The 57,671-nt window shown below is 62.4% G+C and carries 47 protein-coding genes and 4 pseudogenes (2 of these 51 cut by a window edge); 15 read left to right on the forward strand and 36 right to left on the reverse strand.

What is annotated here, in order from left to right; genetic code table 11:
- A protein-coding gene (locus IFT57_RS13395; RefSeq protein ID WP_122797060.1) for a purine-cytosine permease family protein crosses the window boundary here: on the reverse strand, positions 1-125 show its 5' end (the start). Its footprint begins 1,279 nt before the window's first position; the window shows 125 of its 1,404 coding nt (coding positions 1-125); the start codon lies at positions 123-125; its stop codon lies off the left edge, out of view.
- 237 nt (positions 126-362) lie between these two features.
- Here IFT57_RS13395 and IFT57_RS13400 point away from each other — a divergent pair, with 237 nt between their 5' ends.
- Entirely contained in the window at positions 363-848 is a 486-nt protein-coding gene (locus tag IFT57_RS13400; protein WP_122477673.1) for a flavin reductase family protein, read from the forward strand.
- A gap of 72 nt (positions 849-920) precedes the next feature.
- Complete coding sequence (locus IFT57_RS13405; RefSeq protein ID WP_192151697.1) at positions 921-1,958, forward strand: LLM class flavin-dependent oxidoreductase; 1,038 nt, start codon at positions 921-923, stop codon at positions 1,956-1,958.
- A gap of 43 nt (positions 1,959-2,001) precedes the next feature.
- Here the strand turns inward: IFT57_RS13405 and IFT57_RS13410 are convergent, their stop codons facing one another.
- A complete protein-coding gene (locus IFT57_RS13410; protein ID WP_192151698.1) occupies positions 2,002-3,084 on the reverse strand; it encodes an NAD(P)H-dependent flavin oxidoreductase in 1,083 nt (360 codons plus the stop codon).
- 55 nt (positions 3,085-3,139) lie between these two features.
- The gene (hmpA, locus tag IFT57_RS13415) at positions 3,140-4,327 is read right to left on the reverse strand and encodes an NO-inducible flavohemoprotein (protein ID WP_192151699.1); all 1,188 of its coding nucleotides are present in this window, start codon (positions 4,325-4,327) and stop codon (positions 3,140-3,142) included.
- A gap of 124 nt (positions 4,328-4,451) precedes the next feature.
- Here hmpA and norR point away from each other — a divergent pair, with 124 nt between their 5' ends.
- Entirely contained in the window at positions 4,452-6,038 is a 1,587-nt protein-coding gene (gene norR / locus IFT57_RS13420) for a nitric oxide reductase transcriptional regulator NorR (RefSeq protein WP_192151700.1), read from the forward strand.
- Positions 6,039-6,097: 59 nt separating this feature from the next.
- Here the strand turns inward: norR and umuC are convergent, their stop codons facing one another.
- Together umuC and IFT57_RS13430 are read right to left on the reverse strand one after the other, a co-directional pair.
- Positions 6,098-7,375 (reverse strand): translesion error-prone DNA polymerase V subunit UmuC, encoded by a 1,278-nt coding sequence (gene umuC, locus IFT57_RS13425; RefSeq protein ID WP_122715595.1) that lies wholly within the window; start codon positions 7,373-7,375, stop codon positions 6,098-6,100.
- Entirely contained in the window at positions 7,362-7,790 is a 429-nt protein-coding gene (locus IFT57_RS13430; RefSeq protein ID WP_192151701.1) for a LexA family protein, read from the reverse strand. The genes umuC and IFT57_RS13430 overlap by 14 nt, the downstream gene beginning before the upstream one ends.
- Positions 7,791-7,885: 95 nt before the next feature.
- Between IFT57_RS13430 and IFT57_RS13435 the strand changes: the two genes are divergently transcribed.
- Positions 7,886-8,584 (forward strand): SOS response-associated peptidase family protein, encoded by a 699-nt coding sequence (locus IFT57_RS13435; RefSeq protein WP_192151702.1) that lies wholly within the window; start codon positions 7,886-7,888, stop codon positions 8,582-8,584.
- 24 nt (positions 8,585-8,608) lie between these two features.
- On the opposite strand, the gene IFT57_RS13440 is transcribed toward IFT57_RS13435, so the two are convergent.
- Together IFT57_RS13440 and uvsE are read right to left on the reverse strand one after the other, a co-directional pair.
- Positions 8,609-11,026 (reverse strand): glycoside hydrolase family 65 protein, encoded by a 2,418-nt coding sequence (locus tag IFT57_RS13440; protein ID WP_244657308.1) that lies wholly within the window; start codon positions 11,024-11,026, stop codon positions 8,609-8,611.
- 88 nt (positions 11,027-11,114) lie between these two features.
- Positions 11,115-12,134 (reverse strand): UV DNA damage repair endonuclease UvsE, encoded by a 1,020-nt coding sequence (gene uvsE, locus IFT57_RS13445; RefSeq protein WP_192151703.1) that lies wholly within the window; start codon positions 12,132-12,134, stop codon positions 11,115-11,117.
- A gap of 255 nt (positions 12,135-12,389) precedes the next feature.
- Between uvsE and lldD the strand changes: the two genes are divergently transcribed.
- A complete protein-coding gene (gene lldD / locus IFT57_RS13450) occupies positions 12,390-13,523 on the forward strand; it encodes an FMN-dependent L-lactate dehydrogenase LldD (protein WP_192151704.1) in 1,134 nt (377 codons plus the stop codon).
- A gap of 10 nt (positions 13,524-13,533) precedes the next feature.
- Here the strand turns inward: lldD and IFT57_RS13455 are convergent, their stop codons facing one another.
- The 4 genes from IFT57_RS13455 to IFT57_RS13470 all read right to left on the reverse strand — a co-directional run bounded on the left by IFT57_RS13455 (position 13,534) and on the right by IFT57_RS13470 (position 16,243).
- Positions 13,534-13,992 (reverse strand): YfcE family phosphodiesterase, encoded by a 459-nt coding sequence (locus tag IFT57_RS13455; protein WP_192151705.1) that lies wholly within the window; start codon positions 13,990-13,992, stop codon positions 13,534-13,536.
- A gap of 224 nt (positions 13,993-14,216) precedes the next feature.
- A complete protein-coding gene (locus IFT57_RS13460; protein ID WP_192151706.1) occupies positions 14,217-14,618 on the reverse strand; it encodes an ExbD/TolR family protein in 402 nt (133 codons plus the stop codon).
- Between the two features lies 1 nt (position 14,619).
- Positions 14,620-15,345 (reverse strand): MotA/TolQ/ExbB proton channel family protein, encoded by a 726-nt coding sequence (locus IFT57_RS13465; protein ID WP_192151707.1) that lies wholly within the window; start codon positions 15,343-15,345, stop codon positions 14,620-14,622.
- A gap of 82 nt (positions 15,346-15,427) precedes the next feature.
- Positions 15,428-16,243: an energy transducer TonB gene (locus IFT57_RS13470; RefSeq protein ID WP_192151708.1), complete on the reverse strand. Its 816-nt coding sequence runs from the start codon at positions 16,241-16,243 to the stop codon at positions 15,428-15,430.
- Positions 16,244-16,716: 473 nt separating this feature from the next.
- Between IFT57_RS13470 and IFT57_RS13475 the strand changes: the two genes are divergently transcribed.
- On the forward strand, positions 16,717-17,817 hold the full coding sequence (locus IFT57_RS13475) for a sigma-54 interaction domain-containing protein (protein WP_192151709.1): 1,101 nt from the start codon (positions 16,717-16,719) through the stop codon (positions 17,815-17,817).
- 157 nt (positions 17,818-17,974) lie between these two features.
- On the opposite strand, the gene IFT57_RS13480 is transcribed toward IFT57_RS13475, so the two are convergent.
- The 5 genes from IFT57_RS13480 to IFT57_RS13500 are packed head-to-tail and all read right to left on the reverse strand — an operon-like array spanning position 17,975 to position 24,467.
- The gene (locus IFT57_RS13480) at positions 17,975-19,195 is read right to left on the reverse strand and encodes an acyl-CoA dehydrogenase family protein (RefSeq protein WP_192151710.1); all 1,221 of its coding nucleotides are present in this window, start codon (positions 19,193-19,195) and stop codon (positions 17,975-17,977) included.
- A 46-nt stretch (positions 19,196-19,241) separates the two neighbouring features.
- Complete coding sequence (locus IFT57_RS13485; RefSeq protein WP_192151711.1) at positions 19,242-20,954, reverse strand: dipeptide ABC transporter ATP-binding protein; 1,713 nt, start codon at positions 20,952-20,954, stop codon at positions 19,242-19,244.
- Positions 20,951-21,814 (reverse strand): ABC transporter permease, encoded by an 864-nt coding sequence (locus IFT57_RS13490; RefSeq protein ID WP_122715605.1) that lies wholly within the window; start codon positions 21,812-21,814, stop codon positions 20,951-20,953. Before IFT57_RS13490 ends, IFT57_RS13485 begins: the two co-directional genes overlap by 4 nt.
- The gene (locus tag IFT57_RS13495) at positions 21,811-22,803 is read right to left on the reverse strand and encodes an ABC transporter permease (RefSeq protein WP_192151712.1); all 993 of its coding nucleotides are present in this window, start codon (positions 22,801-22,803) and stop codon (positions 21,811-21,813) included. The genes IFT57_RS13490 and IFT57_RS13495 overlap by 4 nt, the downstream gene beginning before the upstream one ends.
- A complete protein-coding gene (locus IFT57_RS13500) occupies positions 22,800-24,467 on the reverse strand; it encodes an ABC transporter substrate-binding protein (protein WP_192151713.1) in 1,668 nt (555 codons plus the stop codon). The genes IFT57_RS13495 and IFT57_RS13500 overlap by 4 nt, the downstream gene beginning before the upstream one ends.
- 314 nt (positions 24,468-24,781) lie before the next feature.
- On the opposite strand from IFT57_RS13500, the gene IFT57_RS13505 reads away from it, so the two are divergent.
- Positions 24,782-25,024 (forward strand): CopG family ribbon-helix-helix protein, encoded by a 243-nt coding sequence (locus IFT57_RS13505; RefSeq protein ID WP_192151714.1) that lies wholly within the window; start codon positions 24,782-24,784, stop codon positions 25,022-25,024.
- Positions 25,014-25,297 (forward strand): annotated as a pseudogene (locus tag IFT57_RS13510) (type II toxin-antitoxin system RelE/ParE family toxin). Before IFT57_RS13505 ends, IFT57_RS13510 begins: the two are co-directional and overlap by 11 nt.
- A gap of 113 nt (positions 25,298-25,410) precedes the next feature.
- Here IFT57_RS13510 and IFT57_RS13515 read toward each other — a convergent pair.
- The 10 genes from IFT57_RS13515 to IFT57_RS13560 form a co-directional block, all read right to left on the reverse strand.
- On the reverse strand, positions 25,411-27,234 hold the full coding sequence (locus IFT57_RS13515) for an ABC transporter ATP-binding protein (protein ID WP_244657309.1): 1,824 nt from the start codon (positions 27,232-27,234) through the stop codon (positions 25,411-25,413).
- Between the two features lie 218 nt (positions 27,235-27,452).
- Positions 27,453-29,111 (reverse strand): dipeptide ABC transporter ATP-binding protein, encoded by a 1,659-nt coding sequence (locus IFT57_RS13520; protein WP_192151715.1) that lies wholly within the window; start codon positions 29,109-29,111, stop codon positions 27,453-27,455.
- Complete coding sequence (locus tag IFT57_RS13525) at positions 29,108-29,998, reverse strand: ABC transporter permease (protein WP_192151716.1); 891 nt, start codon at positions 29,996-29,998, stop codon at positions 29,108-29,110. The genes IFT57_RS13520 and IFT57_RS13525 overlap by 4 nt, the downstream gene beginning before the upstream one ends.
- A gap of 27 nt (positions 29,999-30,025) precedes the next feature.
- Positions 30,026-31,078 (reverse strand): NADP(H)-dependent aldo-keto reductase, encoded by a 1,053-nt coding sequence (locus IFT57_RS13530; RefSeq protein WP_192151717.1) that lies wholly within the window; start codon positions 31,076-31,078, stop codon positions 30,026-30,028.
- A gap of 33 nt (positions 31,079-31,111) precedes the next feature.
- Entirely contained in the window at positions 31,112-32,443 is a 1,332-nt protein-coding gene (locus IFT57_RS13535) for an LLM class flavin-dependent oxidoreductase (protein WP_122477628.1), read from the reverse strand.
- Between the two features lie 20 nt (positions 32,444-32,463).
- On the reverse strand, positions 32,464-33,750 hold the full coding sequence (locus tag IFT57_RS13540; RefSeq protein ID WP_192151718.1) for an acyl-CoA dehydrogenase family protein: 1,287 nt from the start codon (positions 33,748-33,750) through the stop codon (positions 32,464-32,466).
- Between the two features lie 49 nt (positions 33,751-33,799).
- Positions 33,800-34,735: an ABC transporter permease gene (locus tag IFT57_RS13545; RefSeq protein WP_192151719.1), complete on the reverse strand. Its 936-nt coding sequence runs from the start codon at positions 34,733-34,735 to the stop codon at positions 33,800-33,802.
- A complete protein-coding gene (locus IFT57_RS13550; RefSeq protein ID WP_192151720.1) occupies positions 34,732-36,450 on the reverse strand; it encodes an ABC transporter substrate-binding protein in 1,719 nt (572 codons plus the stop codon). The genes IFT57_RS13545 and IFT57_RS13550 overlap by 4 nt, the downstream gene beginning before the upstream one ends.
- A 14-nt stretch (positions 36,451-36,464) precedes the next feature.
- Positions 36,465-38,612: a TonB-dependent receptor family protein gene (locus IFT57_RS13555; protein ID WP_244657310.1), complete on the reverse strand. Its 2,148-nt coding sequence runs from the start codon at positions 38,610-38,612 to the stop codon at positions 36,465-36,467.
- 427 nt (positions 38,613-39,039) lie between these two features.
- Complete coding sequence (locus IFT57_RS13560) at positions 39,040-41,235, reverse strand: TonB-dependent receptor family protein (protein WP_192151721.1); 2,196 nt, start codon at positions 41,233-41,235, stop codon at positions 39,040-39,042.
- 236 nt (positions 41,236-41,471) lie between these two features.
- Between IFT57_RS13560 and IFT57_RS13565 the strand changes: the two genes are divergently transcribed.
- Positions 41,472-41,741, forward strand: a complete 270-nt coding sequence (locus IFT57_RS13565; protein WP_192151722.1) for a hypothetical protein — start codon at positions 41,472-41,474, stop codon at positions 41,739-41,741.
- A gap of 37 nt (positions 41,742-41,778) precedes the next feature.
- Here IFT57_RS13565 and IFT57_RS13570 read toward each other — a convergent pair whose 3' ends face one another.
- The 7 genes and pseudogenes from IFT57_RS13570 to IFT57_RS13600 form a co-directional block, all read right to left on the reverse strand.
- On the reverse strand, positions 41,779-42,378 hold the full coding sequence (locus IFT57_RS13570) for a histidine phosphatase family protein (protein ID WP_192151723.1): 600 nt from the start codon (positions 42,376-42,378) through the stop codon (positions 41,779-41,781).
- Between the two features lie 18 nt (positions 42,379-42,396).
- The gene (locus IFT57_RS13575) at positions 42,397-42,924 is read right to left on the reverse strand and encodes a GNAT family N-acetyltransferase (protein ID WP_342030357.1); all 528 of its coding nucleotides are present in this window, start codon (positions 42,922-42,924) and stop codon (positions 42,397-42,399) included.
- A 72-nt stretch (positions 42,925-42,996) separates the two neighbouring features.
- Positions 42,997-43,950: pseudogene (locus IFT57_RS13580) on the reverse strand (GNAT family N-acetyltransferase); the annotation flags it as partial.
- 18 nt (positions 43,951-43,968) lie between these two features.
- Positions 43,969-44,406: pseudogene (locus IFT57_RS13585) on the reverse strand (NUDIX hydrolase); the annotation flags it as partial.
- Positions 44,407-44,479: 73 nt separating this feature from the next.
- Positions 44,480-44,893 (reverse strand): NUDIX hydrolase, encoded by a 414-nt coding sequence (locus IFT57_RS13590; protein ID WP_192151724.1) that lies wholly within the window; start codon positions 44,891-44,893, stop codon positions 44,480-44,482.
- 35 nt (positions 44,894-44,928) lie between these two features.
- Positions 44,929-47,028, reverse strand: a complete 2,100-nt coding sequence (locus IFT57_RS13595) for a TonB-dependent receptor family protein (protein WP_192151725.1) — start codon at positions 47,026-47,028, stop codon at positions 44,929-44,931.
- Between the two features lie 215 nt (positions 47,029-47,243).
- Positions 47,244-48,256: pseudogene (locus IFT57_RS13600) on the reverse strand (hypothetical protein); the annotation flags it as partial.
- A gap of 214 nt (positions 48,257-48,470) precedes the next feature.
- Between IFT57_RS13600 and IFT57_RS13605 the strand changes: the two are divergent.
- The gene (locus tag IFT57_RS13605) at positions 48,471-49,625 is read left to right on the forward strand and encodes a MalY/PatB family protein (RefSeq protein ID WP_192151726.1); all 1,155 of its coding nucleotides are present in this window, start codon (positions 48,471-48,473) and stop codon (positions 49,623-49,625) included.
- A gap of 88 nt (positions 49,626-49,713) precedes the next feature.
- On the opposite strand, the gene IFT57_RS13610 is transcribed toward IFT57_RS13605, so the two are convergent.
- Together IFT57_RS13610 and IFT57_RS13615 are read right to left on the reverse strand one after the other, a co-directional pair.
- Positions 49,714-50,418 (reverse strand): DUF72 domain-containing protein, encoded by a 705-nt coding sequence (locus tag IFT57_RS13610; RefSeq protein WP_446731201.1) that lies wholly within the window; start codon positions 50,416-50,418, stop codon positions 49,714-49,716.
- Between the two features lie 11 nt (positions 50,419-50,429).
- The gene (locus IFT57_RS13615; protein ID WP_192151728.1) at positions 50,430-50,855 is read right to left on the reverse strand and encodes a DNA methylase; all 426 of its coding nucleotides are present in this window, start codon (positions 50,853-50,855) and stop codon (positions 50,430-50,432) included.
- 173 nt (positions 50,856-51,028) lie between these two features.
- On the opposite strand from IFT57_RS13615, the gene IFT57_RS13620 reads away from it, so the two are divergent.
- The gene (locus tag IFT57_RS13620) at positions 51,029-53,026 is read left to right on the forward strand and encodes a peptidase U32 family protein (protein WP_192151729.1); all 1,998 of its coding nucleotides are present in this window, start codon (positions 51,029-51,031) and stop codon (positions 53,024-53,026) included.
- 2 nt (positions 53,027-53,028) lie between these two features.
- A complete protein-coding gene (locus tag IFT57_RS13625; RefSeq protein ID WP_342030351.1) occupies positions 53,029-54,147 on the forward strand; it encodes an HPP family protein in 1,119 nt (372 codons plus the stop codon).
- On the opposite strand, the gene IFT57_RS13630 is transcribed toward IFT57_RS13625, so the two are convergent.
- Entirely contained in the window at positions 54,144-54,380 is a 237-nt protein-coding gene (locus tag IFT57_RS13630; RefSeq protein ID WP_192151731.1) for a hypothetical protein, read from the reverse strand. The genes IFT57_RS13625 and IFT57_RS13630 overlap by 4 nt on opposite strands.
- Positions 54,381-54,594: 214 nt before the next feature.
- Between IFT57_RS13630 and IFT57_RS13635 the strand changes: the two genes are divergently transcribed.
- From IFT57_RS13635 to IFT57_RS13645, 3 genes are all read left to right on the forward strand, one after another.
- On the forward strand, positions 54,595-55,287 hold the full coding sequence (locus IFT57_RS13635; protein WP_192151732.1) for a type 1 glutamine amidotransferase domain-containing protein: 693 nt from the start codon (positions 54,595-54,597) through the stop codon (positions 55,285-55,287).
- A 228-nt stretch (positions 55,288-55,515) separates the two neighbouring features.
- Positions 55,516-56,709: a heparan-alpha-glucosaminide N-acetyltransferase domain-containing protein gene (locus IFT57_RS13640; RefSeq protein ID WP_192151733.1), complete on the forward strand. Its 1,194-nt coding sequence runs from the start codon at positions 55,516-55,518 to the stop codon at positions 56,707-56,709.
- Positions 56,710-56,923: 214 nt separating this feature from the next.
- Positions 56,924-57,671, forward strand: the 5' end (the start) of a protein-coding gene (locus IFT57_RS13645) for a putative bifunctional diguanylate cyclase/phosphodiesterase (RefSeq protein WP_192151734.1). It continues 1,496 nt past the right edge of the window; the window shows 748 of its 2,244 coding nt (coding positions 1-748); the start codon lies at positions 56,924-56,926; the stop codon falls past the right edge of the window.

Raw genomic sequence — 57,671 nt, forward strand, 5'->3', positions numbered from 1 at the left:
GGCGCGATGTTGGTACTGAACCACAGCGTGAACAGATCCCGCGCCCGCCCATGGCGCTCGGTGGCGGGGACCTGCTCGACGGTGTAGCTCTCGATCAATGGGTCTTGCGATGAACGCTCGGACATAGTCTTTCACTCGAGTCTGTTGTTGTTCTTGTAGGAATCCGGATCGATGCAACGACCCGCTTCTGATAGACAGACCATATTACGGTATACCAAGAAAAGGCAAGTGGATCGCTCAGCCTCGCCACCCCCAAGCCGTTGCCAGTTGTGTATCTCGGGACTGAAATTCAGGGTTGCACAAACATTTCTTTGGTATACCATCAGACCAACAAATATTCGAATAAACGAGAGGTGCCTTTGATGATCGATGCCGAAATCTACAAACAAGTCATGGGCTCGTTTCCCTCTGGCGTAACCGTGATCACCACACTGGACGACGAGGGCCAACTGGTCGGCATGACCGCCAGTGCCTTCAGCTCGCTGTCGATCGATCCGGCCCTCGTGCTGTTCTGCCCCAACTACAAAGCCGACTCCTACCCCCACCTGATTCGCAGCAAGCGCTTCGCCATCCATCTGCTTTCCAGCGACCAGCAGGCTGAAGCCTATGCCTTCGCCAGCAAAGGCAAGAACAAGGCCGATGGGATCGAGTGGAGCATGAGCGCTCTGGGTAATCCGGTACTCAAGAATGCCATTGCGGTCATCGAGTGCGAGCTGTGGCGCGAATACGAGGGCGGTGACCACGCAATCATGGTTGGCGCGGTGAAAAACCTGCTGGTACCCAGCGCCCCGCAAAGCCCGTTGGTCTACTGCCGCGGCAAGATGGGCGCCCTTCCCGCTTTCGCCTGACATTCCCATGCCCGGGCTGCGGCAAGCCCCCAGCCGGGACGAATCACCGCCAACAGATCCGAGGTAGGCAAGATGAGATTTTCGCTGTTCGTGCACATGGAGCGCTGGGATGACAAGACCAGCCACCGGCAACTGTTCGAAGACCTGACCGAACTGACCCTGATGGCCGAAAAAGGCGGGTTCGGCACGGTGTGGATCGGCGAGCACCACGCCATGGAGTACACCATCTCCCCGAGCCCCATGCCGTTGCTGGCCTACCTGGCCGGCAAGACCACCACCATCCACCTGGGCGCAGGCACCATCATCGCGCCGTTCTGGCACCCGCTGCGGGTCGCTGGCGAATGCGCACTGCTGGATGTGATCAGCAACGGGCGCATGGAAGTCGGCCTGGCTCGCGGCGCCTACCAAGTCGAATTCGACCGCATGGCCGGTGGCATGCCGGCCAGCAGCGGCGGCAATGCCCTGCGCGAAATGGTACCGGTGGTGCGCAAACTGTGGGAAGGCGACTACGCCCATGATGGCGAGATCTGGAAGTTTCCCACCTCCACCAGCGTGCCGAAGCCGATCAAGACGCCGCCGATGTGGATCGCCGCGCGCGACCCCGACTCGCACAACTTCGCCGTCGCCAACGGCTGCAACGTCATGGTCACGCCGTTGATGAAAGGCGACGAGGAAGTGGTCGATCTCAAGAACAAGTTCGAAGCGGCGTTGGCGAACAACCCGGACGTACCGCGCCCGCAACTGATGGTGCTGCGTCACACCCACGTTCACGCCAGTGACGACCCTGACGGCTGGAAGGTTGGCGCCACGGCGATCTCGCGCTTCTACCGTACCTTCGACGCCTGGTTCGGCAACAAGACCACTCCGGTCAACGGCTTCCTCGAGCCCAGCCCGGAATCCAAGTTCGCCGAGCGCCCCGAGTTCGAACTGGAGAACATCCGCAAGAACACCATGATCGGTACGCCCGAACAGATCATCGCGCGCATCAAGTACTACCAGGAACTGGGCGTCGACGAGTTCAGCTTCTGGTGCGACAACAGCCTGCCCCATGCAGAGAAGAAAAAGTCGCTGGAACTGTTCATCAATGAAGTAGTGCCGGCGTTTCGATAAGCTTGAAGCGTCAGTGAAAGAACCGGGCACTTGCCCGGTTTTTTCATGAATGACTGAAGCGAGAGGCCGCCTGCATTTCTTCGACAAGAACCTGGACAAGCCTTTGCGCAGGCAGCTCCCTGGCCAGCGGTGCGCCCTGGCCCGCCCACTGGGCTGCAAAATCGTGGCATCCCTTGGCGCTGGCCGCTGCATGCAGGGCTTTGGCAACATCGTAGGCCAACGGATACTCGGCTGGCAGGGGAACGCTGTCGGTTCCGGACTCCAGGTACAGACGATTCGGAATCCCGCGGGCCGGTCGGCCCGATACATAGCTGGTAACCCGTGTCTGACTCGCCTTCGCGCCTTTCAGCGCCTGCCGGTGCTCCTGGGTTGCACACGACTCCGGACACAGGATGAACGCCGTTCCCAACTGACAGGCACTAGCGCCGAGCATCATCGCGGCATTTATCCCGGCACCATCCATGATCCCTCCTGCGGCGATGACAGGCAGATCCACGGTTTCACTGATGATGCGCAACAGCGCGAACAGGCCCATCTGCTGGTCTTGACCGAACCCATCATCGAACACCCCACGGTGCCCGCCGGCTTCGTACCCTTGGGCAATGATGGCCTGAACGCCGGCGCGCTCCAGTTGCTGTGCTTCGGACAACGTCGTTGCGCAACCGATGATGTAGATACCCGCCGACTTGAGCTCGTCGATCCACTGCACTGGCGGCGCGCCGAAATGAAAGCTGACGACAGACGGTTTCTCTTCGACGAGCATCTCGAGCATGGCTCGATCATCGACGAAGCTTTTGTAGATTTCTCTCAAGACCGGCGGAGGTACAGCGTCGAACTCTGGAAAGAAACTTGAAAGATACTGCAGCCACGCATCGTTTCTGGCGCGGTCGAACGCAGCCGGGCGATGGCAGAACATGTTGACGTTGAAGGGCCCCTGGGTGAGCGCCCTGGTCTGCCGGATCAACTCACGCCCCTGCTCTGGCGTACTGGCCCCCAGACCGATGGAGCCCAATGCCCCAGCGTTGGAAACAGCCGCTGCCAATTGCGGCGTCGAGACACCTACCATGGGCGCTTGAACGATCGGATGCGTGATTCCCCATTCGGACAGCATGTCGGGTTTCGGCATTTCTCATCCCTCCTCTCGATTGGTCGTGCCGGTTAGCGATCCGACCTGACCGGTGCTAGACCAACGCTTCTGCAGGTCCGAAAAACTCATAATGCGCCTGGCCGTCCGGTACGCCCATTTCATGCAGGCTTCGCTTAATGAACGCCATGAACGGCTTGGGGCCCAGAAAATAGGCTTCCACGTTTCGGTCAGCGGGCAGCCATTGCTGCAGCTGCTCTATCGAAGGCATGCCGACGGCGTCAGGTTGTGCTGCTGAATCGGCACTAGCCTCGTTGTAAACGATGTACGCCCTGAACTGCGGGAAGCGTTGCTGCCACTCACGGAGCTGGTCTCTGAACGCTTGAGCCTGGGCATTTTTCGCATAGTGGATGAATACCACAGGACGATCACCTGCCTGCAGCGCAGTTTCACCCATAGGGATCGTCGGCGTGATACCCACCCCGCCACTGATCAGCACCAATGGCTTGGTACCGTCTGCCAGCGTGAAGTTGCCGGAAGGTGGAAACATCTCGAGCGCCGATCCGGCGACGACCTGGTCGTGCAGATAATTGGATACCACACCAGTGGGCTCGCGCTTCACACTGATGCGCAGCCCCACCCCCGAGGATGGCGCCGACAGTGAGTAACTGCGACGGTGCTCGGCCCCATCGATGTTCAGGCGCAAGCTGATGTATTGCCCCGGCTTGTGAGCGATGACCGGTTTGCCATCGACCGGCTCCAGGTAGAAGGATGTGATCTCGCTGCTTTCAGGCACTTTGCAGGCGACCCGGAACATGCGCCCACCGCGCCAACCACCGGGTGCGGCGGCGACGCTTTCGTACACCTGTTCTTCAGCACTGATCAAAATGTCGGCCAACTGCTGATAGGCTGCCGCCCACGCGGCTATCACTTCATCGGTGGCGATTTCTTCACCCAGCACTTCACGAATCGCGCGCAACAGGCAGGCACCCACGATCGGGTAGTGCTCCGGAAGGATTTGCAGGGCGACATGCTTGTTGACGATCTGGCTTGCCAGCGGTCCCAGGTTTTCCAGGCGGTCGATATTGCGGGCATACATCAGCACGCCGTTGGCCAGCGCCCGAGGCTGCGAGCCGTTTGCCTGATGCGCCTGGTTGAACAACGGTCTGACCTCTGGATGGCCATCCAGCATGATGTTATAGAAATGCGTAACCAGTGCCTCACCCCCCGTTTCCAGAAGGGGGATGGTCGCTTTGATGATGTCGCGCTGAGATTGAGTGAGCATGTAAACTCCAGATGCAGATGGGTGATATCTTCATAGCAACCGCCATGCCACACAAAAAACCCAATAAAATCAGTCCTTCATCTATTTTAAAGAGTCTTTCCGACTCGGTTAAAAAGACTCGAATATGAAAGGCAAGGTCATTTCGACTCAGTCATCACGGGCTCTTCAAGCGCTTCTGCCACTGCTGAGCGACCTCACCGCGCAGATCAGCGCAGAACACCGTTACCAGCGTGTGCTCGATGCACTGCGTGAATTGGTACCCACCGATGCCGTCGCCATCCTGCGCCTTGAAGATCACGTGCTGATACCCGAAGCCGCCCATGGGCTGGCGGTGGATGCCATGGCGCGACGGTACCCGGTGGACAGCCATCCGCGTTTGAAAGCGATCGTCGAGGCACCCGGAGCGATACTGTTTGCACCCGACTGTCCTTATCCGGACCCCTATGACGGCCTGATCGGCGCCAGCGCATTGCCTGTGCACGACTGCATGGGCTGCGCCCTGCGCATCAACGAAAAAATCTGGGGTGTTCTGACCCTGGACGCGTTGAAGGTGGGTCAATTTTCCGAGGACGATCTGCAGACGGTGGAAACGTTCGCTCGCCTGGCTGCCGCCACGGTGGTGGCAGCCGGGCATTTCGACGAGCTGATGCGCACCCTCGAGGGCGAACGCAAGCGGGCCGATGCCTACCGACTGGCCCACCAGGGCGGACCTCAACGGATGATCGGGACCAGCGAGGCATTCAAACAGTTGCTGGGGGAAATCGACCTGGTGGCGCCCAGCGAGCTGACGGTACTCATTACCGGTGAAACGGGCGTTGGCAAAGAACTGGTGGCGCGTCGGCTCCACAGCCACTCTCACCGTGCCGACAAGCCGATGATCAGCGTCAACTGCGCCGCCTTGCCGGAACACCTTGTCGAAAGCGAACTGTTCGGTCACGTCAAAGGCGCGTTTTCAGGCGCCGTCGAGAACCGCCTCGGCAAATTCGAAATGGCCAGTGGGGGCACGCTGTTCCTCGATGAAATCGGCGAGCTGCCGCTGTCGGTGCAGGCCAAGCTGCTGCGGGTGCTGCAAGGCGGTGATGTGCAGCGCGTGGGCTCCGACCGCTCACACGTGGTGGATATTCGTTTGCTGGCCGCGAGCAACCGCGACTTGGCCGAAGAAGTTCGGACAGGTCGATTTCGCGCCGACCTCTATCATCGTCTGACCGTGTACCCGTTGCGCGTACCGCCACTGCGAGAGCGCAAGGAGGACATCCTTCTTCTGGCAGGCGCGTTCGCCGAGGAAAATCGGTACCGCATGGCACTGCCTCCGGTGCGGTTCGCCGTCCAGGCCAAACAGGCGCTTGGGCAATACACGTGGCCGGGCAATGTTCGCGAGCTGGAACACCAGATCGCCAGGGCCGTATTGAAGGCAAAAAAGCGGGTTTCAGGTTCAGCCCGTAAAGACATGCTCGTTCTGATAGCAGACGACTTCGACCTGCCGGTTGCGGTGACAACAGTGAAAGCAGAGCCCTCTGGTTCACCCGATCCAATTCGGTCCGTGCCTGTCGACTACAAGGCCGCCGTGGATGACTACAAGAAAGAGCTTCTGGAAAACGCACTGATCCAGCATCAAGGCAATATCACCGCTGCCGCCAAGAGCCTCGGTCTGGACCGAGCCAATCTGGCAAGGCTTGCGGCACGGCTTGGTGTCAGCGTTCAGCGCGTGTAGGAACGAAGCGCCGGGTGCCGCGTCTTCTGCAGCGCCTGGCTACCGGCACGATGGGAAGATCACCCCCTGACCGTCCACAGCTGCTCGAGCTGCGTCGTATAGCTCTGGCTCATCATCTCCCGACGCATGCCCCAGTCCGGGTTGGTCGGCACCGCCGCCGGGCGCAAAGTCCCCCTGCCCCAACGACCGTTGACCTGGTCGAGGACCTGCATCAGCCGCTCGGCGGCGGCCGGTTGCGCGCTGGCGAACAGGTCGTCGGTGAACTCGCCGCGCTGGCACAGGCCCAGCAGGAGGATTTCCGCCTTGCTGTAGGTGAAGCCGCTGCGAAAGATGAATTCCAGCCCCTGCACCGCCGCCTTGGTCAACAGGCGTACATCGTCGGTGGGGTACGGCAGCTGCACCACCACGCCGTTGGCGTACTTGGCTTCCAGCGGATTGAGCATGCCGGTGCGCACGCTCACGCGCAGCTGCCGACACAACGAATGCTGCGCCCGCAGTTTTTCCGAAGCGCGCATCACGTAGCTGGCCACCGCCTCGCGGATCGGGGCGATCTCGGTCAGGCGCTTGCCGAACATCCGGCTGCAGCAGATTTCCTGCTTGGGCGGATCGGGGTCTTCGAGCGCCAGGCAGGGCGTGCCGCCCAGTTCACGAGCGGTCTTTTCGATCACCACGCTGAACCGGCTGCGCAACAGCGCAGGGTCGGCGCAGCTCAGGTCCCAGGCGGTGGCGATGTTCATGCCCTGCAGGTGCGCGCTCATCTTGCGCCCGATGCCCCACACATCGCTCACCGGGGTGACCTTCAACAGGCGATCGCGGCGACCGGCCTCGCGCAGGTCGAGCACGCCGCCCAGCTGTTTATGCCATTTCTTCGCAGCGTGGTTGGCCAGCTTGGCCAGGGTCTTGGTGCCGGCAATCCCCACGCCTACGGGGATGCCAGTGCGCCGGTAGACCTGTTCACGAATGTCGCGGCCAAGGGCGTCCAGATCCTGGTGCATGCCGGTGAGGTCGGCGAACGCTTCGTCGATGCTGTAGACCTCAAGGGCCGGCACCATGGACTCGATGATGCACATCACCCGTTCGCTGATGTCGCCGTACAGCGCATAGTTGGAGGAAAACGCCACGATGCCATGCTGGCGCAGCAGGTCCTTGATCTGGAAATACGGCGACGCCATTTTCACCAGCGCCTTGGCTTCGGCAGACCGGGCGATCACGCAGCCATCGTTGTTGGACAGGACCACGATCGGCGTCTTCGCCAGGTCCGGGCGAAACACCCGCTCGCAGCTGGCGTAGAAGCTGTTGCAGTCGATCAGGGCGAAGACCGGCTCATTCCTTTTCATGGGCACGTACGCTGAAGGTGACCACGCCCCAGATCAGCAACTCGTCGCCTTCCATGATGTAGCGCGGCGGGTAATCGCGATTGGCCGACTTGAGAATCACCTCGCGACCGCGCTTGTGCAGGCGCTTGCACACCGGTTCGCTGTTCACCGCCGCGATGACGACATGGCCATGCTCGGCCTCGATCGAGCGATCCACGATCACCAGATCGCCGCAGAAAATCCCGGCGCCCTGCATGCTGTCGCCCTGAATGCGTACCAGGTAGATGTGCGGTGCGCGGATTTCCAGCAGCTCGTCCAGCGAGATGCGCTGTTCCATGTGGTCGGCCGCAGGCGAGGGAAAACCGGCCGGGACCTTGAACGAATACAGCGGATGCGCGGTGCTGCTCTGGGCGAGCGGGCCAAGAATGGTGATCATGGGATTGCCTGGTATTGATACTGTACGAATATACAGTTAACTTTGTAAGAACCTTGAGGTCAACCAAAGACCGCGACAATCTGACGGAGAACACCATGTGTGGTCGCTACTCGATGTACGAAGCGATGGAGGTCTATCTGCGCGAGTTGGCCCCGCGTCAGCAGGTCATCAGCTACGTCGATCCACAGCCGCAGGCGCGCTACAACATTGCGCCGACGCAGCGGGCCATGGTGTTGCAGGGCACTGAGCAAGGCCTGCTGATCGATTCGGTGAAATGGGGCTGGGCGCCTTTTTGGGCCCATGGCAAGCGCCCTGCCCCGATCAACGCCCGGGTCGAAACGGTCGCGACTGGAAAGTTCTTCAAGCAACTGTGGCCCAATGGGCGCGTACTGATACCTGCGAACGGCTGGTACGAATGGGTCAAGGATGCCGACGATCCGAAGAAGAAGCAGCCGTGGTTCATTCATCTCGCGGATGACACGCCGATGTTCTTCGCCGCCCTGGCGCAGGTCACACCTGGGCTGGAACCCGGTGAAGGCGATGGCTTCGTGATCATTACCGACGCCAGCAACGAAGGCATGGTCGATATCCACGACCGCCGCCCCGTGGTGCTGGCGCCGGAGCAGGCGCGGGAATGGCTGGAGGCCGACCTGAGTGCCGAGCGCAGCATCGAGATCGCCCAGCATGAGGGACGGCCAGTGGCCGATTTCCGATGGCATACGGTGAGCAAGGCCGTCGGCAATGTGCGCAATCAAGGCTCCGACCTGATTGCGCATATTGACCAAGCGTCCTGACGCCCTCCTCGCCGCCTGCTGAACTCAGCCGCTGACGTTGACCGACGAACCCGGCTCGAGTTGTTCCGTGCCCAGCGCGTGGATCAAGGTGATGGGCTGAGTCGACAGCGCACGCAGGTGCACGGTGATCACTTCATCGACGCGCGTCACGTCTACCCACTGCCCATGAAACTGCATCGCCAGGCTGACATCGCCCAGACCCGGCGGTGGTGCCGGGAACACCCGCAGCCCTTCAACGGCTGGAAACACGCCCAGGTAATGTCGTTGCATGACGTCAAGGGCGCCGGACATGGCTGCCAGGTGGACCCCTTCGCGCACGCCGCTGTCGGGCTTGGCGTCCAGGTCGGTGCGCAGGCAGTGCTGGTAGTACATCCACGAGGCATCACTGTCGGTATGAGCCAGCGCACCGGCGCAGACGGTTTTCGACAGGCTCGATTCGTGGAAGACGTGGCCCAGGTGATAGTCCATGGTGCGCCGTGCGATGTCGTCGTCGAACGGGTAGCGCAAGCGAGCGAACAGGGCGTGTAGCTGTTCATTGGACAACAGGTAGAACAGCATGAGGGTGTCGGCCTGCTTGCTGACCTGATAGTGGTCGCAATGATCACCGCGGGCTTCGAGCATCCAGTCCAGGCGTGGGTTGTCCTCGCTTTTCCACTCATCCGGCGCGGGCTGCAATCGTTCGAAGCCCTCGAACTGATCGAGCACACCGTCGGCGGTGAATGGCAAGAACATGTTGCGGCTGACATGCTCCCAGTGCGATGCCTCGTCGGGACGCAGCGCCAGGCGTTCGACGAGGTCTTCGCGCAGCGCCGTCGGCAGTCGCTGCAGGACGTCCAGTGCACGGCACAGCGTCCACACCGCCATCAGGTTGGTGTACGCGTTGTTGTCCAGGCCCGGTTGCTCGGCATGGGGGTAGGCGTTGTGGTATTCGTCGGGGCCGATCACGCCTTCGATGACGTAGCGCTGCCGGGACTCGTCGAAGCGCGCCACGCTGGCCCAGTAACGCGCGACCTCGATGATCAGGTCGCCGATCTTTCCGGCCAGTTGCTGTTCGTCGCCAGTGGCCAGGTACAGCGTCCAGGCGTCGTAGGCCACGGCCGAGCCGATGTGTCGCTGCAGGTGCGTCGGGTCGGGCACCCAGTTGCCGGAAATCGGGTAGTACTGGAACGGCGGGGTCTGTTCCTCGCCGTCGTGGGCGCTGCGCCACGGAAACATTGCGCCGGAACAGCCTAGCCGAGCGGCTCGGCGCCGTGCTGCTGGCAGACGCGCATGGCGATAGTCGAGCAACGAGCTGGCCAGCTCGGGACGGTGGGTGGCGAACAACGGAAAGGCGAACAGCTCGTCCCAGAACACCTGGCCGAAGTAGCCCTCCTGCCAACCGCGCGCCGGAAACCCCAGGTCATGGCCTGTGCTCAGTGCAGAGACCGTTTGCTGGATATGCCAGCCAGCGAACTGCAGGGGGTGATCGACGGCCGGATCGGCAACGCGGATGCGCCCATATGCCCACGTGTCCTGCCAGGCCTGCTCATGGGCCGCCAGCAACTGGGCATGGCTGGTGTCGGGCAGTGCCGCCATGCTGCTCGACAGTCCGTGAAACTCGTCGTCGACTTGAACGATGACACGCTTTTCCAGTACCAGCGGGCCGCGCTCGGGCCACTCCACCGTACCCTCCTGCACCAGGCGATCATCCACCACCTGACCCTGCCACTGGCACGGCGCTACGGTCTGCACGGCCACCGCTACTTTGCGCGAAGCGTCTTCAAGGGTCGCCACCACCCCTGCCCGACCATCTGCCAGGTGTTCCCAGCGATGGCTGTGCAAACGGCGCCCTTCGTAGTCGCGGTCGCGCTCGATCAGGTAGTTGCCGCGGCTGTTGTCCAGCGTCGTCCGCACGCGCAGGCCGGTCAGCGGCTTGTCGGCATGCAGCTCCCAGCGCAGCACTGCCAATTGTGCATTGGCGAGGCTGACGAAACGGGTCTCGACGAGTTCCACCGGAACGTCGGCCAACAGCAACGACAGCCGACGGGTCAGAACACCGCGCTGCATGTCGACATGCTGGTGATAGGACTGCAGGGTGTCCGGGCCAAGCTCGAACCACGGCTGGTGATTGAGCGACAGCGTCAACCCGAAAGGGTCGGGCAAGTTGACCAACGCTGCGGTATGGGTGGTGGTGCCGTTGACCTGGCGTGCGGCATCGTCGTACCAGCCCGCCCGGTACAGGCCGGGGTAATGCCCGTCGGGCCGTGGCACGGCGCAGGCCTCGGGCGAACACGCGCGCCACGAGATAACCCCGTTGGCCAGGGTGAACAGCGCTTCGCGGCGCTGTTCGTCGTCGAGGTCGAAATGGTCGAAGGCCAGGGAATGGGTCGGGCAATCCTTCATGGGCGTGGCCCACGAGCGTGCAATGGGGCGAGAGCGGTAACCGGCGTAAGCGTCATGCAAGAATTCCTCGAGTGTGCAGGCGTCGATAGTCCTCAATGCAGACCCATGCACAGGCTCTAGGTTCGGCCTCTTGGGGGGTGCGCAGTGGTTACATCATGTAACGCCGGTGGAACTCCAGGGTGGCCTGATTCTTGTGCTTGGCCTCGAACATGATGTCGAAGCGCTCGAGAAACTGCAGCGCGTAGAGGTTGGTCCAGTTGTTCCACATAAGCTCGCTGTGGCCGTACAGATCGCGCTTGGATACCACCTGCAGCAGCGCGTCCATCTCCAGCTTCTGCTCGGCGCTGAAGCCCAGTTCCTGCAGACGCTCCTGGGGCTGCGAGTAATGCATCACCGGGCGCACGCCGCGCCAGCTGTCGATGATGCGGTCCACGCGGGGATCGTTCGGGTCGATGTAGTCGTTCTCGTTGATCCAGCAGTGGTGGATATCCAGCACCACGGGTGCCAGGTCGGCGAGCTGCAGGCAGTCGTCGACGCCGTAGGTTTTCTCTTCGTTCTCGAAGGTGATGCAGTGGCGCGCCACGCTGGACAAGCGCGGCCAGATCGCGCGGATGCCTTCGGCGCCGAGGCGACCGGCGATGTGCACGTTGCACTTGAAGTCCTGGAACTGCACGCCGTAGCCCATCATGCGGATCATGTCGGCGTGGTACTCGAATTCCGCCAGGCTGTTTTCCACCACCGGTGGTTTGTCCGAGCCCAGCACGCAGAACTGGCCGGGATGGAAAGACAGGCGGATGCCTGAATCGCGCGCCAACTGGCCCATGGCCGCGAAGCGTTCGGCCAGCCACGCCTGGCGCTCGGGCTGCTGGTAGAACGCCGCAACCTGCGGGTGGCTGTAGAACGGCAGCAGGTCGCTGCTCAAACGCAGCATGCGCATGGCTTCGGGCAGTTGCGCCACATAGTCGAGCAATTGCAGTTGCGCCTGCAGGTTGTGGCGGACGACCTCCTGAAGCTTTTCATGAGCCACTTGCGTGGCGACGCTGTTCATCCAGCGCAAGGTGGTGGTGCGGGGGTTGTAGGCGCCCTCGATGAGCTTCAATTCGGCGAGGGTCAGGGCGCGAATCGCATGTCGGTATTGGCAGGCGAAGCCGATGCGGGGAGTGTTCATTCGAATAAGAGCCTGGCATTCAAGTAGGTAGGTCATAGACAACCGTAGCCAGCGTTCCTCTCTCCTTACCGCTACACCGTCGGGCAAATTGACAGACGCCCTGCGCCACTCTTAATCTGTAGCCAACACATTGTAAATTGGTATTACCAATTCAGCTTGCTCCCGGCAGATATCCAACAACAATCAGGGAATCCGACCCATGCCAACGAACAGTCCAGCCTGCGCCGCTCTTCACGTCAGGGAGATGGCGCGCCCATGATCATTTCTGCCTCTACCGATTATCGCGCTGCGGCGCAGCGCCGCTTGCCGCCGTTCCTGTTCCACTACATCGACGGCGGCGCTTACGCCGAGCACACCTTGCGACGCAACGTCAGTGACCTGGCGGACATCGCCCTGCGTCAGCGGGTGCTGCGCAACATGTCCGAGCTGAGCCTGGAAACCCAGCTGTTCGGCGAGACCCTGGCCATGCCGGTGGCGCTTGCGCCCATCGGCCTGTGCGGCATGTTTGCCCGTCGTGGCGAGGTGCAGGCAGCCAAGGCGGCGGATGCCAAAGGCATTCCGTTCACCCTGTCGACGGTGTCGGTCTGCCCGATCGAAGAGGTCGCTCCGGCCATTTCCCGGCCGATGTGGTTTCAGCTGTACGTGCTCAAGGACCGCGGCTTCATGAAGAATGCCCTGGAGCGGGCCCGCGCCGCCGGGGTGAAGACGCTGATCTTCACCGTGGACATGCCGGTGCCCGGCGCCCGCTACCGCGATGCGCATTCGGGCATGAGCGGCGCCAACGGGCCGATGCGGCGCATGTGGCAGGCCGTGACGCACCCAGCGTGGGCCTGGGACGTTGGTCTGCACGGTCGTCCGCACGATCTGGGCAACATTTCCACCTACCACGGCAACCCGACCGGGCTTGCCGACTACATCGGCTGGCTGGGCAGCAATTTCGATCCGTCGATTTCCTGGAAGGACCTGGAATGGATTCGCGAGTTCTGGGACGGGCCGATGATCATCAAGGGCATTCTGGACCCCGAGGATGCCCGCGACGCGGTGAGCTTCGGGGCCGACGGCATCGTGGTGTCCAACCATGGCGGGCGCCAGCTCGACGGCGTGTTGTCCAGCGCACGGGCGTTGCCGGCGATTGCCGATGCGGTGAAGGGCGATCTGGCGATCCTCGCCGATTCGGGGATTCGCAGTGGGCTGGACGTGGTGCGGATGATCGCGCTGGGGGCCGACACGGTGCTGCTGGGCCGGGCATTCATCTACGCCCTGGCGGTGGCCGGGGGCGCCGGTGTGAGCAATCTGCTGGAGTTGATCGAGAAGGAGATGCGCGTGGCCATGGTGCTGACCGGGGCCAAGTCGATCAGCGAGATCGGTTCGGATTCGCTGGTGCGTTGAGCGGTAGGCATCACGGCAGCAGGTGGACCAGTTGCGGGTGCACAGCGCCGGGCTGTACGTCGAGCACGACCAGCGTGACGGGCATTTTGAAACGGCGACGGCCGGCACTGCCGGGGTTGATGTAAAGGCAGTCGCCGCGCCACTGGATCAGCGGTTTGTGCGAGTGACCGGTGATGACCAGGCGGGTGTCGCTGCGCAATGCAGCGGGTACGTCGGCCATGTCGTGGATGAGCAAGGTGGGCCAGCCTTCGAGGTCGAAATGCAGCAGGTCCGCCACCGAATCGGCCCATGGCATGCCAACATCGTTGTTGCCGGAGACGACCTGCACCGGGGCAATCGCGGAAAGTTGCTGGACGATGTCGCCCTTGCCGATGTCGCCGGCATGAATGATGCGCTCGCAGCCCTGCAAGGCCGCCACCGCTTCGGGCCGCAACAGGCCGTGGGTGTCGGAAATGATGCCTACTTTCACTGTCGAGATCCTGAGTGAGTCGTGGGGATCTGGACTGTGATCTACCTGGGCAGGTTCCCCCAAGCCCAATCCATCGACCGCAAGACCTTCACCGCAATCCTGCCGATACTGCGCGGTGAGCCCTTCGCGGGCGCTGACCGCTCCTACGGGGGATCCGACACTTCCGTAGGAGCGGTCAGCGGCCGCGAACAGACGCTGCGGTGTGTCAGGTGCATGCGATAACACTACTTGGCAGTGATCACCGCCAGTTTGGTGATGCCCGCCTTTTCGATGGAGGCCATGGCCCGGGCCACTTCGCCGTAGTTGACGCCGTCATCGGCCTGCAGCTGTACCCGCACATCAGGGTCCTTCTGCCGTGCGTTCTGCAGATTGACTTGAAGCAGCTCCGGCTGGATTTCGTCCTTGTTGATGAACAGTTTCCCCTGCCCGTCGATGCTGACCACCAGCGGGTCCTTCTGCTCGGCAGGCGCCACCGCTTCGGTCTTGGGCAGGTTGATCGGGATCGAATTGGTCAGCAACGGCGCGGTGACGATGAACACCACCAACAGCACCAGCATCACATCCACCAGCGGCGTCACGTTGATCTCGCTGAGCACTTCGTCCGTGTCCTGGGTCGAAAAGGCCATGTCAGGACGCCTCCTTCACTTTGTGGCCGGAAGCCGCACTACCACTGCGAGCCAACGCCGGATGTTGCAGCACGCGGAAAGAGTGCTTCTGCGCCAGGCTGTAGAAGTCATGGGCGAAATCGTCGAGGTCTGCAGCAGTCAGCTTCAGGCGCCGCAGAAAATAGTTGTAGACCAGTACCGCCGGCACCGCGACGGCAATCCCCACTCCGGTCGCCACCAAGGCTGCGCCAATGGGTCCGGCCACGGTTTCCAGACTGGCCGATCCGGCTGCGCTGATACCCTTGAGCGCGGACATGATTCCCCATACCGTCCCGAACAAGCCAATGAAAGGCGAGGTACTGCCGATGCTGGCCAGTACCGCAAGGCCCGTCTCCAGCGAACGCCGCTCACGCACGATCTGCTGACGCAGGGCCCGCTCCAGCCGATCCTGATGATTGATGGCCTGGCTCAGGTCGGCCTGTGCCTGCTCGTTGACCTGGATGGCCGCATAGCCCGACTGCGCAACGCGGGCCGCCGCACCTGGTTGTTCCTGCGCCAGATGGGCCGCCGAATCAAGGCTGGAAGCGGCCCAGAACTGCTTGTGAAACTTGCGATCCTGCCCCTTCAGCCGGGCGAACTGCAGCCCCTTGAGCAAGGCCAGGCCCCACGTGGCAACGGAGAACAGGATGAGCAGCCAGATGACCGAGTGCTCGACGGAAGTGAAAGGCGATTCTGTCAGAAGATTCATGGTGAGGCTCTCTGTAGCAAGGCGATAGGTAGTGCGATGCGCCTTTGGTCAGGTAGCCCGCTTGGTGCAGCAAAAAAGTTGATCAGCGCAGTTTGAAATCGATCGGTACGCTGACCCAGCCGTCGACCGGGTCGGCGCCCCGTTTGGCCGGAACGAAACTCCAGCGCTTCACTGCCGCCAGTGCGGCGTCGTCGAGCTGACTGCGACCGCTGCTGGTTTGCACCTGGATTTCGCTCGGCTTCCCGCTGGCCAGCACATGAACGCGCAGTAGTACGGTCCCTTCCCAGTTGCGACGCATGGCCAGGGCCGGATACTCGGGTGCCGGATTGTGCAGGTAGCCGGCATTGGCCGAGGCGGGTGTCACCGCTTGCGGCGCAGCAGGTGCCGGGGGCGTGGGCGGCGTCGGTGCGGCCACGGGTTGCGGCGGTGCAGGCGGTTGCACGACCGGTTTGGGCGCAGGCTTTGGCACCGCTTTCTTGACCACGGGCTGGGGTTTGGGCTTGGGCTTGGGCGGCGGCGGTGCTGGCCTGGCCGCCAGTTCATCCTCTACAGGCGGTGGCGGTTCGACAACGGGCGCGACCGGTTCGGGCGGTGGCGGTGGCGTCTCTACCACCGGCGGTGGCGCCGGCTGCGAAAACTCGATCGTCATGGGTGGAATTTCTGGCGGCACCGTCGGCAGTACAGGCGTCGGAGTCTGACTGATCCAGTAAATCACCGCTCCATGCAGCACCAGCGCGAACACCCCCAGCAGCACACCTTCGCGGCGACCGAGGATGCGCTTCGGCGCACGTTGCAGACGCAGCTCGCCCAAGGGCTCGCGGAACACCCGGCCCAGGTCGAGCACTTCGCCGGGCACCGGATGCCACCGCACCTCCAGGGCGGCCTTGAGGTTATTCATCAATTACTCCTGTTGACGGCTGATCGTGAAGAGACAAGTCCAATCGGCCTCTTCGGCGGGCGAATGATGTTCAAACTCGACGGGTTCGAAAAGTAATTATTTGTTATCCCGAACTGCCTATCTGGCATAAGGGAAAGTTTGTGATTTAGCGCGTGCAATTCACTGTTGACTGCAGAACAGCTGAACAACTTAGCTGTTGCGCAGGCAACAACGGGTTGATTCGAGAAATATTCATTTCTCCAGCAGAATTAACCAGTTGCGCTCTACCGACAACGACCTTGCAAGCCGAGCAGGTGCATCGACGGACCGTCACGTTTTTTACGTCACGACATAAGCTAATGCTCATAAGGTATTTAACGATCGTTTTTTATATCCTTTAGTATCCCTTCCAGTGTCGCAGTGGCTGCCCAGGCAGCGCAGATGTGGCTTTAGATTGACTCATTCCTTTTACTCTGCACTTTGAAGGCGTCGCCATGCAGCTTTTGACACTCCCCCCATCGCCCGCCCTCGCCACCTCCATTCGCGCCACTGCCCAGGTGTTCGAAGACCCGAAGTCCAAGGCTTTGCTGGCGCATCTGGAGCAAGTGGCGCCCAGCGAAGCGAGCGTGCTGATCATCGGTGAAACCGGCACCGGCAAAGAGCTGGTCGCGCGCCATATCCACAACCTCAGCGGGCGGCGCAACAAGCCGTTCGTGGCCGTCAACTGCGGGGCGTTTTCCGAGTCGCTGGTGGAAGCCGAGCTGTTCGGCCACGAAAAGGGCGCCTTCACCGGCGCGCTGACAGCCAAGGCGGGCTGGTTCGAGGAGGCCAATGGCGGAACCTTGTTTCTCGATGAAATCGGCGACCTGCCGATGCCGATCCAGGTCAAGTTGCTGCGCGTACTGCAAGAGCGCGAAGTGGTACGCCTGGGTTCACGCAAGAGCATTCCCATTGATGTACGGGTATTGGCGGCCACCAATGTGCTGCTGGAAAAAGCCATCAATGCCGGTAACTTTCGCGAAGATCTTTATTACCGGCTGGACGTGGTCAACCTGGAGCTGGTGCCATTGCGCGAAAGGCCAGGCGATATCATCGCGTTGACCCGACACTTCCTCGATGTGTACTGCAAGCGTCTGGGCTACAAGCAGGCCACGTTGTCGCCCGAGGCAGAACACAAGCTGCTGCACTACAGCTGGCCGGGCAATATTCGCGAACTCGAGAACGTCATTCACCACACCTTGTTGATCTGCCGCAACGGCGTGATCGAGCGCGACGACCTGCGCCTGTCGAACATGCGCATCGAACGCGCCGATGACAGCCCGACGGTGGACGATTCGGTGGAGGCTTCACTGGATCGGCTGTTCCAGCGGCTGTTCGACGAACAGGTCGGCGATCTGCACGAGAAAGTCGAAGAGGCCCTGCTGCGCTCGGCCTATCGTTTCAGCCATTGCAACCAGGTGCACACGGCCAACCTGCTGGGCCTGAGCCGCAACGTGACCCGCACCAGGCTGATCAAGATGGGCGAGCTGGCGGTGAACAAAAGGCGTGCTGTTTCCGATCAGCCCGATGCTCGGGTGCTCAGGCTGTCAATCTGAACCAGCCTCTCGCGGCCGCTGACCGTTCCTGCAGAGGGAGAAAACCGTAGGAGCGGTCATTGGCCGCGAAAAGGACGCCTCGGTGTAGCAGGCACTGCGCGGTGAAGCCTTCGCGGCCGCTGACCGCTCCTACGGTAGATGTCGGGTCGATTGTCTTTCAGAACAATCCCGACGTCGGGGGCGGTGTGCCCTTGAGCTGCCAGGTGCCCACCGCCGCGGCCTTCCAGTCGCGGGGGTTGTGGTTGGCCACCGTGCGGGCGTTGCGCCAATGCCGGTCGAGGTTGTGGCCACGGCCCGTGGTGGAGGCACCGCCCACATCGAACACCCGCTCCGCCGCCTTGAGCGCGCATTCGGCGGCGATGTATTGCGCCTGCGCCACCTCAATCGCGGCCTCGTCCACAGCCACCGGATCGAGCCCGGCCGCCCACGCGCGATCGATCGCTTCGGCAGCCTTGAGCACCACAGCCTCGGCCGTGTATGCACGCGCTGAAATCTCGCCCACGCTCAACGCCACATAAGGATCGTCCACCGACTGCTCGGCACTGCTGTGCTTGATCGGCCGGGCATGATTGCGCGCAAACGCCACTGCATCGTTCAACGCATTGCGGGCGATCCCGGCCTGCACCGAAGCCAGGAACAGTTGCAGGAACGGTGTGACCAGCGTGCGCTTGCCCTCTTCCACCGTGCGTGTGCGGACCTCGTGGGCATACACCTGCACATTGTCCAGCCGCGTCGTGCCGCTCGCCGTCAGGCGCTGGCCCATGGCGTCGAAGTCATCCAGCAGCACCAGCCCTTCGCGGTCACGGGGCAGGATGAACGACACGGGCTGGTCGTGCTCGTCCAACGCCACCGCGCTGATCCAGTCGGCGTACAGCGAGCCGGTGCTGTAGAACTTGCTGCCGTTGGCGCGGTAGTGCTCGCCTTCGCGCACGATGCGGGCGCTGATGGCGCCGTTGGCACCGCCGACCTCCCAGCCGGCGTTGCCCAGCACCACACCTTGCAGGTAACGGCCGAACCAGAGCTGACGCTCCTGCTCGGCACCTTCGGCCCGGGACACCAGCAGCCCTTCGATGAAACCGAAGCCGGGGCGCAGTGCCTGGGCAACATTGGAGTCTGCCGACGCGATGCGCACCAGCAGGCCGATGACGTCCCTGACCGAGCCGCCAGGGCCGCCGTAACGAGCAGGAATACGCAGGGTGTAGAGCAGCGCCTGGGCAATCTGCGCGACGGCCTCGTAAGGCAGTTGACGATCACGTTCGCGCGCCGCGGCGCCGGCAGCGATGGCGGGCAGCAGTTGCTCCGCGCGTGCCAGCAATTGCGCCACGCTCAACGGCGCTTCGGGTGCAGTGGAAGGGATGACTTTGGCAGCTTGAGTCATGAAAGTTTCCTGTCTGAAAATAGGTAGAAAGAGCAACGCAACGCCTTCAAATGGCGATCTTCCACAAGCGCGATTCATCGAACAGCAGTACAGCGTTTTCCGGCTCCAGCGGGGGCACCTGCAACGGCACGCCAGCGCTGGGCAGCCGTGGTACCGCACCCAGCAAGCGTTGGGTATACGGGTGCCGTGGCGACTTGAACAACTGCTCGACCGGCGCGTGCTCGACCACCTGACCGTGGCGCATCACCAGCACCTCGTCGCTGACATGGCGGATGACGCCCAGATCATGGGAAATAAACAGGTAGGCCAGGCCCAGTTCGGCTTGCAGGTCGGCGAGCAGATCCAGCACCTGGGCCTGGACCGAGACATCCAGTGCCGACACCGGCTCGTCGCAGACGATCACCTTGGGGTTGCTGGCGATGGCTCGGGCAATCGCTACTCGCTGGCGCTGCCCACCGGACAATTGCAGGGGCCGACGCGCGGCCAGCTCCGCAGGCAGGCGCACCTGTTGTAGCAGGCGGCGTATGTGCGGCGCTTGTTCGGCCGCCACGACGCCGGCCACGTCCAACGCATCGGCAAGAATTTGCCCGACGTTCCAGCGCGGATCGAACGAACTGAGCGGGTCCTGATAGATCACGCTGATGTCGCGGCGCAGCGCTCGGCGCTGGCTTTCGGCGACCCGTGCCTCGGCGCTGCCGTTCCAGGGCTGATCGAGGAAGCGCACCTGGCCATCGTCTGTCTCGAGCAGCCCCAGGGCCATGCGCGCCACGGTGGTCTTGCCCGAACCGGATTCGCCGACAATGCCCAGGGTCTGGCCGGCACGCAGCTCGAAATCGACGCCGTCGACCACCTGGCGCACCTGTTGATCAGGCCCTACATAACGCTTGCCCAGGCCGCGGGCGTTCAACAGCACTGGCTGATCGAGGCGCGACGTGCGGGCGATCACGGCGGTACGCTCACCAGGGCTGAGCCGGGTGCCACGTGCATGCTCGGCCGGCACCGCATCGAGCAGGCTGCGGGTGTAGGGATGGCGCGGCGCGGTCAGCACCTGATGCATGCTGCCCTGCTCCACCACTTCACCGTGCTGCAGCACCAGCACCTCATCAGCCAATTGCGCCACCACTGCCAGATCATGGCTGATGATCAACAACGAACTGCCTTGGGCTTTGATCTCCTGCAGTACACCGAGAATCTGCGCCTGGACAGTGGCGTCCAGTGCGGTGGTCGGCTCGTCGGCGATCACCAGCCCTGGATCCAGAGCCAGGGCGCTGGCGATCAACGCACGCTGGCGCAGGCCGCCGGACAACTCGCCGGAGCGCTGGCGGGCACGCAAGGCCGGTTCCGGTACGCCGACCCGTTCCAGCAGTTGCAGTACCCGCCCGGCACGGGAAGCACGGTCGCCCCAGCCATGGGTCTGCAGCACTTCGAGAATTTCCTTGCCGACCGGCCGCAGCGGGTCGAGCGAAACCAGGGCATCCTGCAGCACGAAGCCGATGTCCTTGCCGCGCACTCGACGCCACTGGCGGTCGCTCAAGGCCAGCAGGTCGAGATCACCGTATTGCAGGCGGCGTGCCCGCACCTGCGCGCCCTCTCCGGCCAGACCGATCAGGCTGCGCGCGGTGACGCTCTTGCCCGATCCGGATTCGCCGACCAAGGCCAGGGTCCTGCCCGGTTCCAGGGTGAACGACAGGTTACGCACCACACTCTGCCCTGCGAACTCCACGCTCAGGCCTTCGACGATCAGCGTCTTGTGGCTCATGTCAGGCGACCCTCCAGGCGTTGTTGCAGATAGCGACCGGCAACGGTGGTCGACAAGGTGGTTAGAACGATGAAGAGCCCGGGGAAAAACGTCAGCCACCAGGCGTTGGCAATGAAGTCGCGGCCCATGGACAGCATGGTGCCCCACTCCGGCGTCGGCGGCCGTGCACCCAGGCCGAGGAAACTCAACGCCGAGGCCCAGACGATGGCCTGACCGACGCCCATGGTCAGGGTCACGATCAGCGGGCGCATGGCGTTGGGCAGCAGCTGTCGCCAGATGATGCGTCGAGTCGGATGGCCCAGGGCGCGCGCCGCTTCGATGTAGCCGGCGTTGCGCACCGCCAGCACCTGCCCGCGGACCATCCGCGCATACCCCGGTGCAGCGCCCAGGCCGGTGGCGATGATCAGCGGGCCGATACCACTGCCGAAAATAGCCACGAACAGCAACGCCAGCACCAGGCTGGGAAAGGCGAACAGCACTTCCAGCAACCAGCCCACGCCGCGGTCGGTGCGCAGCCCGCCCAGGCCGCCCAGCAGCCCGAGGACAATGGCGATGCTCATCGCCAGGGCCGTCGCGGCCAGGCCAACGAACAGCGACAGGCGCGCGCCGTGGATCACCCGTGAATAGATGTCGCGACCGGACTGGTCGGTACCGAACCAATGCGCCCAACCAGGCGGATGAAAGGCGTCGCGCGGGACAATGGCCAGCGGGTCGCCGTGAGCGAACAGCTGCGGTACCACTGCGGCCACGATCACCAGCGCCAGGAAGCCGATGGCTAGACTTGCGCCCCAGCGGATTCGTAGAGCTCGACGTTGGCTGCGCAGCGGCAGTGCCGGGCTTTCGAGGATCAGATCGCTCATGCCAGGGTTTCCTTCTGCCGTGGGTCGATCCACTGGTACACCAGGTCGACGAGAATGTTGGCCAGCACGTAACCGGCGGCTACCACCAGGCTGATGCCGATGGTCAACGGCAAGTCCTGAAGCTGTACCGCCTGATACAACTGACGGCCCAAGCCCCTGCGCGAGAAGATCACTTCAATCACTACGGCACCGCTGATCAGCGCACCGATCGCCCAGCCCGACAGTGACACCCCCGGCAAGACGGCATGGCGCAGCGCGTGCTTGAAGCGCACCGCCACGTCACTCAGGCCACGGGTGCGCGCTGTCAGCACGAAGGGTTGCTCCAGGGTCAGCTCCAGGGATTCGCGGGTGACCTGGCCGATGAAGCCGGCCAGCGGAACCGCCAGCGCTATCGTCGGCAGCACCAGGGTCCGCCAGCCGTCGCTGCCTGCCGGTGGGAACAGGCGCAGGCCGAAGGCGAACACCGCCAGCAGCACGATGCCCAGCCAGAAATGCGGTAGGGCGGCGCACAGGGTTTCAGCCAGGGACGCCAGGCGCCCGATCCAGCTGCGGCGGCCTGCGCTGAACACGGTCAGGGCCAGCACCAGCAGCCACGCCAGCAGCAGCGCGCTGAGCGTCAGTTCCAGGGTCGCTCCGGCCTGCTCGGCCAGTACCCGCGTGACCGGCATGTGCTGGGAGTAGGAAACGCCCAGGTCGCCTTGCACCAGGCGCACCAGATACAGCCCGTACTGAACCGCCAGGGGCCGGTCAAGGCCGTACTCGCGGGTGACCTCGGCGATGGTTTCCGGAGTCGGGTTGCCGCTGGGTCCACCGAGGATGGCCTGCACCGGATCGCCCGGCATCAGCCGCAGGGCGAAGAAGGTCAGCGTCGCGACTGCCCATAACACCAGCAGTCCACCGCCCAGGCGCACGGCGGCGCGGCGGCCCAGGCGGAGCAAACGCTGGCGGCGCGGGTCCGGCGGCGCGACGGTTAGGCGTGTCGTGGTCATTTGTTCACCCAGGCGTCATAGAGGTAGGTCACGGCCAGCGAGGGTTCCAGACGAACCCCTTGGGTCGTCTTGTAGATGCCCAGCCGGGTGCTTTGCGGATAGGTGGTCAGTTGCAGGTATTGGCGGGAGGCAACGGCTTGTGCCTGGCGGTACAACGCCTGGCGTTGGCTGGCGTCCTGAGTGGCCAGGGCCTGTTGCACCAGATCGTCGAACTGCGGATCGCTGAAGCCTGCGGTGTTCTGGTGATAGCCGCCGACACCCGCAGGCTGGATGAACGCGCTGCTGAAGATGATCCGCAGCACGTCGGCGGTGTTGGTATTCCAGTAGCCGACGCGGATGTCGTAGTCCCAGTCGGCCTGGCGTTTGGTCGCCTGCACATCGCTCATCTGCTCCATGATCAGTTCGATGCCGGCCTGCCGCGTGGTGGCCTGAACCTGCTCCCACAGGGTGAATTCCGATGGCGGCGTGCGGTTGCCGAGGATCACCCTCACCTGCAGGCGCTTACCGTCCTTGAGGCGATAGCCGTCCTCGTCGCGACGGGTCCAGCCGGCTTCCTCGAGCAGTCGTGCCGCGCGCGCCGGATCGTAATCCTGGGCGTGTTCGAAGTCGGGGCTGTAGAAGCGCGTGGCGTTGCTCAGCGGACCACCGGCGCGGGGAAACTCGCCGAAGTAGACGCTTTTCAAGGCACCTTCGATGTCGGCGCTGCGCACAAAGGCTTCGCGCACCTTGATATCGCTGAACGGCGCACGGCGGATATTCAGGGTGCCGTTGGTGGGGTTGCCGGGGCGCTGGGCAATGATCAGCTGCAGGTCCGGATTGCGCCGCGCCGCTTCGTGGGATTCGGGTGGCAGCGCCTCGATCACGTCCACTTCACCGGCCTGCAGTGAAGCGAAACGCACGGAGGGCTCCTGGATGAACTTCCAGACGATGCGCTCCAGATAGGCTGGCCCCTGATGCCGGGCAGTGGGTGGCGCCGAGTTGTAGTGCGGATTGCGTTCAAGCACCACTTGGCTTTGACGGTCCCAGCGCACCACCTTGAACGGGCCGGTGCCGACTGGACTTTCGCAGTTCACATCACGCGAGCGCAGCAGCGCCTGGGGGGATTCGATGCCGAGGAAACCTTGCGCCAGCACTTCCAGAAATGCTGCGTAGGGTGTGGCCAGGTGCACTTGGGCGGTGGAGTTGTCGAGGACATCGGTGCGTTGGTACTGACGGATGTAACCGCCCGCGGTGCTCGACTGGGTCTTGGGGTTGGCCATGTGGTCGAGGTTGGCCTTGACCGCTGCGGCGTTGAACGGCGTACCGTCGGTGAAGCGCACGTCGTCGCGCAGGTGGAAAGTGTAGGTCAGGCCGTCGGGCGAAATCTCCCAGCTTTTCGCCAGCCATGGCCCGATATGACCTTCGGCATCCATCGACACCAGTGAATCGAGGACTTGCTGGGCGAGAAACACTTGCGGCATGTCGCCGGCGACGTGCGGGTCCAGGCAGGTCGGCTCGCGGTCAGTGGCATAGATCAACGTACCGCCGCTGACGGGAGTGTCGGTGCGTGCCGCGGCAGCGCGATGGTTGTCACAACCGCCAAGCAGCAAACTGACGGTCAACAGGCTGGCCCACGCGATGCCTGCGTGGAGTGTTGCGGGAGAACGCGGATGAATGTCTGGCATGGGTCGGGCTGCGCCTTGTGTCGATGCTGAAGCTCACAAGGGGTGATTGCACAAGCCATGCCGACTGCTCTGCCCCGTCGTTTCGGGGCTTTCCAGCGTTGTGTAGATGAAATGACGAGGCATTTTGTTGAAATGCTGTTGCCTGGCAGACAGTTGCTGCGCAGGAGCCTTTCGAGTGCTGGATCATCTGATTTGACCAGCGTCGGAAAAAGCCGCTGTCGCGAGCGGCTTCATACATACCTCGCGACAACCCGCCAATGCTCAATGGGTTCTGCGGTGTAATATACCCACCGCCACTCAACGCCGAGGTTGCCATGACTGGTATATCGCTGAACCTTCCGGAAGATCTGTCCAACTCTCTTGCGGACCTTGCCAAGAGCCATGGCCAGAGCGCGAGCTATCTGGCCATGGACGTCCTTCGCGACTACATCGAACATGAAAAAACATTGACAACGCAAATCGAGCAGGCGGTAAAGGAAGCCGACAACGGCAAATTTGCCGATGAGGAACGAGTCGCAGCCATGCGTGCCCGGCGTTGGAGTCGGAATGTGGGTTGAATGGCTGGAAAAAGCCCTCAAGAACCTAGAGGACGAAGCCAACTACATTGCGTTGGAAAATCCGAAAGCTGCAGATGATTTCGCAGAAGCAATCTTCGCAAGTGTCGATAAACTCGCGCAGTTTCCTACGATGGGTCGCGAGGGTCGGGTCAAACACACACGCGAGTGGGGGGGCCGAACTGGTCCTATCTGATTCCGTACCGGATTTGTGGCGATCGCCTGCAGATCCTCGGGATCTTCCACACAAGGCAGCGGCCACGCTCTAACTGGTGATGTGCACGACCTTAGCGAGGGCAATCCTGAATGCCCTCGCTGTGCAATAGCTTCAGTAAGCAAGCACATAGCTCGCCCCACGCACCGCTATTCTCCGGCGAATCACGATCAGGCTACGCCGACGCGGCTTCTTCGTCGTACGCGTTCTGCGCCTGGCGGCTCCATAGGCGGAAGTATTGGCCCTGCTTTGCCAGCAGGTCATCGTGGGAGCCGTCTTCGATGATGCGGCCGTCCTCGAACACCAGGATGCGGTCCAGGTGGGCGACGGTCGAGAGCCGGTGGGCCACGACGATCACGGTCTTGTCCTGCATGATTTCGTCGAGTTTCTCCTGGATGAAGCGCTCGGTGATCGAGTCCAGCGCCGAGGTCGCCTCGTCCATTACCAGAATCGGCGCGTTCTTGAGCAATACCCGGGCAATGGCAATACGTTGGCGCTGACCGCCGGAAAGCTTCACACCGCGCTCCCCTACCAGCGAATCCGCACCTTGGTCCATGCCGTCGATGAACGCGCTGGCACCGGCGCGATGGATCGCCTGGGCCAGTTCCTGCGGGCTGGCATCCAGCCGTCCGTAGTTGATGTTTTCGGCAATGCTGCGGTGAAACAGGCCCGGTTCCTGAGGAATCAGGCCGATCTGCTGGTGCAGCGAATGCTGGGTCACGCTGCGCACATCCTGCCCGTCGATCAGCACCTGGCCCTGATTGACGTCATACAGCCGCAACAACAGGTTGAGCAACGACGATTTGCCCGAACCGGACGTGCCGACCAAACCCACCCGCTGCCCCGCAGGGATCGACAACTGCAGGTGTTCGAACACCGGCTTCTGCGGCGAATAGCCGAAACTCACGTCGCGAAACTCGATGGCGCCGCGCACGGCGGCGAGCGGTTGCGCATCGGGCTCGTCCACCACTTCATGGGGGCGGATCAAAGTGCGCACGCCGTTGGCGATGTTGCCGGTGGCCTCGAAGAAGTCCAGGAAGCGCCGCGACAGGTTGGCCACGTCGGTGATGATCAACAGCGACAGGCTGGTAGCCATCACGAAGGTCGCGATGTCGATACTGCCCAAACGCCACAGGTACAGGGCGATCAGCAGCATGCCGACCTTGAGCGACATCCCGCAGATCGACTGGAACCAGCGAATCTTCTCCATGTAGCCGAACGAGCGACCGGCCGCCTTCAGTTCACGGTCCAGGTAATCGCCCAGGTAGCGATGCTCGAACGAATGCCGGGCGAACAGGCGGATGTTGGTCAGGTTGGACACCGCATCCACCACCTTGCCGTTGCTGGTGCTGCGCGCCGCCGAGTATTGCTGGGACAACGGATGACTGCGCCTGGCTAGGAAATAGCAGACGGTGATGAACGCCACCGACCAGCCGAGCATGAACAGGGCCAGCCAGATCGACGCGGTTGCCAATACCGCCACGGCCAGGGTCAGGGTGACCAGCAGCGGAATCAGGTCGAACAGCAACAGCGCCAGCGCCTGGCCTACGCCCATGGAGACTTCGGAGATCTTGTGTGCCAGGGCGCCAGCGAACTCGCTGCTGACGAAGCGATGGGAGTGCCGCTGCAGGTAGGCGTAGACCGCGTGGGTCACGGTGCGCCGTTGGAGTGGCAAGACCCGGATGTGCGCGCCGGTGGCGCCACGAGTGCACAGCACTTCGAGCACCAGCAGGCCGGCGAACAGCATCAGCGGCGGACCCAGGGTCTGCCAGTCGAGGTCGGCGACGTTGGCGTTGCTCACCACTCGGGTGATCTGCCCCAGCACCCAGGGCACCAGCACCGTGCAGGTGACCGCCACGACCTGCAAAAGGAGAATGGCCAGGTACCAACCACGGAAATGGCCGACGAAAAAGCGGGCGAAGGCAAAAGGCGTGTCCGGCAGCGACTGGATGTTCCAGCTGCGCAGGGCATGTTGACGATCCTTGTACGAGGGTTTCAAACGGTAGTCTCCAAGTGTCAGCGGCGCGAGCCGCGTTTGGGGTGTTGCGTTTCTACTGGTGCACCGCGTATGCCGCCGACGCGGCTTGCACCGCTGCTACAGAGGAACGCGCAAATCGTGTAGCAGCGGCGCGAGCCGCGTCCGGTGTTACGAGCGGACCCTGTAGCAGCGGCGCGAACCGCGTCCGGTGTGGCGAGCGGACCCTGTAGCAGCTCGGCTCAGATCGCCAGGGGCAGATAGGTGAGCGCGCGCAGGGCGCCGGTCTGCAAGGTCGGTACGGCGCTGAGCAGGGCTTGGGTGTAAGGGTGTTGCGGGCGGTCGAGGACCTGTCGCACCGCGCCCGCCTCCACTACTTCGCCATCCTTCATCACCAGCACATGGTCGCTGACGTGGTTGATCACGCCCAGATCATGGGAGATGAACAGGCACGCCAGCCCCAGCCGCTGTTTGAGGTCGTCGAGCAATTGCAGAATCTGCGCCTGCACCGACACGTCCAGCGCCGACACCGGCTCGTCGCACACCAGAATCTGCGGCTCGGCCGCCAGTGCGCGGGCGATCGCAACGCGTTGACGCTGACCGCCGGACAGTTCGATGGGCCGCCGATCGAGTACCGCAGCCTCCAGCTTTACCAGCGCCAGCAAGCGCTCGGCCCGCGCGTCCCACGTCGCCCGTGGATGCCCCGCCACTTGCAGCGCTTCGAACAAGACCCGTTGCACGGTATAGCGCGGATCGAACGAGCTGAGCGGATCCTGGAACACCACCTGAATGCTGTGCCGGACCCGAGCTTGCTGGGTCTTGTCCAGATCGGACCAGCGCTGGCCGTCGATCCACACGTCACCGCTGTCGGGACGCTCCAGCCCCAGGATCATCCGCGTCAGGGTGGTCTTGCCCGAGCCGGACTCGCCGACGATACCCAGCGTACGACCGCGCTCCAGGCGCAGGGAAACATCTGCCACCACCGTGCGCACACGCCCGTCCGGGCCTTGGAAAGACTTGCTCAGGTGCTCGGCTCGCAGCAGGACTTCACCGGCTGCAGGCGTTGCAGCGGCCGGTGCCGAGTCGCCGTAGGCGCGGCGGAAATGCACCGCGGTACCGGCTGCCAGCAGGCTCTGGGTATAGGGATGGCGAGGGTCGCGCAGAATCTGATCGACGCTGCCCTGCTCCACGATCACCCCGTGCTGCATCACCGCTATGCGCGTGGCCAGGCGCGCGACCACGGCCAGGTCATGGCTGACGATGAGCATGGCGGTGTCCTCGCCGCGCAGCGATTCGAGCAGGCTCATGACCTGCGCCTGAACGGTCGCGTCCAATGCCGTGGTGGGTTCGTCGGCGATCAGCAAGCGGGGGTTGCAGGCGATGGCCGAGGCAATCAACGCGCGCTGGCGCAGCCCTCCCGACAACTGCCCCGGATGTTGGCGTGCGCGCAGTTCGGGCTCGGGAACGCCGACCGAACGCAACAGTTCGATGACGCGCAACTCGCGCTGGCGGCGCTTCAAATCGGTGTGCAGACGTAGCGGTTCGGCGATTTCCTGGCCGACACGCCGCAGCGGATCCAGCGAGCCCAGCGCATCCTGCATGACGAAACCCAACTGGGCGCCGCGCAGCTGCAGCCAGTCCTTTTCGCGGAGCGTGCGCAGGTCGCGTCCGGCGAACGACAAGCGCCGGGCCTGGACTTCGGAATGCGCGCCGGTGAGTCCGGCCAGCGTACGCGAAGTGACGCTCTTGCCCGAGCCGGACTCGCCCACCAGCGCCAGGCACTCACCCGCGGCCAGCTGAAAGCTGATGCCGCGGATCACCGGTTGCGCGTGGGCGCTGAACGCCACGTGCAGGTCTTGCACGTCGAGCAGCGGCTGCGGCGGATGGACGATGGCATTCATAAGCGTTTTCCTTCGCTGCGACGCAGCAGTTCACGACCGATGGCGGTGATCGAGATGACGGTAAAGGTGATCGCCAGCGCCGGCCACGCCACCAGCCACCACGCGTTGGCGAGAAAGTTGCGGCCGATGGCGAGCATGGTGCCCCACTCCGGCGCGGGCGGCGGCGCGCCGAAACCCAGGAAGCTCAACGCCGCGCCGGCCGTGATGTTGCCGCCAATACCGATGGTGGCCAGGATGAGAATCGGTTTGATCGCATTGGGCAGCACGTGTCGCCAGATCACCGCCGCACGACCCAGGCCCAGCGTCGTCGCCGCTTCCACGTAGCCAGCGCCACGCACCACCTGGGTTTGCGCACGCACCAGGCGGGCGTAGCGCGGCACGCTGGCGATGCCGACGGCGATGATCAGGTTCAAGGTGCCCTGGCCGAAAAAGGTGATGATGACCAGCGCCAGCAACAGATCCGGAAACGCCAGCAGCACATCCACCGCGCGCATCACTGCGGCGTCGAGCCAGCGCGGTCCCAGGCCTGCGACCAGGCCCAGCAAGGTGCCCAGCGCCAACCCCATGGCCGTGGCCGCCAGCCCCAGCAGCAGCGACGGACGTACGCCGTAAATCAAGCGACTGAGCACGTCCCGGCCATTTTCGTCGGTGCCCAGCCAGTGCACGGCGTCGGGCGCTCGGTACGCATGGCGTGCCACGGCGTCGAGCGGGTCTACCGTGGTCAGCAGGCCCGGTGCAATCGCCGCCACCACCAGCAGCAGGACGAAGGCACCGGCCAGCACCAGGCCGGGTCGCAATCGCGTGCGAGCGCGACGATGACCGATACCGGCGTCCAGGGTACCTGCGGGTACCGGACCCAGCACCGTGAGTGATGAGCTGATTGCCATGGCGATTCTCCGTATGACAAGTGCCGATCAAGGCGCCGGGTTGGGGGTCGCGCGATGGATCTCGGCGATCTTGTCCAGCAGGGTCGGGGTGAACTCGATGTCCAGCGCACTGAAGTTGTCCTGCAACTGCGCTTCGCTGGTCTGCCCGGTCAGCACGCTGCTGACGAACGGCTGCCGGGCGACGAAGCCCAGCGCCAATTGCGCGGGGGTGTAGCCATAGTCATTGGCCAACTGCACGTAGGCAGTGATGGCGCGGCTGGCCGACTCGCTGTCGTAGCGGTTGAAGGTGCGATACACCGACGTCAGCCGCGAGCCCTGTGGTCGCGCGCCGTTAAGGTATTTGCCGGTGAGCGTGCCGAACGCCAGCGGCGAATAGGCCAGCAGCCCTACCCCTTCGCGATGGCTGAACTCCGACAGCCCGCCTTCGTACAGCCGGTTCAACAGGCTGTAGGGGTTCTGTACGCTGGCGATGCGCGGCAGCCCGTGTTGCTCGGCCTGCTGCAGAAAGCGCGCAACGCCCCAAGGGGTCTCGTTCGACACACCGATGTGACGGATCTTGCCGGCCTTGACCAGTTCACCGAGCACCTCCAGGGTTTCTTCGATGGCGACGCTGCCACTGTCGTCGACGTAAGGGTATTCACGCTGGCCGAAGATATTGGTGGTGCGGTCGGGCCAATGCAGCTGGTAGAGGTCCAGATAATCGGTCTGCAGGCGCTTGAGACTGCCGTCCAGCGCTGCGGTGATGTTGGCGCGGTCGTGACGGGTCAAGCCGTCGCGGATATGCCCGCCGGTGCCCGGCTGGCGCGGTGGGCCGATGATCTTGCTGGCCAGCACGATGTCGGCGCGGCGCCCGCTGCGCTGCAGCCAGGTGCCGATGAAGCGCTCGGTGCTGCCCCAGGTTTCGGCATGGGTCGGGGTGGGGTACATCTCTGCGGTGTCGATCAGATTGACGCCGTGCGCCAGAGCCAGGTCCAGTTGCCGGTGGGCGTCCTGCTCGCTGTTCTGATGCCCCCAGGTCATGGTGCCCAGGCCCAGCAGGCTGACGTTGAGATCGGTATTGCCAAGGGTGCGATATTTCATGGTTCGAATCGGTCCGTTGCGGGCATGAAAGGTTCAGGCGCTGCGTGCGTACTGGCTGGCCGGATACGGCAGGCCCAGGTGATCGCGCAGGGTGTGGCCGCTGTACTCGTGGCGGAATACGCCGCGCTGGCGCAGCAGCGGCACCACTTCATCGACGAAGATTTCGACGCCGGACGGAAACATGTCCGGCATGATATTGAAGCCATCGGCGGCGCCGGCCAGGAACCAGTGCTCGAGGGTGTCGGCGACCTGCTCCGGGGTGCCGACCAGCAAGCGGTGGCCGACCAGAATGCGCCGCGACAATTGGCGAATGCTCAGGTTCTCCCGGCGCGCCAGGTTCAGCTGGGCTTCAAGGAAACCGTGCGAGCCGCGCTCGAAAGAGGCCACAGGGCCGATCCTGTCCCAAGGCAACGGTGCATCGGGGTCCAGCTCGGCGACGCTCAACCCCACCCGCGCGGCCACCTGATACAGCAGGCCTTCTTCGCCGTAGAAATCGTTGAGGCGATCGAAACGTGCATGGGCTTCGGCTTCGGTGCTGCCGATCACCGTCGACAATCCCGGCATGATCTTCAGGTGCGCCGGGTTGCGCCCCCATTGCCGGGCGCGGTGTTTCATCTCCTGATAGAAGCCCTGACCGTCTTCCAGGGTGGTCTGGGTGGTGAAGATCGCATCGGCATAACGCGAGCCCAGTGCCTTGCCACCTTCGGACGAGCCGGCCTGCACCAGCACCGGCCGGCCCTGGGGCGAGCGCGGCAGGTTGAGCGGCCCCTTGACCGAAAAGTGCTTGCCGACGAAATCGGGCGTGTGCACCTTGGCCGGATCGGCGAAACGGCCGCTGACGGCATCGCCGATGATGGCGTCGTCCTCCCAGCTGTCCCACAGCTTGAGGGTGATGTCGATGAACTCGTCGGCGCGTGCGTAGCGATCCACGTGCAGCGGCGCACCGGCCAGGCCAAAGTTCTGCGCGGCGGCATCGCCAGCGTTGGTCACCACGTTCCAGGCCGCTCGGCCGCCGCTGATGTGGTCCAGCGATGAGAAACGCCGGGCCAGGTTGAACGGGTCGTTATAGGTGCTCGATGCCGTGGCAATGACACCGATGCGTTGCGTGGCCAAGGCCACGGCCGTCAGCAGTACCGTGGGTTCGAGGCGCCCGGCCGGGTGCTGCGCGACGTCGCCGCCCAATGCCGGACCGTCGGCGAGGAAGATCGCGTCCAGCGTGCCACGCTCGGATATGCGCGCGATGTTGCAGTAGTACTCGGCGTCCAGGTAGGCATTGGCCGGCACTTCACCCATTCGCCAGGCGGCAGAGTGCGAGCCGAAGCCGAGGATGTTCATGCCGATGCTCATTTGCGGTTTGGGGCTCATGGCGGTTCCTTGAAGGCGGTTCAGACGGCGCTGGCTTCGTCGTGCAGAGCAGCGACCGGTTCGGCTTGGGCGGCGGCGTGCTCGGCCTGCGAAGCGCGCCAGGCCGCATTCGGACTGATGCCGTTGAGGTAGTAGTTGCCCAGCGCGCGTTCGCGGTAGATCGCCGGGTTGTGCGAGGCCAGCGTGCGCGCGTTGCGCCAGTGTCGGTCCAGACGGCGCGACTGGCTGGTGGCCGACGCACCGCCTACTTCGAACAACAACGTGGTGGCTTCCAGTACCTGCTCCAGAACGATCTGCTGGGCTTGAAAGGCGCGCACCTCGGCCTCGGTGTAGTGGGCTTCGCTGGCCCGCCCAGCGCGCTCGGCGTCGTGGACATTCTGCAGCACCTGCGCCACCGCCAGTACCTGGGTCTGCGCGGCATAGGCCAGGCTCGACAGGCGGCCGACGACACGCTGCACCAATGGATCGTCCTTGGGACTGGACTGGCCCGGCACACCAAAGGCACGGGTGCGGCCCTGGACGAACTCGCTGGCGTCGCGCAGCACCGCGCGGGCAATGCCGGCCAATGTCGCCAGGTGAAACAGTTGATAGAACGCCGAAATGTAGGACTCGGGACGCTGCTCGCCGGCCGCATAGCGACGCAACACGTACTCGGACGGCACCGGCACGTTGTCGAAACGCGTGGTGCCGCTGCCCGACAGGCGCTGGCCGAAGCCGTCCCAATCGTCGTCGCGGCTCACGCCTGGTGCGGTGGTAGGCACCGAGACGCTGACGAAGTCTTCACCGGTCAGCGCCGACACGGCGATCCAGTCGGCGTACAGGGTGCCGGTGCAGTAGAACTTCTTGCCGTCCAGGCGCCAGCTCTGCTCACTTTCGGCCGTCAGGGTCACGCTCTGTTTGCTGGTGTCGGTGCGCTCGGCCATGGCCGCGCCCCACAGGTCACCGGCCACCACCTTGGCCAGCCAGTACGCCTGGGAGTCGGCTTCATCGCGGGACAGGCGGCCTTCGACGAAGCCGAAATGCGCGCGCAGGATATGCGGCAGGTTGGAGTCCGCCTCGGCCAGCTCGATCAGCAGCTCGAACAACTGCGGCAGGGTAGCGCCCGCGCCGCCCTGCTCGCTCGGCACGCGCAAGGCACCGAAGCCGGCATCGCGCAGCCAGTTCACAGCGTCGAAGGCCAGTTCGCGTTGCTGTTCGCGGGCCAGAGCGGTGTCTTCGATGCGCGTGAAAATCTCCGCAAAGGGGGCCCGCAGGCGGGCATAGTCGGGGGCCAGCGAGAAACCGCCGGTGCGCTGTTCAACACTCATGGTCATTTCCTTGCGTCATCGGGCTGCCTGGCAGCCGTGAAAATTCGGGTCATGCGGGCTTCACTCGCGGGTCGATCCAGTGGTTCACCAGGTCCACCACCAGGTTCACCGCCACATAGATAGCCGCTGCCAACAGGGTGATGCCCAGCACCATGGGCACGTCCTTGGCGTTGGCGGCGTCGAGCATCAGCCGGCCGATGCCCTGGCGGGAGAACAGCAGCTCTACAACGACCGCACCACCCAACAGGCTGGCGAAGACGAAACCGGCCAGGGTCACCAGCGGCACCAGTGCATGGCGCAAGGCGTGGCGCAGACGCACACCGGTTTCGGACATGCCGCGGGCGCGGGCCATGGCAATGAAAGGCTGGTCGAGAATGTCTTCCAGCTCCTGGCGCAACACCTGGGTCAGTACGGCGGCAATCGGCAGGGCCAGCGCCAGGGTCGGCAGGATCAGCGACTGCCAGTTGCCCGAGCCGGAAGGCGGCAGCACGTGCCAGTGAAAGGTGAACACCAGCAGCAACAGGATGCCGATGACGAACGAGGGCGCCGACGACAGCACCAGCTCCGTGCCCGACACGAGGGAGCGTACCCATGGGCTGCGCTTGGCCGTGGTGATCGCACTGATGACCGACAGGATCACGGCTACCAGCGCCGCGCAGATCGACAGCTGCACGGTGGCGCCGATCTGTGCGCCGATAGCCCGGGTGACCGGAATGCGCAGGCGGTAGGACTCGCCCAGATCGCCTTGAGCCAAGCGAGCGATGTAGTGGCCGTACTGCACGATCAGCGGCTGATCGAGGCCGTATTCGGCGCGCACCCGCACAATCATCTCCGGGGTCGGCATGGATTCCGGACCGCCGAGAATGGCCAGTGCAGGGTCACCGGCACTCAGGTTGATGGCCAGAAAGGTCAGGGTCGCGGCTCCCCACAGCACGCCGACACCGGCCAGCAGGCGCCAGAGCACCTTGCGCAGAGCAGTGTTCATTTCGCCTCCGGTTGCAGCCACAGGCTGGGCAGAAATACCGTGTTGTGCGAGGTGTCGAAAATCACCCCGGCAAGACGATTCGAGTAGGCGACCAGCACATGGCTCTCGAACGACGGCACCACCGGCACCTGCTCGGCCAGGCGCTGCTGGGCCTTGCTGTACAGTCGTTCGAGACGAGCCGGGTCGTGGCTGCGTCGGGCTGCGGCCAACAGTCGATCCAGTTCGGCATCGCGAAAACGCCCGCCGTTCTGGCCGATGCGTTTTTCCGAAGTGATGGAATCGCTGTGGTACAGGATGTACAGACCGTCCGGGGTGTTGGTGTGCCAGTATCCACCGCCCATGACCTGGAAGTTGCCGGCATAACGGCGGTCGGTGACCTGGGCCAGCGGCAGCAGTTCGATGCGCAACTCGAAACCGAGCTTCTTCAGGTCCGCCTGAATCGCCACCGCAACACTGCTGGAGAAGCTCGCGCTTTCGGTTGCCAGCAGGGTCGCGCCCAGCCGCTCACCGTTGCGGGTGCGATAGCCCTGCGCGTCGCGTGCAGTCCAGCCGGCGTCGTCGAGCGAGGCGTTGGCGGCCTCGACGTCGTAAGCCAGCACGTCCTTGTACGTGGGGTCGTAGTAGCGCGTGTTGGCGGCGAGGAAATCCGCCTTCACCCGGTATTCGCCGAACCCGATGATCCAGGCCAGGCCCTCGCGGTCGATGCCCTTGGCTACCGCGCGACGTACCCGCACGTCATCGAACGGCGCCTGTTCGACGTTGAACGTCAGGCTGCGAAACGGATTGCCCTTGCGAATGCGGCTGCGCAGGGTCAGGTCGGTGGAGGCGCGAATGGCCTTGGCATTCTGCGGCGGCGCATCCAGCGTCAGGTCTGACTGCCCAGCCTGGAGTGAGGTAAAGCGGATCATCGCCTCGGGCACGAAGCTGAGTTCGATGCGATCAAGGTAGGCCTCGCCTCCATGGCGAGTCACCGGTGGCGACCAGTCGTAGCCTTGACGCCGGGTGAACACCGCACCCTGGTCGCGGGTATAGCTTTGCAGCACGAACGGCCCGGAGCCAACGGGGCGCTCGGCGATCGACTTGGGTGCTTCGAGGATCTGCTTGGGCGAAATCATCCCCAGCCAGGACTGCGCCAGCACGTCGAGAAACGGCGAATAGGGTTCGCGCAAAGTCGCCTGGAAGGTGTACTCGTCGATCACCCGACCCTGGTCGTATGGCGCGATATAGGCTGCCGCCAAGGGCGACTTGGTGGCGGGATCGCGCATGTGTTCCAGGTTGATCTTCACCGCCTGGGCATTGAATTTCTCGCCGTCGCTGAAGGTTACGCCCTCGCGCAGGTGAAAGGTGTAGGTCCTGCCGTCTTCGGACACTTCCCAGGATTTCGCCAGCCAGGGCGAGACCCTGCCCTCCTCGTCCTGGTACACCAGGCAGTCGTACAGCACTCGCCCCAACCACTGCACGTTGCCATGGGAAATCGAATGGACGTCGAAGGTGCCGGTGTCGGCGGCCGTGGTCACGCGCAGCGTTCCGCCGCGCTTGCCCGGCTCCTTTTCGTGGTAGTCGGACGCGGGGTAGCTGATCAGATCGCCATTGACGATGCCGTCGGTACTCGGTGCCTGCGCCACCGGCGTGGCTGGCGCATCGGCAGCAGGCGAACAGGCCGAAAGCGTGAACAGCACGCCGATCAAGGCGCAGCCGAAGAAGGTCGAGGTCATGTGTCGGGCAGCCATCAGAAGTTGTAGGTGACGCCGGTGAACGCGCCGAAGCCGTCCCCCGGATACAGCGCTGCGGTGTCCTGCCCCTGAGCGTTGTAGCCCGGTACGATGGCGGTCACGTAATCCTTGTCGCCGAGGTTTTTCAGGTCCACGTAGGCCTGCCACTTCTTGCTCGGCGCGTCGTAGCCCAGGCGGGCGCCGAAAATCGTGTACGACGGCGCGTTGAACGTGTTGGCGTAGTCCACCGCGGTGCTGGACGCGGAACGAACGTTGACGCCGGCGTAGAATCCACTGGCGTACTGGTATTGCAGTTCGGCCTGGTAGATGTGCTTGGGCAAGCCCGGCAGTTCGTTCTTGCTGAACGCAGGGTCGTGGCGGTAGTAGAAGTCGTTGAGGGTGTAGGCCTGGCGCCAGCTGAGTACATCACCGTTGCTGCCCTGCCAGAGCTTTGTGGTCAAGCCCGCCTCGATACCTTGATGGATGGTCGGGGTGGCGTTGGATGTCGAGACAATCGCTGCGCTGGTGCCGGTGGCGGCGGCAATCTGAGTCGTCAGCAACTCGTTCTTGACCCAGGAGCGGTACAGCACCAGGCTGCCGTCGAAACGCTCGGACTGGCCGCGGATACCGAATTCCACGGTGTTCGCGGTTTGTGGCACCAGCGGCTTGATGTAGTTGTTGGTTACCCCGGAGTTGGAGATCGACCATGAACTGGGCGGATCGATGGAGCGGCTGACGTTGCCGAACACTTGCAAGTTTGGGCTCAGTTCAAAACGCAGCCCGGCGCGCGGTGCCAGGGACCAGTTGTCGTAGTCGTAGCGCGTGGGAAAGCCGCTGGTATTGGGCCGATCGCTGAAAGACACGTCGATGTCGCGCTTGATCTGGATCGCCGAGACGCCGGTGGTCAGGTACAACCGATCGGTCAGGCCCAGGTCGTTGCCGACGGTGAACACATGGTCGAAGGAACCGTCGTATTTGACGTTTTTCTGCAGGAGGCCAAGGTCCTTGTTGCCGCGATAGGTCTTGGCGCCTGCGTTCAAGTGCTCGGTGCTGGTGAGGCCAAGAGTGGTGGTGCTGTCGAGGCCGAACAGCTGGTCGTAGCGGGTGTATTTGAGCGATACGTTGATGTCGCTCCAGTCCCAGTAGTTGGGGTTGACCGTGCTGCGACGGTTCAGGATCTGCGGATAGTCGTGGTACCCAACGCCGAATTCCAGGGTGGCGTCGTCGTCGAAGGTGTAGGTGGTCTTGCTGGCTACCCAGGTAGAGCCGCGTTTGGTCGAGTCGCCGCGGCTGGCGCGCGTGGCCGCGTTGGTCTGGGTGCTGTCGTGTTTGAGCTGGGCGCGGGTCAAGGCCCCGGCGTTCTCGTGAAATTCCTCGCGGTAGCGCACGATCAGACGAGTCTGAAGTTTCGGATTGAACCGGTAGCCGAAGTTACCCACGACTCCCTTGGACTTGCTGAAGGTGTAATCCTGATAACCATTGCGTCGAGCGTTGTCGACGCTGACGAAATAGTCTGCATCACCGACCACACCGCCGGTGCGCAGGGTCTGTTTCTGCCAACCGAAACTGCCGCCTTCCAGTTTGATCTGGCTGCCCGGCGCGCTGTAGCCGGTATGGGTGATGAAATTGATACCGCCACCCAGAGACAAGGCGCCGTACTCGAAGGCATTGGCGCCACGCAGGATCTCGGTGTACTGCAAGCCCTGCCCGTCCAGCAGCTCGTACGGAGTACCGCCGGCGCCGGTCAATGCCAATCCGTCGAAGAGGAACTTGGTGCCCTCGCGGAAGTAGCCCGGTGATGCATTGGCGCCGGAGCCGCGGATGGAAATCTTGACCGCATCGTTGCCACCGGCCGATTGCGCATACACGCCAGGCTGGTACGCCAGAGTGTCTTCGAGGCTGGCGGAGCGCCCTTTGTCGACCTCGGCCTGTTCGACCAGGCTGGTGCCCCCGGGCACTTCCTTGAGCTGCGCACGGGATTGCTCGACCGGTGTCGCCTTGGCGGCCTGCACAGTGACCGTTTGCAAACGCTGCTCTGATGTATCGGCGAAGGCAGGAGCGACAGTGAACAACAGGCAGGCACTCAGGCCTGAAGCGAATTCGGTATAGCGATAGGCGGTACTGCGCCGACTGTTCAACGATGGCGTATAGGCATGTAACTTCAAAAGTATTGCTCCCACCCAATGAATATAAGGCGAGCTTCTATTGGTATAGTCGGACTCGGTGATGAGGTCTGCGACGCCATCGATAACGTTGTAGATTGCAGTGTTCGTGCCAATCGCCAAGTGCCCTGAACAGGGAACTTCATTGATATCAGATAGCGGCTGGATGTTTGAAATGGCCGCAACTGCTTAATGACTGCTGTTCCAGCAACACTTATCATCGTTGTGGGAGCGGGCTCTGCCCGCGAAGAATGTCCCGCAATACACCAGATACACCGCAGCGCCCTTTTCGCGGCCGACGACCCCTCCTACCACGCTAGGCAAATGACCCTGTAGGAGCGGTCCGTGGCCGCGAAGGGCGCGATTCGGTATGCCTGACACACCGCAGCGCCCTTTCGGGGCCGACGACCGCTCCTACGCAGGCATCGAATCACCGGAAACTGTACTGCACCCCTGCATACGCGCCGAACCCATCCCCTGGGATGATTGCCCGCACATCATTGCCGCCGGCATTGAACGCCGGACTGATGGACGCGGCGTACTTCTCGTCCGTCAGGTTGCGCAGGTCCAGATAGACATTCCAATCCTTCTTCGGCGAGTCCCATCCCAGGATCGCGCCCCACAGATTGTAGGAGCCGGCATCCTTGGTATTGGCAAAGTCCATCGGTGTCTTGGAAGCGTAGTAGGTGTTCACCCCCACATACACGCCATTGCTGAAGTCATAACGCAGCTCAGCCTGATAGTTGTGCTTGGGAATACCCGGCAACCGATTGCTGCCGAACTGCTCGTCGTCGCGGTAGAAGAAGTCGCTGTAGGTATAGGACTGACGCAGGTGCAACGAATCGCCGTCGTTCTGGTACAGCAGCGAATCCAGACCCAGCTCCACACCCTGATGAATGGTCTTGCTGGCGTTGTATTCGGAGGTCAGTGCATCGGCGCTGGAAGTCGCCTCCCTGATGATCACCGAGAGCAGTTCATCCTGCACATGGGAGCGATAGAACGTCAGGTCCCAAGTGCTGTTGCCCAACTGCCCACGGGTACCGAACTCCAACGTATCGGCGATCTGCGGCTCGAGCTTCTGCCCACCGGAATTGAGCCCGGTGGCCGGCCCGGATGTGAACACCTGGGCACCGGACACATAAGCCCACGATTGCTGCGCCTCGACCGTGCGACTGAGGTTACCGAACAGCTGCCAGTTGGGGTTGATCTGATAACGCACCCCCAGCCTGGGCGCAAACTCCCAGTCGTTCTTTTCGATGGGGTTGTTGGGGTTGTCGGCCTCGCCACCCACCGGATACGACACCTTGGCCTTGCGCTGGAACTCCACGGCGGAAAGTCCTGCACTCAACCACAATGTGTTGTCGATCCACTCGGTTTCATTGCTGGCGCTCAACACGGTATCGGAGCCTTCGTACTCAGCCTTGCGCACCAACGCGCCGGACGGCAGGTTGGCGGTGATACCTGAAGGAATCCGCACCTTGGTCTTGGCATAGGCATTCAAATGCTCGGTACGCAGCGCGTTGAATCGGGTGATGCTGTTCTTGCCGAACAAAGTGTCCAGACGGTCGTACTTCAAACTGGCGGAATAATCGCTGAAGCCCCAAGTCGTGCGGTTGACGCCCTGTCGCGCGTCGATTGGATAGTCGTGGTAGACCAATCCTACTTCCAGGTTGGAATCGTCATCGAAGGTGTACTGGGTCTTGCTCGCGACCCAGGTCGAACCTGGCTGTTTGCGATGGGCGCGCACGTTCACACTGGCCGGGTTGGCCTGCTCGGGATCGTCCTTGAGTTGCGCGCGGGTGATATAACCCGGCGTCTCGTTGTCGGTGGTTCGGTAGCGATAGTACAGACGGGATTTCAACTGCGGCGAAAACTGATAGCCGACGTTGCCGACAAACCCGGCGCTCTTGCCTTGGGTCTGATCCTGAAAGCCGTCCGACGCCGAGTCGGTGAGGCTGACGTAATAGTCGAGCGGACCCAGCACTTGCCCCGAACTGATCTGACGTTTTTGATAACCGTAACTACCGGCTTCGTAGCGCACTTGCAACGGCGCGGAGTTGTAGCCGGTCTTGGTCACGTAGTTGATCGCACCCCCCAGATACAACGAGCCGATATCGAAAGCATTGCCGCCGCGCAGCACTTCGGTATGACTCAGACCCAGCGGTTCGAACAGTTCGTAGGGGGTACCGCCGGGCCCGGACACCGGCAGGCCGTCGAACAGGTAAAAGATGCCGGCGCGGAAATAACCCACGCCCTTGTTGATACCCGACCCACGAATGGAAATCCGTGTGCCGTCGTTGCTGCCGCCGCCCTGGGTGGCGATTACACCGGGCTGCAGCGCGAAGATATCGGTACTGGTCGACACGCGCCCCTTTTCAACGGTCGCGGAATCGACATAGTTGACCCCGCCTGCCACTTCCTTCAAAGCCGTTTCGGCGCGTTGGTTCTCGTCCAGTCTGGCACCCTGAACAACTACGGTACTCAGTTGACTGGTCGACTTCTGCTCGGCCGATTCGCTGACTGGTGCGGCATGCAGTTGGCCGATAAACAGCAATGTCGCCCCAGCGCCCAGCGCCGACGGCAAGCGACTGCGTGCCGTGGTTGTTGCAATGACTTCCCCGTTCATTCCCTGCTCCTGCTTGACTCATATAACACCGCCCTGAAAAAAGACGGTGCTTATTTATTGGCAACAGGGTGATAGCAGAGAGCGTGCCAGCTATTGAGCCACTGAAACTCGTTAAAACCGTACATTAGAGCGGCCAAGTGGCTGCCAGCACACAGTTACTGATGGATAACTGCCTTGATTCGAACACTTGAAACTTCACAACAGCCCTGTCAACAAACACCTGATATCGATCATCCGTGGGAGCGGTCATCGGCCGCGAAGGCTTTACCGCAACTTACCTGACACACCGCAGCGATCCTTTCGCGGCCGCGGACCGCTCCTACAAAAAATACAATCGCACTCATCCGTCACGGGTGGCGGTCAGACAGTTCATCGTCGAAAAAGGTAACCGTGACGACACCGACAGCATCACCATCGAACTCAAACGCACTTCAGGCGCGCAGGCCAAGCAGATACTGGAGCAACTGCTGACCATCGACGGGGTTCAGGAGGATGCTTCCAGCTAATGATGTTCCTGGTCGTCAAATTGCGACGACGTGAACTTCAGGGTGAAGGCAAAGAGGCTTCAAGTGCAGCTTTGTCGAAGGCCGGGACACCGAAATCTTCAAAGGTCAACAGGCTGCCGTTCGGCAGCTGCCATTGATAGAAATCGGCGAGATCTGCTTTGGCCAGCCCGCGAATCACCTTGGCGACGAAGCCATGCGCGACCAACAATACCGACTTGGACGGATATCGAGTTTCCAGTTCGATCAGGCCTGCCCTCACGCGGGTAACGACTTCCACGATAGACTCACCGTTGGTAGGCGCCCTGTCCCACCGCCGAGTAATGTTGCATGCCCAGAGTTGCGTATATCGCTCCATGGCCTCGGCTTGTGTCAGTCCTTCGAAGACCCCGACATCACGCTCTCGAAAGCTCTCCATGACTTCGGGCAAGAGCCCGAGCCGCTGATTGAGAATGCTCGCCGTCTGCACCGCTCTTACACGTGGTGAAGTAACAAGAACGTGCAGATTTTCAGGCAATTGCCTCCCCAGCGTGGCCGCCTGCTGGCGACCACGCTCGGTAAGTGCAGGATCCAGTGATCCTAGATACCGATGCTCGGCATTGGCCCAGGTTTCGCCATGACGGACGACATATAACTGCATGAAACCTACCCCGCTCAGTCAAAGACGGCCGCTGTACCGGACTTCTTGCAATTTCATCCCGCCGCGTTCGAGCGTCCGTCGTGTTTCCGGCTCCTCGGCAAGTCCAGCGGCTTGATAAAACCTGATCGCCCGTACGTTTTCGACCAGTACCCACAGCGTGACTTTTTCATAGCCCTGCTCGGCCAGCCGAGCAAGGGCTGCCAGCCATAATCGCCGCCCTACTCCGGAGCCCCAGTGTTCGGCCAGTACATACACAGCCATCACTTCGCCCACTCGTTGAGAGTCTGCATCGTGGTCGCGGCTGGGCCCGAACGATATCCAGCCGACGACAGCGTCCGCCAACGAGGCGACCTGCACTTGCGAATCGTGCCCCGTGATGCTCTGTTCCCAGTTTGCCTGTCTCTGCAGCAAGGTCTGGTCCAGTCCGTCCAGATAAGCTTGATCCATCAAATCACGATACGCCTGCTGCCAACTGCGGATATGCACATCAGCGATCTGCGCCGCATCTTCGAATGCTGCAGGCTGCACTACGGGCCAGTTGAACACCAGCGTGTCACACACCCCGAAGACATCGGATCGACGATCGCCGACCAAGGTACGAACCAGACGAAACCCGACCGACTCCGCGAGCTGGCGGCTGGCGGTGTTGGCCGAAGACGTCGTCAGGTACAAACGTGTTCCAGACAACTGGGCAATCAGTGCCGTCAATGCTTCGCGCATCAAACCCCGGCCCTGAAATGATTGGTTCGCCCAATAGCCTATCTCGTGGGAGCCATCGGGCTTGGGGGTGAATCCGATACACCCCACCAGTTGCTGCGGGTGCTCGCGAGTCAGCAGGAAGAACTTTTTCTCCGCATCGTGGCGGACGAAATCGCTCTGCGCTCGCTGCAGGGTGTCCAGCGTATCGGTCAGTTCCCAGCGTGGCCGGCTCCAAACCAGAAACAGACGATGGGTTTCGTAACTCGCGTTCAAGGCATCCGCCAAGAGCTGTGCGAGGGCAACATTCGGGGCGACTATTTCAAGACGTGGCGTCAGCAGCGGCGTCTGCACCAGAGGCGGGATCGACTGGGTGCGATAACGCACCAGCGACAGAGATTCCCCATCCTCAACCACCGTTCGCTCGCTGCCAGGTTCGCGGACGAACCCAATGGCCTCATAAAACCCGATGGCCCGCTCGTTCCCCGCCAATACCCACGCGGTCACGTCGGTGTAGCCGCCGCGCGTGAGGTTTTCTTCGATGACCTGCCACAACCGGCGACCCAGACCTTGCGACCAGACCTCGGGCAGCAGATTGATAGCGCGCAGTTCGGCCGTAGCCGAACCCGCCTCAGCATCCCTGCTGGGCCCGAACGAGGCCCAACCCAGGACTTGCCCGCTTCGCTCTATCACCCACAACGACATTGTCCGCTGAACGATCGCCTCGCGCAGCAGTTTTGCCCGCTGATCCAGCTTGTCTTCGAGCGCCAGCAGGTAGGACGGTGAAAGAAGGTCTTGGTAGGCCGCCTGCCAGGCGGCCAGATGAACGCTGGCCAAGGCGCGCGCATCCGTGCTGGCCGCAACGCGAATCACCACAGGCGAGGCCGCGCTGTCGGACTTCGAAAGCAACTCTTTCAGGTTCTCGGGCCATACGGTTTCTTGCGTAGACTGGAGCTCGTCAGCAGACCACCAGCGACACTCGGCAACGACTTCGACTGCCTGCGGGGTCCACCCTTCACGAGACAGCTCCTGCAGTAGGACGCGTACGGCAAAATACTGCTCCAAGCCAAGTACATATTCTCCATCAGGCATCTGCATCACAAAATCCCGCTCGGCGACAACAGGACCTGCCGTCACAACGTGAATTCCGGTTTCCTCGTGTAGCTCCCGTATTGCCGCCGACGCGAAGGATTCACCTTCCTCGACGCCACCGCCTGGCGTGGCCCAATAGTCCTGCCCCGCCAACGGTCCGGCCGTATGGTGAAACCTGAAAAGAAGAACCCTCCCTTCTGGATCTATCACCAACCAGCGCGCTGCCTTGCGCTCTCGCATGTCATCCTCTCTCTCTGCTGTAACTGCGTTAAATCCTGCAGACGGTGTGTGCTGAGCCTACAGATCCCAGAAATCATTCGCGACAGGTTTCGACCGCCAACCGGCTACGCAATAAATGCAGTGCGTCTCTGAAAGTCTTATGCCATCGCTCATCGGGCTGGCTGGCAAGCCGGTGCCAGAAAAAACGAAAACGATGTCCTTGGTCGTCCTGACAATAATGCACCCAGTGATCCGCAAGTTCACCAATGGCTTCGCATTGATGAAACATCCATATCTCACTGGTGCCTGTGTACTGCCAAGTACCCAAGTCAAGCACCACCCTTGCTCGAATGCCCGCCTCTTCGAACAATTCGCGACAAGCCGCCGCGGCCGAAGTCTCACCCTCCTCTACGGTCCCTTTCACCAACTGCAGCCCTGCTAGAGGGTGCTCGAAGGCGAGAACCTCCAAGCCTTCTCTATAGCGGATGACCACCGGGCAAGCCTTCATTCGAGTCCCTCATGCATCGTCAAAGCAGGGCCCTATCAAAACCGAAACGCAACGCCAGTCGTGACATTGAACGCATCCCCCGGGTAGAAATTGGCCGAATCCTGCCCGCGGGCGTCGTAGGTGGTGTTGGCTGCGGTGGCGTAGCGTTCGTCGGTCAGGTTGCGCATGTCCAGGAACACGTCCCAGCGTTTGCTCGGAGCTTCGAAGCCTACGCGGGCGCCGAGGATGGTGTAGGACGGCGCGCTGAAACTGTTGGCGTAGTCGATGAAGTAACTGGAGGCCGAACGCAGGTTGAGTTGGGCGTAGAAGCCTCCGGCTTGCTGGTACTGAAGCTCGGCCTGGTACACGTGGCGTGGCAGGCTGGGCAGTTCGTTGCCGCCGAAGGTGTTGTCGTGGCGATAGTAGAAATCGTTGAAGGTGTAGGCTTGGCGCAGGTTCAGCGTATCGCCGTTGTCGCCTTCCCACAGCAGTGCATTCAAGCCCGCCTCGACGCCTTGGTGAATGGTTGGGCTGGCGTTGGACGAAGCCACCAGTTGGTCTTGATTGGCCGAGGCCTGACGCACCACCACGGACAGAATCTCGTCATCGATCCACGAGCGATAGAAGGTCAGACTGCCATCGAAAATCCCGGCACTGGCACGCACGCCCAGCTCGGCGGTGGTGGCCTTCTGGGGTTTCACGTCGCGTATGAACGGCGAGCCGGTGCTGCCCAGCTGCCAGGTCACGGGCGGGTCGATGGAGCGGCTGACGTTGCCGAACAGCTGGATGTCTGGAGTCAGTTCATAACGCAGGCCCAGCCGCGGCGCGGTGTCCCATTCGGAGTAGTTCACGCCATCGGGAAACTCGCTGGTGTTCACCCCGGTGGTGTATTCGATCTCGGCCTTGCGCTTGATGTTGATGAACGAAAGCCCCGTGGACAGCCAGGTTCTGTCGTTGAGCTGCAACTCGTTGCCCAGCGCCAGCACGCTGTCGCGCGAGCCGGTGTACTTTGTGTACTGCAACAGTTGCCCGGTGCTGCGGCTGTGGGATTTGACATCGCCCAGGTAAGCCAGGGTATTGCTGAAAGTGACGCTGCTGTCGCTGGGCAGGCCGAACAGTTCATCGTGGGCGCGGCGATAACGCAGCACTACGCTGGTGTCCTTGGAGCGCCAGTCCTGAGGCGAGACCGAATACCGCCAGCCGTTGAGCAACGGGTAGTCGTTGTAACCCAGGCCCACTTCCAGGGTCGAGTCGTCGTCGAACCTGTAGGTGGTGTTGCTGCCCAGCAAAGTCGTGCCATCCTTCTTGCGACCAGTGGGGACGTCATTGCTGCGCGGATCGTGCTTGAGCTGCGCTCGGGTCAGGGTGTTGCCATTGGTGAGCTGTTCTTCGCGGTAGCGCAGGAAGAAACGCGTTTCCAGTTTGGGGCTGAACACATGGCCGAAGTTGGCGATCAGGTCGCGGCCCTTGTTGGCCGTATTGTCTTGATAGCCGTCGCGTTCGTTGTGCAGCACGCTGACGTAGTAGTCGCTGTCGCCGACCACGCCACCGGTACTCAGTTGCTGCTTGCGGTAGCCGAAACTGCCGACTTCGAACCGTGCGTAGTTGCCTGGGGACGTGCGTCCGGTACGGCTGACGAAGTTGATCGCGCCACCCAGCGACAGCGCCGTGTGCTTGAAGGCGTTGGCGCCGTACAGCACTTCGGTGTGATCGACTGCGGCCATGTTCAGCAGGTCTTCCTGAGTCCCGCCCGGCCCGGTGATCGGCAGTCCGTCGTAGAGGAATTTGATGCCCAGGGCATAGCCTTGATAGAAGGTATTCAAACCTGAACCGCGAATCGAAATCTTGTTGGCACCGGTGCCACTGGTGGCCTGCGCGAACACGCCCGGTTGTAGCGCAAGTACGTCTTCGGCGTTGGAAGCGCGGCCTTTCTCGACTTCTTTCATGTCGACGACTGCGGTGGTACCGGGGGTTTTGTCCAGCTCGACCTTGGCCTTTTGCGCCTCGCTGCGCGCCGCGCCTGTTACTACCACCGTGGACAGCTGAGTATCCTCCGCATGGGCCAAGCCCAAACTGGTGGCAGTGAACAATGCAACGCTGCTCGATACAAAAGCGCGATATGAACCACTGGGCTTGCGGCCCGATGTTGAAACCATGAATGAAGCTCCTGAACGCTACGAAAAGAGAAGGAGCCTCTATTCGTATAGTCGCGCTCGCAGGGGGCTTCAGCAGCTATCGTGCCAATCCAAATAAGGCGAACACTGGGCATCTAGGCAGCATCGGCGCTGTGAAGTGATACAACTTGTCGTCCAGATGTTGATAGACGAACAGCTGATTGCAGGCTTGAAATGATATGGAAATGAAAAAGCCNACCTTGGCAGGTGGCTGAGTGCGACGACCCAGTACACCGGCACCGGCCGATACCAGACCCGAGATCACCAGGGTGATCAGCAGGATCCAGGCGCCTTGCGAAACACGCTTGGCGGCCACTTCGGCAGCTTCACGGGCTTTCTGCTCGGCTTGAGCTTTCAGCTCTTGATACTTGGCGTAAGCCTGACGGTAGCTGGCCTGAGCCTGATCGACGATCTGGTTGGCTTCGGCGTCGGTCTTGTTGCCACGAGCCTTGATCAGATTGACCAGTGCTTGACGGTCGGCAGCATCCCAAGCCTGGTCACCCTTGGCCTTGATGCGGTCCATCAGACCACCCAACTGGTTGTCGGCTTGCTGAGGATTCTCGGCGCTGCGCTGAGCAGTGTTCTGAGCATCCTGCTGAGTAGCCTGAGCTTCCTGCTTGACGTTGTCGGGGTTCAGTTCGGCTTTGCCGGTCTGACGCATGGCCAACTCGATTTCACCCTGGATATCGTCCAGGTTGAAGTCGATGCCCTGTGCGCGCAGTTGATCCTGGATCTTGTCGCCCAGCGCTGGAGCTACTTGGGCGATACCGCTACCCAGCGCCGACATGCCGCTGCCGGCCAGGTTCAGGCCGCCACGGACGACACCGGTGACTGCACTGGACACCAGGTAGACGGTGATCAGCGAAACACTTGCCCATACCAGCAGACCGTGGAAAGCGCCTTCGCGCTGTGCCAGACGACCTGCAGCCCAACCACCTACGAACAGCGAAATGACGGCGCTCACGACCACCCAGATGCCGGCACCGGTGCCAATCCCGGACAGCGGATTGGCTTCCTGCATCGGATCGATGGTGGCCGTACCGATGGCCGTGCCCAGCAGATTCAACAACAGCGAAACAACCATGGCCAGTACGACACCGGCCAGAATGGCACTCCACGAAATTCGCTTGAGCAACGGCGCGGTCGTGGCATGGTCATGGTAGACCGGGGTGGTGTAGCCGTCTGGAGCGATACGGTCATCGCGGATCATGATGGTATTCCTTGGGGTCAATGGCAGGGCGGGTACAAGCACCCGCTTACTGCAATGACCCAGGCGCAAGTGAAAAAGTTTGAAAAAAACCCTGAATATCTTTTTACGTACGAATGTGCCATATCGTCCGCCATCGGTAGCCTGCCACCTTTGCGCTGAGTAATATGCCGCCACAAGCCCTTCAATTTTCACGTATTGCAGCCCCGAGCACATGATGAGCACAGACCTGGACACGCTGTTCGACCGCACCGGCACCAGCAGCACCAAATGGAGCCGCTACCCGGAAGACGTACTGCCCATGTGGGTGGCCGACATGGATTTCGCTGCGCCACCAGCAGTCATCGAACGGCTGCAGGCGCGCCTGGCGCACCCTGTTCTGGGTTACAGCATGCCGTCCGAAGCGCTGCGTCAGGTGCTGGTCGATTACCTGCGCGATCACTATGACTGGCAGGTGCAGACGCAGGACATCGTGGTCCTGCCCGGCGTCGTGCCCGGGGTCAACATGGCCCTGCATGGTCTGGTAGACGAAGGCGCCGGCGTGGTGGTGCACACGCCAAACTACCCACCGCTGCGCGAAGCGGCCGGGCACTGGAAGATGCGCAGCATCGAAGTCCCGCTGACCGCCGATGCGCAAGGTGAATGGTCCTGCGACCCACACCGCCTGCAACAGGCGCTGGGCGACAGCGCAGCGTTCATCCTCAGCAATCCACACAATCCGCTGGGCAAGACTTATTCGCGCGACGAACTCCAGGCCATCGCCGACACCTGTGTAGCGCAGAATGTGTTGATCATCAGCGACGAGATCCATGCCGACCTGCAGTTCGACGGCCGCCGTCATGTCCCGATTGCCTCGCTGTCGCCTGAGATCGCCGAGCGCACCATCACCCTCATGTCAGCCAGCAAGACGTATAACGTGGCTGGGTTGAAGACGGCCTTCGCGGTGATCCAGAATGCTGAATTGCGCGCGCGCTTCGATGCCGCGCGGGTGGGCATGGTCGACAGCGTCAATCCGCTGGGCATGGAGGCCACTCACGCCGCGTATGCGCAGCCGGGCGAGTGGCTGCAACAGCTGAAAACCTACCTGCAGGACAACCGCGACTATCTGCTGGAAACGATTCGCGCGCGCCTGCCGGGCATCGTCGTCCATGCGCCGCAAAGTACCTACCTGGCCTGGCTGGACTGCTCGGCCCTGGGCCTGGACAACCCGCAGCGCTTTTTCCTTCAGCAGGCACGCGTGGGGTTGAGCGCCGGCACGGATTTCGGTGCAGGCCTGGAACAGTTCGTACGGCTCAATTTCGGCTGCCCGCGCTCGCTGCTGACCGAAGGCCTCGCCCGCATCGAACGCAGCCTGCAAAACCGCCCCCTGTAGCAGCCGCATCCGAGCCCACCGCCCCCTGTAGCAGCGGCGCAAGCCGCGTCCGGCTTCAACGCGTTTACCCAGACACACCGCAGCACCGTTAAGGCGGATACCGCGTATCCAACGCATTGGCGAGCGCGGCACCCGAGGCGGTGTTGTCGAACACACACCAGACCTCGGCGTCAGCGGTGGCCTCCGCCAGAAGCACGCGCAAGCGTGAGAGATACTCGGCGTCGTACGCGTCGTGGTAGATGCGCGGCGAGCCATGCAGCCGCCAATATCGGAAGCCGCGCCAGCCACCGGGGGTGGGGTCGGTGGCTATACGCGAAGGATCGACAGCCGCCTGCGCAATACGCTGCGCCTGCAGCAGCAGCTCGGCCTCGACCCAGGAAAGGTGACGAGGCTCGACCACCACCGGCCCGACAAATCGCTCGCGCAGGCAAGTGAAAAAGTCCTCGGCAACCTGAGCGTCGAACACCAGCGAAGGGGGCAACTGCACCAGCAGGCAGCCGAGTTTGTCGCCAAGCTGTTCGCACTGCGACAGAAATTCGTCCAAGGCCGCGGCGCACTTTTCAAGCCGTTGAACATGAGTGATCTGTTTCGGCACCTTGACCGAGAAACGGAAATCATCGGGCACCGAAGCCGCCCATCGCGCATAGGTCTGCGGCCGGTGAGGACGGTAGAACGAGCTGTTTATTTCGACACAGCTCAACTTCGACGCATAGCGCTGCAGATGGGTACCGTCAGGCGCGAAGCGCTCGGCATATTCGCGTGGCAGACTCCAGCCGGCGCAGCCTACCCGTATGCAGTGACTGTTCAAAACAGTACCCCGCCCGCCTCACGCATGAAAATCTCGACGGTTTTGGGCCCTACACCCTCGAACGCTTCCAGCTTGCGTTCGAAGTCGTGACGATCGGTGCTCGCCGCGCGCATCTCACCGATCGTACCGCCATACTCGGTTTGCAGCTTTTTCGCCAAGGCGCTCAAGCGCGTAGCGGTACTCTCGTCATAGCGCACGTAATGCGCCTCGCCCAGCATGGCCACCAAGTCGCGGTGCGTGCAGTTACCCAGCTTGCGTGGCGTGTCGCGGCCATGTTTTTCGACCAGCACACGATAGGCTTCTACGGCAATGTCCGCCTGGATGCGCTTGCCCATCATAAAGCTGGCGAGCAGCCATTTGAACAGGCCGTTGTCGTCGCGAATGTCGATGCCCAGAGCCTGGGCGGTGATGTGCTTGCTCATCGGCAGTATCCTCCATTGCCAGCGGCACGGGCGCTGCCCGGTAGACGCCAGCCCAGGCCGCCGGTTCGATTGGTCTGCATGGACGGACAGGGCTGCGACGCGCGGACCGTGCCGTCCCGCTCATTCGCCGCTACAATGGCGGCCTTGACCGTGATGACTCAGACCAGAAAAACATGTCCCTGCCCAAGCACCACCTCGAACTGCTCAGCCCTGCACGCGACGTCGCCATCGCCCGCGAGGCCATCCTGCACGGCGCCGATGCCATCTACATAGGCGGCCCCAGCTTCGGCGCGCGTCACAACGCCAGCAACGAGCTAAGCGACATCGCCGAGTTGGTAACCTTCGCTCGCCGCTACCATGCGCGGGTGTTCACCACGCTCAACACCATCCTGCACGACAACGAACTGGAGCCGGCCCGCAAGCTGATCCATCAGTTGTATGACGCCGGCGTGGACGCCTTGATCGTGCAGGACCTGGGCGTGATGGAACTGGACATCCCGCCAATCGAGCTACACGCGAGCACCCAGACCGACATCCGCACCCTGGCTCGGGCCAGGTTTCTCGACCAGGCCGGGTTCTCTCAACTGGTGCTGGCGCGCGAACTGGACCTGAGTGAAATCCGCGCGATTGCCGCGGAAACCGACGCGGCCATCGAGTTCTTCATTCACGGCGCCCTGTGCGTGGCCTTCTCCGGTCAATGCAACATCTCCCATGCGCACACCGGGCGCAGCGCCAACCGTGGCGACTGCTCCCAGGCCTGCCGCCTGCCCTACACCCTCAAGGATGACCAGGGTCGCGTGGTGGCTTATGAAAAACACCTGCTGTCGATGAAAGACAACAACCAGAGCGCCAACATTCGTGCGCTGGTCGAAGCCGGCGTGCGTTCGTTCAAGATCGAGGGCCGCTACAAGGACATGGGCTATGTGAAGAACATCACTGCCTACTACCGCCAGCGCCTCGACGACGTATTGGAAGACCGCCCGGACCTGGCCCGCGCCTCCAGCGGCCGCACTGCGCACTTTTTCATACCAGACCCGGACAAGACTTTTCACCGCGGCAGCACGGATTATTTCGTCAGCGAGCGCAAGATCGACATCGGCGCGTTCGACTCGCCAACCTTCACCGGTCTGCCGGTGGGACTGGTAGAGAAAGTCGGCAAGCGCGACATGCTGGTGGTCAGCGAGCAGCCACTGTCCAACGGCGATGGCTTGAACGTGCTGGTCAAGCGCGAAGTCGTGGGTTTTCGCGCCAACATCGCCGAGCTGAAGGGTGAGTTCGAGGAAGACGGTCAAAAGCGCTACCGCTATCGCGTCGAACCCAACGAAATGCCTGCAGGGCTGTTCCAGCTACGGCCCAACCACCCGCTCAACCGCAACCTGGACCACAACTGGCAGCAGGCGCTGCAGAAGACGTCCGCCGAGCGACGCGTCGGTTTGGCCTGGCTCGCTCAGCTGACCGAGCAGCGCCTGCAACTGACCGCTACCAGCGAGGAAGGTGTGCGCGTGGACGTTGCGCTGGAAGGCCCGTTCGGCCCGGCCAACAAACCCGAGCAGGCCCTGGAGCAGCTGCATGATCTGCTGGGGCAACTGGGCACCACCCAGTACCATGCGACGGCCATCGAACTGGATGCGCCGCAGGCGTTTTTCATTCCCAACTCGCAGCTCAAGGCGTTGCGCCGCGAGGCCATCGAGGCGCTGACTGCCGCGCGTGTCCAGGCCCATCCACGTGGCAGCCGCAAGGCCGAAACGACCCCGCCGCCGGTTTATCCGGAATCGCACCTGTCGTTCCTGGCCAACGTGTACAACCAGAAGGCCCGCGACTTCTACCTTCGGCACGGGGTCGAGCTGATCGACGCCGCGTACGAGGCCCATGAAGAACTGGGCGAAGTGCCGGTGATGATCACCAAACACTGCCTGCGTTTCTCGTTCAACCTGTGCCCCAAGCAGGCCAAGGGGGTGACAGGCGTGAAAACCAAGGTCGCGCCCATGCAGCTGATTCACGGCGATGAAGTGTTGACGCTCAAGTTCGACTGCAAACCGTGCGAGATGCATGTGATCGGCAAGATGAAGGGGCATATCCTCGACCTGCCGTTGCCCGGTAGCGGGGTCCATGTGGTCGGTCAGATCAGCCCGCAGGACTTGATGAAGACCATCCGCCGCGCCCCGCATTGACAGTGTCACGACTGCGCGCACTCTGGCCCAGCCGCCAGCCGATCAACGCTCGAGAAAAATGGCGCGCCTGCATTGGCGCCGCATTGGGCGTGCTGGTGGTCTGCGCCATTGCGGCGCTGGGTCTGCAAGGGCACTGGGCCGCCGAACACGGCGCGTTGGGGCTGGCCATCGTGGCGCCCATCGGTGCCAGTGCGGTGCTGGTGTTTGCGCTCCCCGCGAGCCCCTTGGCACAGCCGTGGTCGGTGGCGGGCGGCAACACCCTGAGCGCGCTGGTGGGCATTGCTTGCGTCAAATGGGTCCCTGATCCAACGCTGGCGGCAGCCCTCGCGGTGGGCCTGGCGATCGCGCTGATGCTCGCTGCCCGCTGCCTGCACCCACCCGGCGGCGCGGCGGCCCTGCTCATGGTGGTGATGGGCTGCGAGCAGTTCACCTACGCGGTGAATCCAGTCCTCATCGATTCGCTGCTGCTGGTCGCCGCCGGGCTGATCTACAACAACCTGACGCGTCGGCCATGGCCTCATGTACCCGCCACCAGCACGCCGTCCAACCCCAGCCGTTTCAGCCATGCCGACCTCGACGCCGCACTGGTGCACTACAACCAGGTGCTGGACGTTGACAGAAATGATCTGCAGGCCCTGCTCGAGCACGCCGAGGCATCGGCGTACCAGCGCAACATGGGTGAGCTGCGCTGCGCCGAAGTCATGAGCCGCGAACCGATCACCGCTCGCCAGGAAATGCCGCTGCGCGATGCCTGGGCGCTGATGCGCAAGCACAGGATCAAGGCACTGCCGGTCATCGACCGACAGCGTCATCTGGTGGGCATCGTCACGGTGGCCGATTTCATGCAGCAACTGGATCTGGATGCCCATGACGGCGTCGCCTGGCACCTGCGTGCCCTCCTGCGACCCCGCCGGAACCAGCCGACGACGAGCATCGTCGGGCAGATCATGACCCGTTCGGTACGGGTAGCCAGCGCGGACAGACTGCTGACCGAGCTGGTGCCGGTGTTCTCGGAAAATGGCCATCGACACATCCCGATCATCGACAGCGAACGTCACCTGGTCGGCATCATCACCCAGTCCGATCTGATCCGCGCGCTGTACCGGGCCGTGAGGGCCTAAGGCACGGCGCCTTCGACCACTTCGATGTCGGTCAGCCCCATCCGCGCCGCCTGCTCAAGAACCTGCTCATCGGTGTCCTCGGCGGTCGGCATCACCAGGCTGTTTTCACCGTCGCCGAAATGCAATTGCAACAGATGCATCACGATACTGTGAAGGCTCTGCTCGACCTCGGCCGGTGGGGTCCAACTGCGCGGGGCGCCGTTGAACAGGTATCGAACGGTTGCGATTGCCATTGGCCAAATCCTCTCGGTAGTGGGCGCGCGCCCTTTCTGGAAGGCCGCAAAGGGTCAGTCCTGAAGGAAATGACTGGACTGATGCGTCAGCGTTCCATCCGGCTCCAAGCGTACCCGACGCGGATTGTCTTGAACGTCTGCGGCCAGGTGCTTTCTGAAAACAGAACCGGGCAATGCGATGCGTTGCGTCCCCACACCTGCAGGAGAAGTTTGCATGAAGATCTTGATGGTTCTGACGTCCCACGATCAATTGGGCGATACCGGCAAGAAAACCGGCTTCTGGCTGGAAGAATTCGCTGCACCCTACTACGCCTTCGTCGATGCCGGCGCCGAAGTGACCCTCGTCTCGCCCAAGGGTGGCCAGCCACCGCTGGACCCCAAGAGCGACGAGCCGGATGCGCAGACCGATGCCACCCGACGCTTCGCCCAGGATACACAGGCTCAAAAAATGTTGGCTGATACCTTTCCCCTTGGCGAGGCCGACCCTTACGACTTCGATGCCGTGTTCTATCCAGGCGGCCACGGACCGCTGTGGGACCTGGCCGAAGACAACGATTCGAAGACGATCATCGAAGCCTTCTACGCCGCCAACAAACCTGTTGCGGCTGTGTGTCATGCACCCGGGGTGTTCAAGAACGTCAAGTCGCCCGATGGCGATTCCATCGTCAAGGGCAAGAAGGTCACCGGCTTCACCAACTCCGAAGAAGATGCAGTCGGTTTGACGGACGTCGTGCCGTTCCTGGTTGAAGATATGCTCAAGGCCAACGGCGGCGAATATTCCAAAGGGCCGGATTGGGGCAGCTACGTGGTCGAGGACGGCCATCTGATTACTGGCCAGAACCCGGCTTCCTCCGAAGCCGCTGCCAAAGCGCTGATCAAGCGCCTGCAACAGGAAGAAAGCGCCTAACCGCGTTACCCCCCTTCGCGGCCTATGAGCGCTCCCACGAACCGTACGCCCTTCCCCCTGTAGGAGCGGTCCGCGGCCGCGAAGGGCCTCAACCGATAAACCTGACACACCGCGCCGCCCCTTCGCGGCCGGTGCAGCTCCCAGACTGTGAACGGCGGCAATAATTATTCTAAAGCCACATGTTATATCGTAACATACGCATCCCGATCTATTCACGGATGCCATCCCATGGCCGATGCCGCCGCTTCCCCCCACTTCCAGGAAACTCTCTCCACGGTCACTGCCGCTTCACGCACCCGCATGCTCGCAATCGACGCACTGCGCGGCCTGGTCATGCTGTTCATGCTGGTAGACCATGTCCGAGAAACCTTCTTCCTGCATGTTCAGGTCAGCGACCCCATGGACCCGGTGAACACGCCCCCCGAGCTGTTCTTCACGCGTATCAGCAGCATGGTCTGCGCGCCCGTGTTCGTCTTTCTCACCGGCCTCTCTGCCTGGCTGTACGGGCAGTCTCACAGCCCTCGGGAAGTGTCGATATTCCTGTTGAAACGCGGCCTGTTCCTGGTTTTCCTCGAACTCACCCTGGTCAACTTTGCCTGGAACGCGACACTGGTTCCGACCACCCTGTGGCTGCAAGTGATCTGGGCTATCGGCCTGAGCATGATCGCACTGGCGGCACTCATTCACATGCCGCGCACCGTCCTGGCGATCGTGGGCGCAGTCATCGTCGCCGGGCACAATCTGCTGGACGGCATCGTCCTGACCGCCGACTCGCCATTTTTTGAGATCTGGTCGATCCTGCACCAGCGCGCGTTTCTGGAAATCACCGAATACACCCGCGCCCGCACCACCTACCCCATCCTTCCGTGGATCGGCCTGATTGCCCTGGGCTATTGCGCCGGCCCTTGGTTCGCCCGCGGCGCCGACCCGGCTCGACGCCAGCGTCTGCTACTCAATTGGGGTATCGGCCTGATCCTGGGCTTCATCGCCATTCGCTATCTCAATGGCTACGGCGAAAAACCCTGGAGCGTGCTGGACGACAACGTGCGTACTTTCATGAGCTTCATGTCGCTGACCAAATACCCGCCGTCGCTGCTGTACCTGATGCCGACCATGGGCGCAGGCTTGCTGCTGCTTGCGTTGTTCCAGCGCCTCGAAGGTCGCAAAGCGCTCGAGGTGCTGTCGCGCTACGGTGGCGCACCGATGTTTTTCTACGTGCTGCACCTGCTGGTGCTCAAGGCGATGTACCTGCTCGCCGTGCAGATCTGGGGCTTGAACCAAGGCAAGTACTACGGCTTCGACAGCCTGGGCGGGATCTGGCTGTGGACTACGCTGTTGGCCATTGCCCTGTACTTTCCCACCCGCTGGTTCGCGCAACTCAAGCAGCGGCGCCGCGACATCAGCTGGCTGAAGTATTTCTGAGCGAACTTGAGTCGCGCACGCGTTACCGCTGGAACCGTGTAGACGACCGTTGATCGCCACCCTGCTCTCTTGCGCCGATATTTGAACGCACAGATGCACTTTAAGGACTCCGGGGCAGTCCGACCGGAAGGCGTAGTATCACTATCACAATGATGTCAAAATGACATCGAGTGACAGGAGGTCGCCGTTTCTCGTCCTTGTCTGGGTCCTTCACATGCTCGCAGCTGTCCCTGAAAAAGATTCAAAGCACACTGCTCTTCAAGGTCTGGTTCAGGCGGCAGCGGCCATCACCCACTGTTGCGGCGGCCTGCTCATCGAAGGCGCACCCGGCGCCTGGCGCGTGACTGCCGCCTTTGGCACCACGCGTGAAGTGCCCGTCGACGCCGCCACCGAGTCCTGGTTGCGCATGCTGATGTCCTACGGCGACGTGGTCGACATTGGCGACGGTTCGCCTTTCATCCACTCGATCCCGGATTTCCTCGGCTCGCTGGCTGACACGTACCGCGTATGCATCGCCGTCAAAGACCACAGCGACGCGCTCGTCGGTATCGTTCTGTTGGCGCTGACGCCGCCGTTCAAGTTGCTTAGCCCCGCGCAGATCTACGCACTCAAGACCCATTCCGTTGCCCTTTACCACCCTGCACCGTCGCTGCTGGTCCCCACCAGCACCGGGCCTGCGGGGGTGATCGAGCGTCTGCGCCTGCTCGAGTCGGTGGTGGTGCATGCCAAGGATGCGATCCTGATCACCGAGGCGGAGCCGATCGACCAGCCCGGCCCGCGGATCGTCTACTGCAACCCGGCGTTCTTGGCGACCACCGGTTTCAGCCTACAAGAAATCGTCGGCAAGACGCCGCGCATTCTGCAGTGCGAGGAAACCGATCGCGGCACCCTGGACCAGATCCGCAGCGCCCTGTCCAAATGGCAGCCGATCGAAGTCGAACTGATCAACACGCGCCGTGACG

It is taken from the genome of Pseudomonas sp. CFBP 13719, assembly GCF_014842095.1.
In the GTDB taxonomy this organism is placed as follows: Bacteria; Pseudomonadota; Gammaproteobacteria; order Pseudomonadales; family Pseudomonadaceae; genus Aquipseudomonas.

Coding starts and splice junctions, on each gene's coding strand:
- IFT57_RS13540 (WP_192151718.1), bottom strand. CDS start 33,750: ATGAGTGTTGAACAGCGCACCGGCGGTTTCTCGCTGGCCCCCGACTAT.
- IFT57_RS13500 (WP_192151713.1), bottom strand. CDS start 24,467: ATGCCAGACATTCATCCGCGTTCTCCCGCAACACTCCACGCAGGCATC.
- IFT57_RS13520 (WP_192151715.1), bottom strand. CDS start 29,111: ATGAATGCCATCGTCCATCCGCCGCAGCCGCTGCTCGACGTGCAAGAC.
- IFT57_RS13595 (WP_192151725.1), bottom strand. CDS start 47,028: ATGGTTTCAACATCGGGCCGCAAGCCCAGTGGTTCATATCGCGCTTTT.
- IFT57_RS13505 (WP_192151714.1), top strand. CDS start 24,782: ATGACTGGTATATCGCTGAACCTTCCGGAAGATCTGTCCAACTCTCTT.
- IFT57_RS13405 (WP_192151697.1), top strand. CDS start 921: ATGAGATTTTCGCTGTTCGTGCACATGGAGCGCTGGGATGACAAGACC.
- IFT57_RS13550 (WP_192151720.1), bottom strand. CDS start 36,450: ATGACCTCGACCTTCTTCGGCTGCGCCTTGATCGGCGTGCTGTTCACG.
- IFT57_RS13480 (WP_192151710.1), bottom strand. CDS start 19,195: ATGACTCAAGCTGCCAAAGTCATCCCTTCCACTGCACCCGAAGCGCCG.
- IFT57_RS13620 (WP_192151729.1), top strand. CDS start 51,029: ATGTCCCTGCCCAAGCACCACCTCGAACTGCTCAGCCCTGCACGCGAC.
- IFT57_RS13430 (WP_192151701.1), bottom strand. CDS start 7,790: ATGATCACCATTCTTGGCCCGCTCGCCCAGAGCAGCACCGCGCATCCG.
- IFT57_RS13640 (WP_192151733.1), top strand. CDS start 55,516: ATGGCCGATGCCGCCGCTTCCCCCCACTTCCAGGAAACTCTCTCCACG.
- IFT57_RS13635 (WP_192151732.1), top strand. CDS start 54,595: ATGAAGATCTTGATGGTTCTGACGTCCCACGATCAATTGGGCGATACC.
- uvsE (WP_192151703.1), bottom strand. CDS start 12,134: ATGAACACTCCCCGCATCGGCTTCGCCTGCCAATACCGACATGCGATT.
- umuC (WP_122715595.1), bottom strand. CDS start 7,375: ATGAAAAGGAATGAGCCGGTCTTCGCCCTGATCGACTGCAACAGCTTC.
- lldD (WP_192151704.1), top strand. CDS start 12,390: ATGATCATTTCTGCCTCTACCGATTATCGCGCTGCGGCGCAGCGCCGC.
- IFT57_RS13495 (WP_192151712.1), bottom strand. CDS start 22,803: ATGACCACGACACGCCTAACCGTCGCGCCGCCGGACCCGCGCCGCCAG.
- IFT57_RS13630 (WP_192151731.1), bottom strand. CDS start 54,380: ATGGCAATCGCAACCGTTCGATACCTGTTCAACGGCGCCCCGCGCAGT.
- IFT57_RS13525 (WP_192151716.1), bottom strand. CDS start 29,998: ATGGCAATCAGCTCATCACTCACGGTGCTGGGTCCGGTACCCGCAGGT.
- hmpA (WP_192151699.1), bottom strand. CDS start 4,327: ATGCTCACTCAATCTCAGCGCGACATCATCAAAGCGACCATCCCCCTT.
- IFT57_RS13465 (WP_192151707.1), bottom strand. CDS start 15,345: ATGAATCTTCTGACAGAATCGCCTTTCACTTCCGTCGAGCACTCGGTC.
- IFT57_RS13485 (WP_192151711.1), bottom strand. CDS start 20,954: ATGAGCCACAAGACGCTGATCGTCGAAGGCCTGAGCGTGGAGTTCGCA.
- IFT57_RS13460 (WP_192151706.1), bottom strand. CDS start 14,618: ATGGCCTTTTCGACCCAGGACACGGACGAAGTGCTCAGCGAGATCAAC.
- norR (WP_192151700.1), top strand. CDS start 4,452: ATGAAAGGCAAGGTCATTTCGACTCAGTCATCACGGGCTCTTCAAGCG.
- IFT57_RS13435 (WP_192151702.1), top strand. CDS start 7,886: ATGTGTGGTCGCTACTCGATGTACGAAGCGATGGAGGTCTATCTGCGC.
- IFT57_RS13470 (WP_192151708.1), bottom strand. CDS start 16,243: ATGAATAACCTCAAGGCCGCCCTGGAGGTGCGGTGGCATCCGGTGCCC.
- IFT57_RS13605 (WP_192151726.1), top strand. CDS start 48,471: ATGAGCACAGACCTGGACACGCTGTTCGACCGCACCGGCACCAGCAGC.
- IFT57_RS13560 (WP_192151721.1), bottom strand. CDS start 41,235: ATGAACGGGGAAGTCATTGCAACAACCACGGCACGCAGTCGCTTGCCG.
- IFT57_RS13410 (WP_192151698.1), bottom strand. CDS start 3,084: ATGCCGAAACCCGACATGCTGTCCGAATGGGGAATCACGCATCCGATC.
- IFT57_RS13590 (WP_192151724.1), bottom strand. CDS start 44,893: ATGAAGGCTTGCCCGGTGGTCATCCGCTATAGAGAAGGCTTGGAGGTT.
- IFT57_RS13570 (WP_192151723.1), bottom strand. CDS start 42,378: ATGCAGTTATATGTCGTCCGTCATGGCGAAACCTGGGCCAATGCCGAG.
- IFT57_RS13545 (WP_192151719.1), bottom strand. CDS start 34,735: ATGAACACTGCTCTGCGCAAGGTGCTCTGGCGCCTGCTGGCCGGTGTC.
- IFT57_RS13535 (WP_122477628.1), bottom strand. CDS start 32,443: ATGAGCCCCAAACCGCAAATGAGCATCGGCATGAACATCCTCGGCTTC.
- IFT57_RS13615 (WP_192151728.1), bottom strand. CDS start 50,855: ATGAGCAAGCACATCACCGCCCAGGCTCTGGGCATCGACATTCGCGAC.
- IFT57_RS13530 (WP_192151717.1), bottom strand. CDS start 31,078: ATGAAATATCGCACCCTTGGCAATACCGATCTCAACGTCAGCCTGCTG.
- IFT57_RS13400 (WP_122477673.1), top strand. CDS start 363: ATGATCGATGCCGAAATCTACAAACAAGTCATGGGCTCGTTTCCCTCT.
- IFT57_RS13475 (WP_192151709.1), top strand. CDS start 16,717: ATGCAGCTTTTGACACTCCCCCCATCGCCCGCCCTCGCCACCTCCATT.
- IFT57_RS13490 (WP_122715605.1), bottom strand. CDS start 21,814: ATGAGCGATCTGATCCTCGAAAGCCCGGCACTGCCGCTGCGCAGCCAA.